44 protein-coding genes and 3 pseudogenes are annotated in these 49440 nt (G+C 59.8%); 24 read left to right on the plus strand and 23 right to left on the minus strand.

Features of this window, described 5'->3' with window-relative positions; genetic code table 11:
• The 6 genes from ACXIUA_RS01875 to ACXIUA_RS01900 form a co-directional block, all read left to right on the plus strand.
• The coding region (locus ACXIUA_RS01875) for a Rib/alpha-like domain-containing protein (protein WP_457975957.1) at positions 1-2055 on the plus strand (2055 nt) is incomplete at its 5' end.
• A gap of 18 nt (positions 2056-2073) precedes the next feature.
• Positions 2074-4443 carry a hypothetical protein gene (locus tag ACXIUA_RS01880; protein WP_457975958.1) on the plus strand — a complete coding sequence of 790 codons (2370 nt, stop codon included), beginning with the start codon at positions 2074-2076 and terminating at the stop codon, positions 4441-4443.
• Between the two features lie 163 nt (positions 4444-4606).
• Positions 4607-5563, plus strand: a complete 957-nt coding sequence (locus ACXIUA_RS01885) for a metal ABC transporter substrate-binding protein (protein WP_070362790.1) — start codon at positions 4607-4609, stop codon at positions 5561-5563.
• Positions 5564-5566: 3 nt separating this feature from the next.
• Positions 5567-6316, plus strand: coding sequence for a metal ABC transporter ATP-binding protein (locus ACXIUA_RS01890; RefSeq protein WP_070976160.1), 750 nt, complete (start codon positions 5567-5569; stop codon positions 6314-6316).
• Positions 6316-7269 (plus strand): metal ABC transporter permease, encoded by a 954-nt coding sequence (locus ACXIUA_RS01895; protein WP_070976161.1) that lies wholly within the window; start codon positions 6316-6318, stop codon positions 7267-7269. The genes ACXIUA_RS01890 and ACXIUA_RS01895 overlap by 1 nt, the downstream gene beginning before the upstream one ends.
• A complete protein-coding gene (locus ACXIUA_RS01900) occupies positions 7266-8177 on the plus strand; it encodes a metal ABC transporter permease (RefSeq protein WP_070976163.1) in 912 nt (303 codons plus the stop codon). The genes ACXIUA_RS01895 and ACXIUA_RS01900 overlap by 4 nt, the downstream gene beginning before the upstream one ends.
• On the opposite strand, the gene ACXIUA_RS01905 is transcribed toward ACXIUA_RS01900, so the two are convergent.
• Both ACXIUA_RS01905 and ACXIUA_RS01910 read right to left on the minus strand, forming a co-directional pair.
• Positions 8071-8781 (minus strand): metal-dependent transcriptional regulator, encoded by a 711-nt coding sequence (locus tag ACXIUA_RS01905; RefSeq protein ID WP_083329492.1) that lies wholly within the window; start codon positions 8779-8781, stop codon positions 8071-8073. The two genes, ACXIUA_RS01900 and ACXIUA_RS01905, sit on opposite strands and share 107 nt — an antisense overlap.
• 5 nt (positions 8782-8786) lie before the next feature.
• On the minus strand, positions 8787-9230 hold the full coding sequence (locus tag ACXIUA_RS01910) for a hypothetical protein (RefSeq protein WP_070479302.1): 444 nt from the start codon (positions 9228-9230) through the stop codon (positions 8787-8789).
• Here ACXIUA_RS01910 and ACXIUA_RS01915 point away from each other — a divergent pair.
• Positions 9229-10380 (plus strand): YihY/virulence factor BrkB family protein, encoded by a 1152-nt coding sequence (locus ACXIUA_RS01915; protein WP_071573295.1) that lies wholly within the window; start codon positions 9229-9231, stop codon positions 10378-10380. The two genes, ACXIUA_RS01910 and ACXIUA_RS01915, sit on opposite strands and share 2 nt — an antisense overlap.
• On the opposite strand, the gene ACXIUA_RS01920 is transcribed toward ACXIUA_RS01915, so the two are convergent.
• Positions 10377-12023 carry a peptide chain release factor 3 gene (locus ACXIUA_RS01920; RefSeq protein ID WP_457975959.1) on the minus strand — a complete coding sequence of 549 codons (1647 nt, stop codon included), beginning with the start codon at positions 12021-12023 and terminating at the stop codon, positions 10377-10379. The genes ACXIUA_RS01915 and ACXIUA_RS01920 overlap by 4 nt on opposite strands.
• 132 nt (positions 12024-12155) lie before the next feature.
• Here ACXIUA_RS01920 and ACXIUA_RS01925 point away from each other — a divergent pair, with 132 nt between their 5' ends.
• Complete coding sequence (locus ACXIUA_RS01925; RefSeq protein ID WP_252931165.1) at positions 12156-12710, plus strand: NADPH-dependent FMN reductase; 555 nt, start codon at positions 12156-12158, stop codon at positions 12708-12710.
• 10 nt (positions 12711-12720) lie between these two features.
• On the opposite strand, the gene pth (ACXIUA_RS01930) is transcribed toward ACXIUA_RS01925, so the two are convergent.
• A complete protein-coding gene (pth, locus tag ACXIUA_RS01930) occupies positions 12721-13314 on the minus strand; it encodes an aminoacyl-tRNA hydrolase (RefSeq protein WP_457975960.1) in 594 nt (197 codons plus the stop codon).
• A 54-nt stretch (positions 13315-13368) separates the two neighbouring features.
• Here pth (ACXIUA_RS01930) and ACXIUA_RS01935 point away from each other — a divergent pair, with 54 nt between their 5' ends.
• Positions 13369-14292 (plus strand): nitronate monooxygenase, encoded by a 924-nt coding sequence (locus ACXIUA_RS01935; RefSeq protein ID WP_457975962.1) that lies wholly within the window; start codon positions 13369-13371, stop codon positions 14290-14292.
• Here ACXIUA_RS01935 and pth (ACXIUA_RS01940) read toward each other — a convergent pair.
• The 7 genes from pth (ACXIUA_RS01940) to ACXIUA_RS01970 form a co-directional block, all read right to left on the minus strand.
• Entirely contained in the window at positions 14289-14864 is a 576-nt protein-coding gene (gene pth / locus ACXIUA_RS01940; protein ID WP_457975963.1) for an aminoacyl-tRNA hydrolase, read from the minus strand. The genes ACXIUA_RS01935 and pth (ACXIUA_RS01940) overlap by 4 nt on opposite strands.
• 84 nt (positions 14865-14948) lie before the next feature.
• Complete coding sequence (locus ACXIUA_RS01945; RefSeq protein ID WP_070362778.1) at positions 14949-15581, minus strand: 50S ribosomal protein L25/general stress protein Ctc; 633 nt, start codon at positions 15579-15581, stop codon at positions 14949-14951.
• Positions 15582-15722: 141 nt separating this feature from the next.
• Entirely contained in the window at positions 15723-16787 is a 1065-nt protein-coding gene (gene hisC / locus ACXIUA_RS01950; protein WP_070362777.1) for a histidinol-phosphate transaminase, read from the minus strand.
• A 33-nt stretch (positions 16788-16820) separates the two neighbouring features.
• On the minus strand, positions 16821-18179 hold the full coding sequence (locus ACXIUA_RS01955) for an amino acid permease (protein ID WP_256000384.1): 1359 nt from the start codon (positions 18177-18179) through the stop codon (positions 16821-16823).
• Positions 18180-18341: 162 nt separating this feature from the next.
• The gene (locus ACXIUA_RS01960; RefSeq protein WP_070362775.1) at positions 18342-19319 is read right to left on the minus strand and encodes a ribose-phosphate diphosphokinase; all 978 of its coding nucleotides are present in this window, start codon (positions 19317-19319) and stop codon (positions 18342-18344) included.
• 9 nt (positions 19320-19328) lie between these two features.
• A complete protein-coding gene (gene glmU / locus ACXIUA_RS01965) occupies positions 19329-20768 on the minus strand; it encodes a bifunctional UDP-N-acetylglucosamine diphosphorylase/glucosamine-1-phosphate N-acetyltransferase GlmU (protein WP_071573299.1) in 1440 nt (479 codons plus the stop codon).
• Positions 20769-20834: 66 nt separating this feature from the next.
• On the minus strand, positions 20835-22061 hold the full coding sequence (locus tag ACXIUA_RS01970) for an MFS transporter (RefSeq protein ID WP_457975965.1): 1227 nt from the start codon (positions 22059-22061) through the stop codon (positions 20835-20837).
• 54 nt (positions 22062-22115) lie between these two features.
• Between ACXIUA_RS01970 and ACXIUA_RS01975 the strand changes: the two genes are divergently transcribed.
• Positions 22116-23648, plus strand: a complete 1533-nt coding sequence (locus ACXIUA_RS01975; protein WP_256006401.1) for a multicopper oxidase family protein — start codon at positions 22116-22118, stop codon at positions 23646-23648.
• 41 nt (positions 23649-23689) lie between these two features.
• On the opposite strand, the pseudogene ACXIUA_RS01980 reads toward ACXIUA_RS01975, so the two are convergent.
• Positions 23690-24568, minus strand: a pseudogene (locus tag ACXIUA_RS01980) (DUF3800 domain-containing protein); the annotation flags it as partial.
• Positions 24569-24747: 179 nt separating this feature from the next.
• Between ACXIUA_RS01980 and ACXIUA_RS01985 the strand changes: the two are divergent.
• The 4 genes and pseudogenes from ACXIUA_RS01985 to ACXIUA_RS02000 all read left to right on the plus strand — a co-directional run.
• Positions 24748-24873, plus strand: a pseudogene (locus ACXIUA_RS01985) (transposase-like zinc-binding domain-containing protein); the annotation flags it as partial.
• 102 nt (positions 24874-24975) lie between these two features.
• Positions 24976-25602, plus strand: a pseudogene (locus ACXIUA_RS01990) (BCCT family transporter); the annotation flags it as partial.
• 89 nt (positions 25603-25691) lie between these two features.
• Complete coding sequence (gene metG / locus ACXIUA_RS01995) at positions 25692-27536, plus strand: methionine--tRNA ligase (RefSeq protein ID WP_457975967.1); 1845 nt, start codon at positions 25692-25694, stop codon at positions 27534-27536.
• Positions 27537-27563: 27 nt separating this feature from the next.
• Entirely contained in the window at positions 27564-28757 is a 1194-nt protein-coding gene (locus ACXIUA_RS02000) for an MFS transporter (RefSeq protein ID WP_288792183.1), read from the plus strand.
• Here ACXIUA_RS02000 and ACXIUA_RS02005 read toward each other — a convergent pair.
• Complete coding sequence (locus tag ACXIUA_RS02005; RefSeq protein WP_256007883.1) at positions 28738-29148, minus strand: DUF3806 domain-containing protein; 411 nt, start codon at positions 29146-29148, stop codon at positions 28738-28740. The two genes, ACXIUA_RS02000 and ACXIUA_RS02005, sit on opposite strands and share 20 nt — an antisense overlap.
• A gap of 12 nt (positions 29149-29160) precedes the next feature.
• Between ACXIUA_RS02005 and ACXIUA_RS02010 the strand changes: the two genes are divergently transcribed.
• The 5 genes from ACXIUA_RS02010 (at position 29161) to ACXIUA_RS02030 (ending at position 34985) form a co-directional block, all read left to right on the plus strand.
• Positions 29161-30000: a TatD family hydrolase gene (locus tag ACXIUA_RS02010; protein WP_457975968.1), complete on the plus strand. Its 840-nt coding sequence runs from the start codon at positions 29161-29163 to the stop codon at positions 29998-30000.
• A gap of 188 nt (positions 30001-30188) precedes the next feature.
• Positions 30189-31307 carry a resuscitation-promoting factor gene (locus tag ACXIUA_RS02015; RefSeq protein WP_070362808.1) on the plus strand — a complete coding sequence of 373 codons (1119 nt, stop codon included), beginning with the start codon at positions 30189-30191 and terminating at the stop codon, positions 31305-31307.
• Between the two features lie 11 nt (positions 31308-31318).
• Entirely contained in the window at positions 31319-32164 is an 846-nt protein-coding gene (gene rsmA / locus ACXIUA_RS02020) for a 16S rRNA (adenine(1518)-N(6)/adenine(1519)-N(6))-dimethyltransferase RsmA (RefSeq protein WP_457975970.1), read from the plus strand.
• On the plus strand, positions 32161-33153 hold the full coding sequence (locus ACXIUA_RS02025) for a 4-(cytidine 5'-diphospho)-2-C-methyl-D-erythritol kinase (RefSeq protein WP_457975971.1): 993 nt from the start codon (positions 32161-32163) through the stop codon (positions 33151-33153). Before rsmA ends, ACXIUA_RS02025 begins: the two co-directional genes overlap by 4 nt.
• Before the next feature lie 17 nt (positions 33154-33170).
• The gene (locus tag ACXIUA_RS02030) at positions 33171-34985 is read left to right on the plus strand and encodes an ABC-F family ATP-binding cassette domain-containing protein (protein ID WP_457975972.1); all 1815 of its coding nucleotides are present in this window, start codon (positions 33171-33173) and stop codon (positions 34983-34985) included.
• Here the strand turns inward: ACXIUA_RS02030 and ACXIUA_RS02035 are convergent.
• Entirely contained in the window at positions 34982-35623 is a 642-nt protein-coding gene (locus ACXIUA_RS02035) for a GntR family transcriptional regulator (RefSeq protein ID WP_256006368.1), read from the minus strand. The genes ACXIUA_RS02030 and ACXIUA_RS02035 overlap by 4 nt on opposite strands.
• Positions 35624-35794: 171 nt before the next feature.
• On the opposite strand from ACXIUA_RS02035, the gene ACXIUA_RS02040 reads away from it, so the two are divergent.
• A complete protein-coding gene (locus ACXIUA_RS02040) occupies positions 35795-36118 on the plus strand; it encodes a putative quinol monooxygenase (protein ID WP_070362804.1) in 324 nt (107 codons plus the stop codon).
• A 47-nt stretch (positions 36119-36165) separates the two neighbouring features.
• A complete protein-coding gene (gene ppk2, locus ACXIUA_RS02045; protein ID WP_256059896.1) occupies positions 36166-37032 on the plus strand; it encodes a polyphosphate kinase 2 in 867 nt (288 codons plus the stop codon).
• A gap of 85 nt (positions 37033-37117) precedes the next feature.
• Here the strand turns inward: ppk2 and ACXIUA_RS02050 are convergent, their stop codons facing one another.
• The 8 genes from ACXIUA_RS02050 to ACXIUA_RS02085 form a co-directional block, all read right to left on the minus strand.
• Complete coding sequence (locus ACXIUA_RS02050) at positions 37118-37261, minus strand: hypothetical protein (protein ID WP_168156192.1); 144 nt, start codon at positions 37259-37261, stop codon at positions 37118-37120.
• Positions 37258-38046 (minus strand): HtaA domain-containing protein, encoded by a 789-nt coding sequence (locus ACXIUA_RS02055; RefSeq protein ID WP_457975973.1) that lies wholly within the window; start codon positions 38044-38046, stop codon positions 37258-37260. The genes ACXIUA_RS02050 and ACXIUA_RS02055 overlap by 4 nt, the downstream gene beginning before the upstream one ends.
• Positions 38047-38145: 99 nt before the next feature.
• Complete coding sequence (locus ACXIUA_RS02060; protein WP_457975974.1) at positions 38146-38925, minus strand: heme ABC transporter ATP-binding protein; 780 nt, start codon at positions 38923-38925, stop codon at positions 38146-38148.
• On the minus strand, positions 38922-39965 hold the full coding sequence (locus ACXIUA_RS02065) for a FecCD family ABC transporter permease (RefSeq protein ID WP_070479285.1): 1044 nt from the start codon (positions 39963-39965) through the stop codon (positions 38922-38924). The genes ACXIUA_RS02060 and ACXIUA_RS02065 overlap by 4 nt, the downstream gene beginning before the upstream one ends.
• Positions 39962-41029, minus strand: coding sequence for a heme/hemin ABC transporter substrate-binding protein (locus tag ACXIUA_RS02070; RefSeq protein WP_457975975.1), 1068 nt, complete (start codon positions 41027-41029; stop codon positions 39962-39964). The genes ACXIUA_RS02065 and ACXIUA_RS02070 overlap by 4 nt, the downstream gene beginning before the upstream one ends.
• A gap of 14 nt (positions 41030-41043) precedes the next feature.
• Positions 41044-42948 (minus strand): HtaA domain-containing protein, encoded by a 1905-nt coding sequence (locus ACXIUA_RS02075; RefSeq protein ID WP_350338461.1) that lies wholly within the window; start codon positions 42946-42948, stop codon positions 41044-41046.
• A 517-nt stretch (positions 42949-43465) separates the two neighbouring features.
• A complete protein-coding gene (locus tag ACXIUA_RS02080; protein ID WP_256059894.1) occupies positions 43466-44119 on the minus strand; it encodes a biliverdin-producing heme oxygenase in 654 nt (217 codons plus the stop codon).
• 102 nt (positions 44120-44221) lie between these two features.
• Positions 44222-44800, minus strand: coding sequence for a DNA-3-methyladenine glycosylase (locus tag ACXIUA_RS02085; RefSeq protein WP_070479291.1), 579 nt, complete (start codon positions 44798-44800; stop codon positions 44222-44224).
• 148 nt (positions 44801-44948) lie between these two features.
• On the opposite strand from ACXIUA_RS02085, the gene ACXIUA_RS02090 reads away from it, so the two are divergent.
• Both ACXIUA_RS02090 and ACXIUA_RS02095 read left to right on the plus strand, forming a co-directional pair.
• Positions 44949-46487 (plus strand): FMN-binding glutamate synthase family protein, encoded by a 1539-nt coding sequence (locus ACXIUA_RS02090; protein ID WP_070362795.1) that lies wholly within the window; start codon positions 44949-44951, stop codon positions 46485-46487.
• 39 nt (positions 46488-46526) lie between these two features.
• Positions 46527-46703, plus strand: coding sequence for a hypothetical protein (locus ACXIUA_RS02095; RefSeq protein WP_168156190.1), 177 nt, complete (start codon positions 46527-46529; stop codon positions 46701-46703).
• Between the two features lie 3 nt (positions 46704-46706).
• Here ACXIUA_RS02095 and ACXIUA_RS02100 read toward each other — a convergent pair whose 3' ends face one another.
• On the minus strand, positions 46707-47507 hold the full coding sequence (locus ACXIUA_RS02100; RefSeq protein ID WP_284817544.1) for an HAD family hydrolase: 801 nt from the start codon (positions 47505-47507) through the stop codon (positions 46707-46709).
• Between the two features lie 333 nt (positions 47508-47840).
• On the opposite strand from ACXIUA_RS02100, the gene ACXIUA_RS02105 reads away from it, so the two are divergent.
• Complete coding sequence (locus ACXIUA_RS02105) at positions 47841-49307, plus strand: glyceraldehyde-3-phosphate dehydrogenase (RefSeq protein ID WP_070479355.1); 1467 nt, start codon at positions 47841-47843, stop codon at positions 49305-49307.
• Positions 49308-49440 lie beyond the last annotated feature (133 nt).

Consider the following 49440-nt stretch of genomic DNA (forward strand, 5'->3'; position numbering starts at 1 on the left):
ATGGGTGATTCGAAGAAGTGTAAGGCAGAGGCAATAGTGCGTCGAGGTAAGTGTAAAACCGGGCTCGCGGTCGCAACGGCGACTTCAATCATGCTTGCGTCCGCAGGTAGTGCTCCAACATATGCCCGTGCCGAGCAAGATTCTCCGGGAGTGATCGACGAAGTTGCCGTCGATACTTCAAACTCGCTGGGGTTTGAGGAACTTCCGGAAGGGAAAGCGAAGCGCTCGTACCTCTTCCTCGATACCGATGGTTCACCACTGCAGGACACCGAGGTACGGTTCGTGAGCCAGGACGGGAAGACTTCGCACGTTGCGCGCACCAACGAGAATGGTGCAGTTGCGTTTATCGTCGACCCAGGTTCGTACCGCTACCAAATCTATGGCGGAAAGGACCCGGAGAAACCGCGCTTTATTTCGGGTTGGATCACCGTCAAAGAAGACACGTTCATCATCACCTCGCTGAAGCTGCCTGCTGAGCAAACCATTTTCTATACATGGCCGAAGATTGACTTGAAGCCAGGTGAGCACAAAGTGGTCATGCCAAACGAGGAGAATGAGACCGGTACCGAGTTTGAAAAGATCGGTGGGACTCCTGAATGGGTGACTGTCTACCGTGACGGCACGGTGGAGGTTGCACCACTCGAAACGACGAAGGCCGGTGTGTACACCGTCAAGATTCGCGCTTCGAACGCACCTGACTTTGCCGTCAGGATTGAGTTGCAGGAATCAGCTAGTGGCGCTGATCGATACGCCTTCAAGTATCCAACCAGCTACGTTCGTCCCGGTTCTGTCGGTTCAAGCATCACACCGAGCTTGACGCTGCGTAAAGACGGCTACGACTTCATTAACCAGCCGGTGCCTCGTGGGACGATGTTTGAGACTTCATACCCAGAAGCTACGATCGATAAGAACACCGGCGAGGTCAAGTACATCGCTTCGAGGGGCACCAAGGTCGGGGAGACCGTCAAAATTCCGGTGACCGTGACGATGCCCGACGGCAGCCAGCTGAAGACGGACGCCGCTTTTGAGGTGATCCCTCCGCTGCTCAAGACAGTAACGGACATCTCCTATGATGACGCCCGCGTGGCGCCAGGTGGAAAGTTCGTTGCAGATCTCAACTCCCGCGAACCGCTGCCCGTTGGCACCGAGTTCCGTTGGGACGCTAGAAAGAACGCTGACCTCCGCGGATGGAACGTCGCCGTCGACAGTGCCACGGGGGTCGTCGAGGCTGTGGTTCCCGAAAGCGTCGAGGATAAGGATTACAACTTACACATCCTGGCCAGCTACACGGATGGGTCAAGGGAGTACGTAACACTGCCTGTGCACATCGTGAACCAACTCAGCCCGGAGGAACTCGAGGCACACAAGCTGCGCTATGCACAGCAAATCGTGACCCCTGGTAAGGCGTTCACCGCTGAACCAGAGGGCGATCCTGTCTACGGCAGCGTGTTCTCCATCGAAAACGACGGTGGCATTCCGATCACCATTGACCGCGCGACAGGCCGCGTCACTGCAAAGATTCCGGCAGATACCGAGGCAGACAGCACCTACACCTCGAAGCTGCGCGTTGACTTCCCCGGTGGGCACCAAATCATCGAGTTGAAGGCAACTGCTAACTCGTTAGCTAGGAAGAACACAGTCGACTACGCTGTGCAAGAGGGCTTTGCCAAGCCGAAAGATCAGTTCTCTGGCGTCCACTATGGGCTGCCAAAGAGCTACAAGAACCAGGACGCGAACGTCGATATCAACCCGGAAACGGGCGAGGTGCGAGCTACGGTGCCACGTAGTCAGAAGCCAAAAGAGATTAACGTTCCTGTTGTTGTGACGTGGGAAGATGGCTCACAGCAGCTGATCGACCTACACGTTGTGCCTAAGCAAACAGCGACGCAAAAGGAGCTGAACTGGGAGCGCGTGTGGTGGATCGTGCCGTTCATGATCGCCGCTGAGGGCCTTGGTGTCTTACTCTTCTGGTTGTGGGACAGTAACAAGCATGTTCCGCCGTTTAATGCGGTGACGCATGCGTTGAAGAACGCCGGATTTAACATTTCGGGATAAAGGACGAGAAAAGTGAAGATGAAACGAGCTCTTGCTATCGCGCTGTGCGCAGGCCTTGCCTTCGGTGGGGTGCAGCCCATCGCTGAGGCTGGCGTTCAAAAGAATCCCGGCGGCGTCTGGATCGAGAATGATTCGAAGACTGAAGGCTTTGCTACTTCGAACCTGGCGTACGGGTCGAAGCTGAACACGACGTTCCAGAATCCGCAGTCGGTCGGCGGTTTGCTCGAAAGCAGCCTGCAGACTGTCCTGACCGTCGACGGGCGACAGGTGGCGTTCCTTCCGACTGAGACGAAGTCTGACGTTGAAGAAAACGAGATCGGTTACAAGGTCATCCTGACGCACTACGATGCGAACACCGAAATCCAGATCACGCGCACGATTGAGATCGGCACAAATTCGATGGACGTGACGGTCGAGGCTACGAACAAGTCGAAGCGTGACCGCAAGATTGACATTGAGATGTTCTCTGCCGTGCCAAAGTATGCGCAGTATCAAGGTACCTACCGAGGCGGAAGGTTTAACTTCGGTCCTGCCGAAAAACCTGGCTACGATGTTTCGGTGAACTTCCGTGGTGCTGACGTCTCAAAGGCGGCGGGGCACGCGATCGAGTCTGGCGAAGCTAGCCGGGTGGGTGAAGTTGCCGAAGACGGCGCCGGCTACCAGTACGCGGCGTGGAACAAGGAACTACCAGTTCAGGGGACGGCGTCGGTTACCGCGAACATCTTCATCCAGACGCAGCCCACGGCGAAAGACACTGACCAGGATGGGCTGCCGGATGAGTGGGAGAAGGTGGGGTTTACCGCTGCTGACGGGACCCAGCTTCCACTCGACAGGTGGGGGGCGAAAGTAGGACAGAAAGATCTGTTCCTGCAGTTGAACTGGATGAAGTCTGAGTGGGAGACGCTGAACTGCAACGAGGTGAATAAGTTCGGCGCGAACATCCAAGACTTTGAGAAGTTTGCGAAGTGCGCTGAGGCGAACGCGAACGTGTACCGGCCTTCCCGTGAGTCCCTGATGGAGCTGGAGGATAAGTTCGCTGCGCACGGGATTCGTCTCCATATCGATGCTGGTGACCTCTACACCTCCATCCCTAACTACGAGAACAGGCACGGTGGCCCAACGGAGGACTTCACCCCGCTGTACTTCGCGGATGGTATGTCGAAGCGAGACAAGCTAGGGCAAAAGCGCCAGGAGCTGCTCGGTACTCGTGAGTCGGTGTTCCGCGTCGGCATTATCGGCGACCAGATGGAGAAAGGCGACTGGTCGACGGGTACCGGCCTGGTCAACGACTCTGCGTTTTACGTGTCTTACCACGAGAACGTGACCAACCAAGAGCAGCTGCGAAACACCATCCTGCACGAGTTCGGCCACAACCTAGGCCTGACCCACAATGGCGCACTGTCGACGAACCCGGTGGATACCGAGGCGTATTTGCCGACGTACAAGTCGGTCATGAACTACCTCTACCAGTGGTCGCACTTCGACTACTCCGACCAGGCCTATGAATCGGTCCCCAAGACCGACAAGAGGTACCCGAAGGAGAAGTGCGAACAGGACGGCGTCGTCTGCTACGAGGGCGAATACTCTGTACCAGCGGACTGGGACAACCTGAACCTCAAGGGCAAATACATTGGCTCAGGTGAAGGCACCGTTGGCACCGACGACATTCCGGAGCCAAGCCACAATATTTCTGCTCGCGAGCTAGAAATCATTGCTGCAGATCAGAACCCTGGAAAGGCCGGTTTCCGTCTGGCCGGTGGTGAAGATGCGGCGGTGGTGACGAACCGTTCAACCGACGTACTGACTGGTGAGATCCGCAACCTCGGTCTGGATCTGCACAAGTTCACGGTGTACGCCAAATACCCGACGATCACGGGCGCGGAGCCAATCGAAGTCACTGTTCCTGGCCAGATTAACGCCAGCGGTGCGGAACCTTCTGCACGTGTTGAAATCCCGATCAAGAACGCTACCTCGCTGCGCGACTCGATGATGCCGCTTGAAATCCGCATCGTCAACAGCGAAGGCGAGGAAGTATTCAAGGAGGAGTACCAGGTCTCCGTTCTTGACTACACCGCGGAAGAGATGGAGCGCATCCGTAAGGAGATCGAGAAGGATCCAAACGCTAGTGACCGACTGAAGGAGTCCGCGCGCCGCATTCTGGACCCGAAGGCCGGGCGTCAGGCGCCGGAAGAGCCGGACCGTATTGAGGTGGAGACGCCGACGCCACAGCAGCCGCAGACCGATCCAGGTGTGAACACGGCTGGTCAATCGAACAAGTCGTCCGCGTCTGACAACGTGGGGATGATCGTCGGCATTATCGCTGCAGTCGGCGGTGTGTTGGCGGCGGTCTACGCTGCGGCATGGGCATCAGGTCTTCTGAAGTTCTAAACTTCTCTCTACAAAGGCCCCGTGGGAATTCTCCCGCGGGGCCTTTCTCTATTTGTGCAGCTCAACCATATCTTCGTGTGAGTTTGCACATAATAAGTTGCAAGTTCGGTAGGGCGAACTTTAGAGTTGGTGAGGTACACCTTAGTTTGAAAGGAAACACTTCATGTCACGCACATCCAGGATCCTCACTGCATGCGCGCTTGCCTTGGGCGTAGGGCTCGCAGGCTGCTCGTCTACCGAGGACAACCAGGCGACACAGGACGGCATCAACGCCGACGGTGCGCTGCAGGTCTACGCAACCACGGGTTACCTCGCGGATGCCATCGCCAACATTGCGCCTGAGGCGGAGGTCACCACGATGGTTGGCCCGGGCGGGGACCCGCACACCTACCAGCCCTCAACGAAGGACATCGACAAGATTCAGTCCTCCGATGTGGTGTTCTGGAACGGCCTGCACCTCGAAGCTCAGATGATCAAGCAGCTGGAGAGCCTCGGGGACCGCCAGCTGGCAGTAGGAGACAAGCTGCCGAACAATCTGCTGCTTGACTGGCCAGAAACCGATGCTGAGGGCAACCCTCTGCATGACCCGCACGTATGGAACAGTCCAGAGGCGTGGAGCCTGGTTGTCGGCGAGGTCGCAAACAAGCTTGCAGAGGTCGACCCTTCGAAGTCCGATGAGTACCACGAGAACGCCGCGAAATACCAGGCGGAAATCGCGGATGCGAACGAAAAGGCTGCAACCATGCTGGCGAACATCACTGGGCCACGCATCTTGATCACCGGCCACGATGCCTTCAACTACTTCGGCAAGACCTACGGGTTGGATGTGTACGCGACGGACTTTGTTTCCACAGAGGCGAAGCTGTCGGCGTCGGAACTTTCGGACCTTGCGGATCTCATCGCGGACAACAAGGTGCCGACGATCTTCCAGGACAATCAGGCGAACCCGCAGGCGATTAAGAGCCTGCAGGAGGCTGTGCACGCCCGCGGGTGGGATGTCGCCATTTCTGACGAGGAGCTCTTCGCCGACACCCTCGGCCCCACCGCGCCAACGGATACCTACATCGGGGCGTTCCTGCATAACGCTGAAGCAGTTGCTGCAGCGCTCGGGGGCAAGTAACCCATGACTACGCAGACGTTTGCGTGCGCGACGCATAATCTTTCCGTCGCCTACCACCTTGATCCGGTCCTGGAGCAGGTGGAGGTGCGGGTCCCAGAAGGCGTCATTATGGGGGTCGTCGGGCCGAATGGCGCCGGCAAGTCGACCCTGATCAAGGCAATGCTGGGTCTTGTTCCGACGTTGACCGGGGCGACCGAGTTTTTCGGCCAGCCTCTCAAGGCAGTGCGCCACCGTGTGGGCTACATGCCTCAACACGCGAGCGTTGACTGGGATTTTCCTACGACGGTGCTTGACGTGGTGACGATGGGCACGTATGGGAGCCTCGGTTGGTTCCGCAGGGCGGGGAAGCGCGAACGCGCCGCCGCGTACGGTGCGTTGGAGCGCGTAGGGATGCAGGATTTCGCCAGCCGCCAGATTGGTGCGCTCTCCGGTGGGCAGCGCCAGCGGGTGTTCCTCGCACGAGGGTTAGTGCAGGACCCGGACCTGTTCTTCCTCGACGAGCCGTTTCAGGGCATTGATGCGAAAAGTGAGGCGACAATTATCGACGTGCTCCGCGACATGCGCGAGGCAGGTACGACGATGGTGATGGTCCATCACGACCTCGCAACGGTACCAACGTACTGCGATGCGGTGACGCTGTTGGACAAGACAGTGATTGCATCGGGCCCGGTGTCTACGACATTTACGCCGGAGATGATCGCGAAGACGTACGGATTGAGTGCGGACTCTATGGGATTGTTGGGTGTGCTGTGATGGGGACGTCGATAAGCCTTGGTGCATTCTTTGCAAACCACACCTACTCCATGGTGTTTTGGGGGACCACCATCATCGGCGCTGTGGCGGGGATGCTCGGGACGTTTGCGTACCTGCGGAAGCAATCGCTGACCAGTGATGTGATTTCCCACTCCGCACTTCCGGGGACGCTGCTGGCGTTTTTGCTGTGCGTCGGGCTGGGAGTCGACGGCCGTAACATGGTTGCGCTGCTCGTGGGCGCTGTCATCACTGGTACAAGTGCGGTGATGGTGGCGAACACGATTACTGCCCGGACACGGACGTCGATTGATGCAGCGATGGCGATCAGCCTGTCGTTCTTCTTCGGCTTCGGTATGTTGTTGCTGGACGTGATCACAAACAATCCGTTCCCAGGCAAAGGTGGGATTCAGGACTACCTGTTCGGCAACGCGTCAGTGATTACCAGAGCGGACCTGCGAATCAGCATCATCGTCGGGGTGCTCGCGGTCTGCGTGATGTGCGTGTTGTTTAAGGAGTTCGAGCTGCGCTCCTTCGACCCCGTGCAGTCCACGATGCTTGGGTTCCACCCGAGGGTCATCGACACGGCGATGTTCATGACGATCGCGCTCGCGACGGTGATCGGGGTCAAATCGGTGGGGCTGGTGCTGATGGTGGCATTCGTTGTAACTCCGCCTGCTGCGGCGCGTCAGTGGGTGCAAACAGTGCCAGCGATGGTCGTGCTCGCGGGCGTGTTTGGGGCGGTCGGCAGCGGTGTCGGATCCTACTTATCGATCGCGCTTGGCAACGTGCCGACGGGCCCCGTCATCGTGCTTGTCCTGTTCGCGATTTTTCTGGTGTCGTTCCTCTTCGCTCCGAAACGCAGCGTTATCGCACGGGCTCGCGCACAGCGGCGCGCAACCGCAGCGCTACGCGCCAGGCTGGAAACTGCAACGAAAGCGGAGGTGGGATCGTGAGTTTTATCGTCGGGACACTCTTGTTAGCGGTAGTGACGGCTAGCGCGTGCGCGGTGCCGGGGGTATTCGTTGTGCTGCGGAAGCATTCCATGCTCATTGATGCCATCGGGCACGCGATTCTGCCAGGCATTGCCCTGGGGTACTTATTTACGAACAACCTGAACTCGCCGGTGGTGATCGTGTGTGCCGCGCTGGCGGGCGTGCTGGTGGTCCTCGGCGCCCAGTGGCTCGGGGATTCGGGCCTGGTGATTGGTGACGCGCCGCAGGGGCTTATCTTCCCCGCACTGTTCAGCGTGGGCGTCATCCTGATTACCTCGCACTTCTCGAACGTGCACCTGGATACGCACGCGGTGCTCGTCGGGGACTTGAACCTGGCCGCGTGGCACCAGCTCAGCCTCGGCGGTGTGCAGATCGGGCCGGTGTACCTCTACATCATGCTTGCCGTGCTCGTACTCAACGTGGCTGTGATTGGTCTTTTCTACCCGCAGCTTCTCGCGTCCACGTTTGATGGCCAGTTCGCGCGCAGCATCGGTGTGCCAGTGGGCATGCTGTCGATCGCGTTTATGTTCCTGGTGTCGTTGACCGTAACGGCAGCGTTCAACGCAGTCGGGGCGATCCTGGTCATTGCGCTGGTGGTCATCCCCGCGGCAGCAGCCAAACAGTTGGCCACGACGGTACCTCGCATGATGGCCCTGACGGTTCTGCTCGCTGCGGTTGGGGCAGTCGCAGGCTTCGGCGTCGCCTACCTTCTCGACGCCCCCACCTCCGCCACGATGACTGTCATCTACGGGCTCGAGTTCCTCAGCTGCGCCTTGTGGGCCCGGTGGACTCGGCAGACTCGGCGGTCACCCACACGGCGTCCGCTGCGCGTTTCCCGAGCGCAAGTGGAGGTTGCTGGCCGTCGATAAGCACTTCGACGGTGTCAGAGAACGGGGCTGCCTGCTGGGTACGCAAGTGCGTACCCACCGTGATACCGGAGGTGTCGAAGAACTGCAGCAGACTCGGGTCACCGTCGGAGACACGTTGGACCACGACGTCGTTGTCTGGGGCGATCGTGCTCAGCGGCTCAGCGTGGAATTGCGGCACGGTGCCGTCGGCGGCGGGGATGGGGTCGCCGTGTGGGTCGCGGGAAGGGTAGTTGAGGTGGGCGTCGAGGCGCTGCAGCATGAATTCCGAAACGGCGTGCTCGAGGACCTCGGCGTCGTCATGCACCTGGTCCCACGAGTATCCGAGCGTTTCCACGAGGAATGTTTCGATGAGGCGGTGACGGCGAATCATCGCGACGGCGTGCGCGCGGCCTTCCTCCGTCAGCGTAATGGGCGCGTAAGGCTTATGGTGTACGTACCCTTGCTGAGCAAGCTTCTTGACGGCGTCCGACACGCTCGAGAGCCGAAGCCCCATGTAATCCGCCAGCACCTTGGTGGTCACCTTCGTGTCTGACCATTCGGTGAGCGCCCAGAGTGACTTGAGATAGTCCTGCGTACTGGTGGAGAGCTGGGAAACGGAATCCATGGGGCTTACTGTACAGACTCGAGAATGAACGCGAGGTGCATGGTCTGCAGCTCGAGCTCGCCTTCGGTCGCCGGCAGCGAAGCGATTTCCTGACGCGCCTCAGCGGTCAGCGGGATGACCCATCCAGCATTGGGGTCGAGTACAGGAACAGCGGGCTTTTTGACGGGCACCCAAGTCACGGTGCGCGCGCCGGGGCAGATCATTTGGAGCGGGCCGTCGATACGCTGGAGCTCCGCGAGTGCCGCCGGTGTAGAGGTCACGACGACCAATCGTTCGTCCGAACCTGGAGAGAGCGCCGCAGTCGTGACCTTGAGCACCGGGAGCTCCACACGCTCATACTCCGTCGGGTACTCTGCGAGTGCAGGAGCAGCGCCCGCCCCGAACCATTTCTTGATCTGACCCAACACGCTCATGGTGCACACGATACCCTGTACTAGGGTAAACGCCATGGAACACAGCGAATCGCCTCCGGCGACAGACTACGTCGTGCCCTATGGTCCCGGCGAACTCGTGCACGTGCCGCAGCACAGCGACAGGCCTGACGTGTTCACAAAAGATAACCGAGTGACGCCGCAGGGCTGGGTATACGTGGCCAAGCGTGTCATTGCAGACTTCTCCGTTGACGCGATGCTTGACCGCGCGGCTGCGCTGACCTATTACGCCGTGTTGTCTATCGCTCCGATGATTTTGGCGGTCTACTCGATCGCGACGCTGCTGCTGCCACGTGACGAGGCCGCCGTCAATGACATCATTGACGACTTCATTGCACTCTATGTACCCGAAGCATTGGAGGATGAGGCCCTGCGCTTCCTCCTGACGGTGATTGGCACCCCGGCGCAGAGCACGATTGCGCTGGTGGTATCGATCGTGGTCTCGCTCCTTTCCGCATCCGCGTACGTGCGGTCCTTCTCCCGGAACGCGAACGTCATGTACGGCCGCATAGAGGGGCGCAACCTGGTCCGCACGTGGTTCACCATGTGGGTCACCACGCTGATAATGGTGCTTGGGGTGATCGTGATCATCGTCGGCACGTTTTTGCGCGAGTCAATTGTGAACGGTCTGCTGCAGCCGATCGCAGAACCTCTAGGGATGACAGATACCGTTGATTACCTGACAAAGATCTTCCTGCCTGTCTGGGATTACGCCCGCTTCCCAGTCATCATCGTGACTGCGATCGCGTTGATCTCCGTGCTCTACTACGTTTCGCCCAACGTACGGCCGGAGAAGTTTCGCCTGCTCACCCTCGGATCTTCGATGGCGTTGACGGCGATTTTCATTATTTGGCTTGGCTTTTCGTGGTTCATCGGCACGATCGGGATTTCGAGCGCGTACGGGGCGTTCGGTACGGCAGGTGCCGTGCTTGTTCTGGTGTGGGTGATGAACGTCGTGCTACTTGAAGGCGTCAAGATCGACGCGGAAGTGCTGCGCGTGAAACAGCTGCAGGTCGGCTATGACGCAAAAACAATCATTCAGGTCCCGCCGAGAAGCACGAAAGCGGTCGATTTCCGGCTGAAAGTGCAGCACTGGATCGACCGCAGTGCCTCCGCGCTCAAAGAGCAGGGGGAAGACGACGACGTCGAGGAGGGGCCGGAGGCCTAGTCGGCGACGAGTGGTTCCATCGTGAGGTTCGGGTGCTCCTTCTGGATGAAGGCCAGGCGCCACTTATCACCGAACAGGGCGATGAGCTCGCCGTCAGTGCGCGTGAAGATCTCGACGCCACGCTGGCGACCAAGCGCCTCCGCGGATTCGGCATCGGTGCGACGTGCCACCGAGTACGGGATTGGTTCCGTGACTGTTTCCACGTTGTACTCCAGCTCCATGCGGGCCTGCATGACCTCGAACTGCATCGGGCCGACGGCCGCCATGACCGGAGCAGCGTCGCCGCGCAGGTCGTTGCGCAGGATCTGGACAACGCCTTCCGCATCCAGCTGGTCGAGGGCCTTACGGAACTGCTTATACTTGCCCAAAGACTTAGCGCGCAGCGTCTGGAAGTGTTCCGGTGCGAACTGCGGCATCGGCGGGTATTGCACCTTCTTGCCTGCGTAGATGGTGTCGCCCGGCGCGAGCGAACCGGCGTTGACCAAACCGATGATGTCGCCGGGGAAGGCGGTTTCCACGGTGTCGCGGTTTCGGCCGAACACAGTCAGCGCGTACTTGGTGGAGAATGAACGGCCGCTTTGCGCGTGGGTAACCTGCATGCCGCGGTCGAACTCGCCGGAGATGACTCGCATAAACGCCAAGGTGTCGCGGTGGTGCTTGTCCATGCCAGCTTGGACTTTGAACACCACGCCGGAGAAGTCGTCGTCGAGCTCGCGGTGGGAATCCATTGCGGTGGTGGAGGTCTCGACGGCCTTCGGGTCGGCGTCGCGGCCCTGCGGGGCCGGGGCAATAGCGCACAGCGTGTCCAGGATTTGGTGGACGCCGAAGTTCAGCATCGCGGAGGCGAAGATGATTGGGGAGGTCACGCACTGCTCGAACAGTGTCTGGTCGTGCACAGCGCCGTCAGCGGCGAGCAACTCGGCCTCCTCGACGGCGGTTTCCCAGGTTTCGCCCTCGCGGACGGCGGCCTCATCAGGGGAGTAGTGCTCCTCCGGCGCGATGGTGGACCCGCCGGCGGTACGGATGAAGTGGATATAGTTGTCTGCCTCGCCGTCAGCGTTGATGTGGGCGAGCCCACGGAAGTCGCCAGCCTCGCCGACAGGCCAGTACAGCGGCGTCGGTTGCAGGTCGATCTCCTGGACAATCTCGTCGACCAGCTCGAGCGGTTCGCGACCGATGCGGTCCCACTTGTTGACCACAGTGACGATCGGCAAGCCGCGCGCCTTGCAGACGCGGAAGAGCTTCAGGGTTTGCGGCTCGAGGCCCTTGGCGGCGTCGATAAGCATGACAGCGGCATCGACGGCGGACAGCACGCGGTAGGTGTCCTCGGAGAAGTCGGCGTGGCCAGGCGTATCAACCAGGTTGATCATGTACGGCGTGGTCGCCTCTGAGCCTTCGGGGAGGTACTCGAACTGGAGCGCCGAGGACGCGACCGAAATGCCGCGCTCCTTTTCCATATCCATCCAGTCAGAGACCGTCGACTTGCGGTTGCCCTTGCCGTGCACCGCACCTGCCTCCGAAATAATGTGCGCGTGCAGCGCGAGCGCCTCCGTCAGTGTTGACTTACCAGCATCGGGGTGGGCAATGACTGCGAACGTGCGGCGACGGTGGGCCTCTGCGCGGGTACCAGTAGACGTGCTCATAAGTGCTCAAGCGTAGTCGCAAGGCGGGGGAGATAGACAACCGGAGGCAGGTAGGGTGAGAAGCGGCGGTGCTATAGTCGCCGCGGTTGGGAAAGAATTAGGTCAACGTAACGCAACACTGTGAGGTTTGTGATGAAAGTCGGAATCGTGCTCGGATCCATTCGCCAAGGCCGCTTCGGCGAGCAAGTTGCCCACTGGGTCGCTGAAGCCGCTGCGAACAGCCCCGACATCACCTACGAGATCCTTGACCTCCAGGAGTTTCAAGTCCCGCTGCTCGACACGGCGACGCTACCAGGGGGCGCGAACAAACAGTACGCCGACGAGCGCGTTACCGCCTGGTCTCGCGCAGTCGATAGTTGCGACGGCTACATCTTTGTTACACCTGAGCACAACCATTCCGTGCCCGGCGCGATGAAGAACGCCTACGACAGCCTTAGCGATGAGTGGGCCATGAAGCCCGTCGCATTCGTTGGGTACAGCGCCGACGGCGCGATTCGCGCGGTGGAGCACTGGCGGCAGATCGTCGCAAACTTTTCGATGTTCGACGTGCGCAACCAAGTTGCCCTTTCACTTTTCGACGACGCCACCAACGGCACCCTCACCCCGCGCCCGCAGAAGAACACAGACCTGACGAAGATGCTGAATGCGCTGGAACAGTTTTTGCGTCACCACCACGCTTCCCAGTAGGAGAGCCGGGTTAGCTGCGCGGGTGGATCTCGTTTTGCGCTTGCGCGAGCCCGGTGCTGGTGATTGCGTGGACGGCATCGGCAGCTAACGCGATTGCGTCAGTGGGGGTGGTTGTGAATTCCGCAAGCACCCAATCGGGGATAGCGATGCCGCTTGCTTTCGGCGGCCTGCCGATGCCGACGCGCACCCGCACGTAGTCGCGCGTCCCGAGCTCCTGCGTGAGCGACTTCAACCCGTTGTGGCCGTTCTCGTTGCCGCCCTGCTTCAAACGAACCTTGCCCGGAGGCAGGTCCAGCTCGTCGTGGACGATCACGATCCGCTCCGGGGGAAGGTTGTAGCGCGTGGCGAGCGGAGCGATGGCCTTGCCGGACTCGTTCATGTAGGTGTGCGCGCGGGCGTAGGCCACACCGTCCTTCACCGCGAACGAGTAATCGCGACCTGCGATGACCGGAAGCGATTTCGCGAGCGCGTCCACAACGAGGTAGCCGACGTTGTGTCGCGTCCGCTCGTACTCGGTACCAGGATTGCCCAGCCCAACCACGAGCCAGTCGATGCTCTCAGGGGCGGGGTTGGCGCGCTTGAAGCGGCGGAAGAAGTTCAACACGGAGGCTAGTGTAAGGCAAAACCCCTCGATTCTCACGGTGGGAGCCGTTAGCGTATGGGTATGCAGCTACCGAAGATTATTGCGGCTCCGATGGCGGGAGGACCCTCCACGCCGGCCCTTGTAAACGCCGTGACGTTTGGGTTCCTTGCGTTTGGGACCTGTAGCGTCGCGCAGGCCCGCGAAGAACTTGCGGAGGTCAACGGCAACTTTGGCGTGAACTTCTTCATGCCACAGCAGATTGCGCCCGATCAGCGTGACGTCCGCGCGCTGGCCGCGGAACTTGGGGTGGAGGTGCCGGATGTTGACTTGAGCTGTGGCTTCGAGGATAAGTTTGCGATTGCGCTCGAGGCTGGCCCTGCAGTGGTCTCCTCGACGTTCGGGTGTTTTTCCGAGCACGAAATTCAACGCGCACACAACGCCGGCGCGCAGGCCTGGGCGACCGTCACCAACGAAGAAGAAGCGAAGGTTGCCGTCGCGCGTGGCGTTGACGCACTTGTGGTGCAAGGAATTTCTGCAGGAGGCCACCGCGCAACGTGGTCGCCGAACGACACTCCAGACCCGCGGGACACTCCGGAGCTCGTCCGCGCGCTCAAGGGCATTGGGGTACCAATCATCGCCGCCGGGGGCGCGCGGACCCCTGAGGAAGTCGACCTCCTCATTGATGCCGGTGCCGTGGCGGTCTCCTGCGGCAGCGTCTTCCTCCTGTCGGGCGAAGCCGGAACGAGCCCACGCAACCGAGAGCTTCTCCAAAGCGATCGACCAGCGGTGGCCAGCAGGGCGTTCAGCGGACGGGTCGCCCAGGGCATCCAGAGCGCATTCACGGTGGCACACCCAGATTTGCCACCGCTGTACCCCTACCTGCGCCCCATGACCTTGAACAATGACTACTGCCTAGTCGGTGCCCGCCGAGGCACCTTGCCTACGGGGCCCGCGGCGGCCGTGGAAGCGTGGATGGCAGGTACCGGCAAACTCCGTTAACCCTGCGCGTGGGCGATGAACGCGTCGGCCGCATCGGCAACAGCAATCGCGACATCGATCTGCTCTTTCGCCGCGAACTGGCGCAGCACGTAGTCCGCCGGCGGCATCTTGCCAGGCGGGCGTCCAATCCCGACCGCGAGCTTGTTGTAGTTCTTGCCGTTTTTCAGCTTCGACAGCGACTGGGTCACTGACTTCAGCCCGTTATGCCCGTGGTCGCCTCCGCCGGTGCGCAGCTTCACCTCTCCCAACGGAAGGTCAAGCTCGTCGTGGACCACGTACAGGTCCGCGGGGGAGGCGTCGAAGTAGTCAAGCAGCGCCTTGACCGGGCCGCCGGACACGTTCATGTAGCTATGCGTACGTGCCAGGACTACTCGACGGTCCGCCAGAAGCCTGCCTGCGGCGAGCTCCGCAACCTGGGTATTCGTGCGCTTGTGCAGCGCAAGCGTTGCCGGCGACATCGTTGCTCTGCCCGCGAGCTCCTCAATAACAGACACGCCTACGTTATGGCGCGTTCCTTCGTATTTCGGGCCAGGGTTTCCAAGGCCTACGACGATGATTGGTGAAGCAGTCATTCCCACATCATAGGCAAAGACAGCAAAACGCCCCGTTCGCATGTGGAACGGGGCGTCGAAACGTTGTGAAACGCAGCGGGAGGATTACTCAGCTTCCTCAGTGGACTCTGCGCCAGCTTCAGCGCCGCCCTCTTCAGCTTCCTCAGCTGCAGCCTCGAGATCCTCGTCAACCTGCTCGTAGGTGAAGTTCACCAGCAGGTGATCCGGAGCGGACACCAGCTCAGCGCCCTCAGGCAGCGTGACGTCGGCAGCGGTGATGAGGTCGCCGATCTCCTTGCCATCGATGTTGACCTCGATCTCGTCCGGGATGTTCAGAGCGTCGATCTCGATCTCGATCAGGTCGGACTCGACCAGGACGACTGCGTCTGGGTGAGCCTCGCCGACAGTGACAACAGGGACCTCGACGACAACCTTCTCGCCGCGCTTAATGCCGAGCAGGTCGATGTGGTCGATATCGAGGGTGATCACGTTCTGGTCGATGTGCTTGACCATCGCGAGCAGCTTCTCGCCGTCGAGCTCCAGCTCAACAATGGCGTTGACGCCCTCGTTGCGCACGATGGAGGTCATCTCGATGCGGTCGACAGAGAAGTGGATGTTGTCGATGCCAGCTTCGTAGAGAACGCCCGGGATACGGCCGTCGCGACGCAGGCGACGTGCAGCGCCCTTGCCGAACTCTTCGCGCTTCTGACCTGGGACAACAACTGGGGTAATAGCCATGTTTGTGACTCCTTTTGTAATTGGGCCACAAAAAACCTGTGACCACTGAACGGACAAATTGCTCGTCGAGTGATCACAGGCCAAAGTCTGAGATACATATCGCGTCGATAACGGCCAAAATCAGCCCTCGCCGAGACCCAGCTAGCTTAGGTTTCGACGCCCACCATTGTCAAGCGCCCGCCAGGCGGCAGTGCACGCATTGGTTTCTTCCTCGTTTGTCACCGTAATACGGATGCCTTCATCAAAGGCGCGAACAAGCACCCCGTGCGAAGCAAGCTGCGCCGCCAGATCCTGTGGTGATTCGTTCAAACTCTCTGCCGGAACCCACACGAAATTCGCCTCGGAGTGGGGAGTACCGTATGCAGCGAAGAACTCCTGCAGCCGCTCACGCTGCGCGCGCGTCCGGGCGACGCGGTCGTGGAGCTCGTCTTGTGAAGACAAGGAAGCAAGCGCACCGACCTGTGCCACCGAGCTCACACTAAACGGAACGGCGACCTTATTCAGCGCATCGATCGTCTCCTCCTGGCCGAACGCGTAGCCAACGCGCGCTCCGGCCAGCCCATACGCCTTGGAAAAGGTCCTAAGGCACACAACGTTGGGATACACCTGAATTTCATCGACACCGCGCGGGGAGTCGGTAGCTGCGTTGTATTCGAAGTAGGCCTCGTCCAGCGCGACGATAACGTCTTGAGGGACGCGGGCCATGAAGTCAGCCCACTCGCGCTCCGTGATCGTGGTGCCCGTCGGGTTATTCGGGTTGCACACAAACACCAGGGAAGTTCGTGGGGTAATTGCATCCGCCATCGCTGGCAAATCCATCCGGTGGTCAGCCGTCAATGGCACTGCAACCGGCGTAGCTCCCGCGATCTGAGCGAAAATCGGGTACGCCTCGAACGACCGCCATGGGAAGACGACCTCGTTGCCCGGCTGCGAGGTCATGGTAACCAGCTGCTGGCACAGCGCTGAAGACCCGGTGCCGACAGCGACCTGCTCCGACCGCACGCCGAGCAAGGCAGCAATCGCCTCGCGCAGTTGCATCGCACCCATGTCCGGGTAGCGGTTCACCGACCGCAGTGACTGTGCCATCGCCTCCTCTACTGCGGGCAGTGGGCCTTCAGCAATCTCATTGGAGGAAAGCTTCACCGCACGCTCGTTCCTCTGGCCGGGGACGTAGGACGGAAGGCTATCGAGATCTTTGCGAATCAACTCGGATGCTCCTTGAGTAGAGAATAGAAAATTTTAGGCGCGCGACTTCGGCTTCAACGCCCAAATGATTGAAAGCGCGATCACCCAGCCGATCAGAGCGAACAGGCCGGTGCGGTAATCAGGCAGAAACGCCATCAGGACCAGGACCAGGATGAAAAACCCTGCACAGATCCAGTTTGCCACTGGGTACCACGGAGCGCGGAACGACACATCGGGGTGCGTCTTCCGGAAGTTCAGGTGCGCGAAGCACACAGCAGCCCAAGTAATCAGCTCGGAGCCGACGATGATGGCAAGCAGGATGGCGAACACACGACCCTCAAAGAAGTAGTTCATGAAGACCACAATGCCCATCAGCGAACCGTTGAACAGCAGAGCTCGAAGCGGCAACCCCTTTTTGGTCGTTGCGGCGAAAAATGAAGACGCCTGGCCATTGCGCGCGAGATCGCGCAGCATGCGGCTTCCTGAGTACGTCATTGTGTTACACACTGACGCAACCGCTACCAAAATGACAAGGTTGAGCAAGTGCGCGGCGCCGTCGATTCCCACGGAGGAGAGCACCCTGACGAACGGGCTGGCGGAAATATCCTGTTCGTCCCACGGCGCGAGCAGCAAGATGACGCTCATGCCACCGATGTAGAAGACCAGAATGCGCCAAATAACAGAGTTCACTGCGCGTGGGATCGTCTTCTCCGGGTGCTCCGTCTCGCCAGCAGCGGTACCGATCGACATGATGCCACCGAATGTAAAGGTCACCGCTACCAGGGAGAACAGCACACCAGATGCGCCATTCGGGAAGAATCCGCCGTGGACAAAGAGGTTGCCAAAACCGACTGCTGGCTCCGGACCAAGACCAAGCACCAGCACAACGCCCAGAATGATCATCAGGATCAGCGCAATGACCTTAAACAGTGAGAGCCAGTACTCGGCCTCTGCGAACACGCTCACGCGTGCTGCGTTCACAAGCATCACAACGACAAGCGTGACAAGCGCAGTGAGCCAGTGTGGAATGTCAGGGAACCAGAAGTCGAGGAAGGTGCCCATCGCGGTGAGCTCAATCATGCCCACCACGATGGTTGTAAACCACCAGTTCCACCCCGTGATAAACCCGGCGCGCGGGCCGATAAACTCACGAGCATAGGCCGCGAACGAGCCTGAGACAGGATGCGCTACTGCCATCTCGCCGAGCATGCGCATCAGCAGATAGACGATGAACCCGACAATTAAAAATGTGAGCAGGACCGCTGGGCCCGCATAGCTAATGGATTCCGCAGAACCAAGAAACAGGCCAGTTCCGATACAGGAACCGAATGCGATCATCTGCAGCTGGCGGTTTTTCACCTTGCGCTGCAGGCCACCATCGCTGGTGACTTGGTGTTGTTCATCGCCGCTCATTGGCGTACTCCTTGCGATAAAGATTGCCGGATAGCCGGAGGCTTCCTCACACATTAATCAATTGCGTGTGTCAGACAACCGTTGGGTGTGCACAAAGAACCCCCTTGACGCCGCTTCGCGGGGAAGCGCGCAAGGGGGAGATCCCGAAAGTGAGGCGTAAGGCTATGCCTGTCCCTCGAAGAGGGTTGTTACCGAGCCATTTTCGAAAATCTCGTGAATGGTCTTTGCCAGCAGCGGAGCGATGGAAAGCACGGTGAGGTTCTTCCAGCCTTCGGTGCTCTGCGGAAGCGTGTCGGTCGTGATCACTTCCTCCGCGCCACAGTCGCTCAGACGCTCACGTGCCGGGTCAGAGAAGACACCGTGGGTACACGCGATGACGACCGACTTCGCGCCGGCCTTCTTCAGCACGCCGACCGCACCTGCGATGGTGCCACCGGTATCAATCATGTCGTCCATCAGGATGCAGTCTTTGCCGTCGACGTCGCCGACAACGCGGTTGGAGACGACCTTGTTCGCGGCGTCGATGTCTCGAGTCTTGTGCACGAACGCCATCGGGGCATCACCCAACATATTGGCCCACTTCTCAGCCGACTTCACGCGGCCAGCGTCAGGGGAGACCACCACGAGGTTGTCCATCGGGTACTTGGACTTGATGTAGTCCACCAGGATTGGCTGAGCGTGCATGTGGTCGACCGGGCCATCGAAGAAGCCCTGGATCTGATCCGTGTGCAGATCCACGGACACGATGCGGTCTGCGCCGGCAGCGGTGAGCAGGTCAGCAACCAGGCGGGCGGAGATAGGCTCGCGGCCGCGGTGCTTCTTGTCCTGGCGGGCGTACGGGTAGAACGGCAGAATCGCGGTGATGCGCTTTGCGGAACCACGCTTGAGTGCATCAATCATGATGAGCTGCTCCATCAGCCACTTATTCAGCGGCTGCGCGTGCGACTGCATCACAAAGCAGTCCGAGCCACGCACGGACTCTTCGAAGCGGACAAAGATTTCACCATTCGCAAAATCGCGCGCGGTGGTCGGTACCAACTCGATGTTCAGACACTTTGCGACGGCCTCCGCAAGCTCAGGGTGGGCGCGTCCAGTAAATAGCTTGAGGTCTTTTTGGCTTTCCGTGGAATATCCAGTCATGGTGATCCTTTAGTTCTCGCGTGCTTTCTTTGCAGCATTCGCTGCGTCCGTACCCGGGCGGTTGGCCTCAACCCAACCTTCGATGTTGCGCTGATGGCCTTCCTTGATGGCCAGCGCACCCGCCGGCACATCCTTTGTTACCACCGTACCTGCGCCAGTGTACGCGCCATCGCCTACGGTTACTGGCGCTACGAACATCGTGTCCGAGCCAGTTCGGCAGTAGTCACCGATCGTGGTGTGGTGCTTCTGGACGCCGTCGTAGTTGGCGAACACAGACGATGCGCCGATGTTGGACTCGCGGCCAACGGTGGCGTCGCCAATGTAGGTCAGGTGTGGCACCTTTGAGCCTTCACCAATCTTTGCGTTCTTGGCTTCGACGAATCCGCCGAGCTTGCCATTCGCGCCAAGTTCGGTGCCTGGGCGGATGAACGTGAATGGGCCGACGTTCGCATTCGCGCCGATGACGGAGAGGGAGCCCTGCGTGCGGACAACCTGTGCACCCTCGCCGACCTCCATGTCCGTCAAGGTGGTATCTGGGCCGATGGTCGCGCCGTTGCCAATCACGGTTGAGCCCCACAGCTGTGTGTTTGGCTGAATGATGACGTCCTGGCCGATCTCAACATCCACGCCGATCCATGTCGTAGCAGGGTCGACGACAGTGGCGCCGGCGCGCATGGCGCGCTCGACCAGGCGACGGTTGAGTTCCTTGCCGGCCTCGGCGAGCTGCACGCGGTCGTTCACGCCGGCCAACTCGCGAGGGTCCTTCGCCACGTAGGCGCTGACGGCTTTGCCGTCGCCGCGCGCGATGCCGAGTACGTCGGTGATGTAGAGCTCGCCCTGCGCGTTGTTGGCGTCGATGCGGGTCAGCGCATCGCGCAGGACCGCGGCATCGAAGGCGAACACGCCGGAGTTGACCTCACGGACCTTCTTCTGTTCCTCGTTAGCGTCCTTTTCTTCCACGATTTCCAACACGTTGCCGGAAGCGTCGCGGATGATGCGGCCGTAGCCAGTTGGGTTGTCGAACTCGAGCGACAGCACGGTGACGGCGGCGCTGGTGGCTTTGTGGGCGTCGATAAGCTCGGTGATTGTCGATGGCTGCAACAGCGGCACATCACCGTTCGTAACAACGACAGTGCCCTCGAAGTCTGGGATGACCTCAAGCCCGCACTGCACCGCGTGGCCCGTGCCGTTTTGCTCCTCCTGCACTGCCTGCTTGATGCTGCGCCCCATCTCCTCGGCGATGGCATCGACGGCGGGGGAGACCTGGTCGCGCTGGTGGCCGACAACCGCGACGAGCTCCTGCGGGCCTACCGCGTTGGCTGCGTGCAGCGAGTGCGCGAGCAGACTGCGTCCGCCAATCTCGTGCAGTGTTTTCTGGATGCTGGACTTCATGCGCGTGCCCGCACCTGCGGCGAGGACTACGACGGCGCATTCAGGATGATTTACCACTGAACGGGTACTCCTTAATTCATCGGTGAATGAGGTATAAAACCAACTGCACAACAGCATAACGCGCTACGCGCGCGAGTTTGCAGACACATCCTTCAAACCTGCCGCGCGCCACACACCCACCGCGCCGACTGCGGCCAGGAACAGCAGCGTTGCCTCAGGTCCAAGGGTCGAAACCGCCGATGAAATCGCACCGACGATCAGCAGGACGATCCCCATCGCTGTGTTCGCGGCGCCGGTGATCATCGTGCGTCGATCACCCTCCGCCATGTCCACGAGGTAGGTCTTTCGGCCCACGCGCACCGTCGTGTGCGCCAAGTTGACCAGGAAAAACCCGATTGGCATGATCCAGCGGTTGACCTCGGGAGCAAGCCAGTGCCCGGACATCACCAAGAGCACGAGCACGACGGATGCGGTGCCAGCAGCCCACGCCATCGCGTTTTTCGACGACTTATCCGCCCACATACCGGAGACCTTTCCACCAACGAGTGCTGCGCCACCCGATGCCAGGATGAAGCCGCCGAGTGAGGAAAGGTTCGTGCCCTGTTGCTGGGCCAGCACGACAATAAATGGCGTCGATAAGGCGGTGACCAGCATGAGGGAGCGAACGATGAGGAACTTCTGCAGGTCCCTGTCGTCCTTAATCAGGTCCCACGTTTGGCGTGCCCACCCCTTGCTGGAGGCCTCCGAGGGTTCCTCTTCAGGCTCCTTAATGGTGCGGAAGACTAAGGAGGCGAACGCCCAGGTAGAGGCGCCCGTCGCAAGGAGCGTCACGAGTACCCACCGAGGTAGGTCATTCGGGAGAATTGCGAACAGGACACCGATCGCGAGGGTGACGGCGCCAGACAGCGCAGTCGCTCGCCCCGTGATGAGACCACGGCGACCCTTCGATACGGTTCGTCCCTGCACATCTTTGCCTGAGATTGAACACAGCGCACGGAAGATCGAGAGCGCTGCAAGCAGGATGACAACCGCAACGCCTAAGGCAGCGCCACTGAGCAGCGCCGCAGAGAGCGCGATCAGACCAGCTGATGCGGCCTGGCCCCACGAACCAACCAACCACACCCATTTTCGCGAACGCTGCGACGTGACCCAGGGGCTCAACGCGGCTTGCGGCAGCATTGAACCTGATTCTCGGATCGGTACCAAGAATGCCGTGAACAGGGCTGGTACCCCGGCAGCTGTGAACAGCCACGGTAATACTGTCTTTGCGGCAACGATTTGGTCACCGATTCCCTGCAAGCCGTTGGCCCACACGAATCTGCGTGCGTTGTACTCCTCGTGAGACGTCATACCAAAGATAGTAGGGTCGGCAGCAGACTTTATACATTCGGATGAGGAGAACCAATGGCTTCGGCACGTGCCAACCGCAACGTCATCAGCAGAAGGACATTCTTCAAAGGGGCACTGTTAACGCAGGTAGCAGTGCTGGCAGCGTGCGCCGGGGAAGGTCCGGGCGGGGTGCGCTCCGGGCAGGCGACGCCCGCGGGTGCTGACGCCGAGTCCCGCCCGCTGCCCATCCCGCCGCTGGAACAGGGCACGCTTAACGGCACCACGCGCAGCTTTGAACTCACCGCGCAGCAAGGCGAGTACGAAATCGTACCCGGCACCATGACGAAGACCTGGGGCTTCAATGGCCCATGGCTTGGGCCCACGCTCTACATGCGCCAAGGTGAAACGATCGAGATGAAGGTGAACAACGAGCTCGACGAGCCGACGGTGGTCCACTGGCACGGTCTCCACCTGCCCGCGGCGGCTGATGGCGGTCCGGCCCTCATCTTTGATCCTGGCGCGAGCTGGGAACCGACCTGGCAGGTCGAACAGGCGGCGTCTACCTGCTGGTACCACCCGCACCCGCACGAGATTTCCGCGCTGCACGCGTACCGCGGCCTCGCCGGGGGCATTGTCGTTGCCGACGACGCTTCCGACGCGCTCGGCCTGCCGCAGGAATACGGTGTCGACGACATCCCCGTCATCATCACCGATGCGAAATTCACTGAGGATGGCCAACTCGACGAAACCATCGACCCAACCTATGGTCTCCTCGGGACAACGCCGCTGGTGAACGGTATCACGAAGCCGCGCTTTGAGGCGTCGACAAGCCGTGTTCGACTTCGCATCTTCAACGGTGCAACGATGCGCTTCCACCATCTCAGCCTCGGCGTGCCGTTCAACATCATCGCGACAGATCAGGGGCTTCTCGACGCCCCCATCGAAGCCGACGCGGTCCTGCTAAGTCCAGGCGAGCGTGTGGAGATCATCGTGGACCTCGAAGCCGGCAAGGACCTCATGTTGCGCAGTGACGGCGTCCCGAACGGCGGAGGCCTCCCCGACGAGGAAGTCGCCAACGGGTTTGGCTTGCAGGACACTTTCGATTTGCTCGAGATCAAAGCCCCAGCAAACGACACCGCGCTTGCCACGCTGCCGACGCAGCTCATCCCCGTGATCCGCCCTAATGTCGCTGGTGCGCCGGAGCGCGAATTCCGGCTCAACGGCTTCCAAATCAATGAGCAGTCCATGGACATGGAACGCGTCGACTTTGTGATCGACCACAACGGCCCTGAAATCTGGCACGTGACCAACGAAAACTCCGACTGGCCGCACAACTTCCACGTACACAATGCCAGGTTCCTGGTGGACAAGGTGGACAACGGCGAGGTTGCTTTCACCGAAGGCTGGCACGACACGATCTATGTACCGCCACTGTCAACCGTCACCCTCATTGTGGAGTTCGGCTGGCACCCGGATCCGACCTTGGCGTACATGTACCACTGCCACATGCTCTTCCACGAAGATGAAGGGATGATGGGGCAGTTCGTCATGGTTGAGCCTGGGCAGAAGGCGAACCTGCGGCCGATGCCGGAGGGGCATCACCACTAGGCTAAGTTCCAGGAAGACCACGACCTGAAAAGGTTTAAGAATTACTTGGAAGCTTTGCCTCCGCGAATGGCGTCTAACTTCCGTTGTAAGTCAGGGGAACCTGCCGAGACGATGCGCTGCAGCATTTGTTGGTTGCCTTGCATACGGCGTTTGTTTCTGGCTTCGTGCTCCGCAGCGATTTCCCAAAACTTTGTCGTGTTTATTAGATGCTTTGGAGAGCACTTCAATGAGTGATCGGTTGAATTGCTCCAAATAATCGAGTTGCTGGAGGGCGAACAGCGCTTGAACACATCTCTACAGAGGTCGACCGACCAAGCAAATTGTGACCGTTCTGCGAAGTGGTAGTCTGTGAGCCGTCCGAGCAACGCACACGTCCAGTCAGCAAACTGGATAGTTCCGTATAAGTGACTGTCGGCCTGAATCGGAACTTCAATGATGCTGCGGTTATCTTTGTTGGTTTTGCTGTAAATAGTTTTGCCAAGTGTTGCGACCGCACGTTCACGGTTGTCCGTATCAGTTGCATCCATGATGACCAGCAGCTCTTCATTGGCTTTCGTCGCTATCCTGCCAAGCCTATTGATGGCTTGGATCAAACAATGTTCCTCGCGCTCTTGAGAAGTCTCTTTAGTGACGCTGACTGGGCCAATTGGCTTCTCTTGTCCAAAGAAGAAGAGTTGACCACCAAGATTTCCCAGTTTTCGGTACAGCCTCTTAGTCGCTGGGTTGATTTCATCCTTGTACTCGCGGATATTCGCGGTGGTAAAGAGTGCTGATCCCTTCTTTTCCCACCGTCTTGGATGCGCATTAGCTTGCGTAATTTCCCAGTCAAGAAGCTGTTCTTTTACGTACTCAAAATAGCCACCAAATTGCCGAACGCTGTGCGACGGTATCAAATACCCGGCATAACCAAATACTGGGTGTGTATTAAACTTTTTGGGTTAAGCGACAAAATGTGTGCTTTTTTGGATATGGATTCCAGGTCCTGCCTGGGCCTACGGCGGGACAGTGCTCGTTGAATCGGGATTCCCTGCCGTAGACCGGAAGGTCCACCACTTCAGGCGTTGGATGTGCTATGACAGCAGACTGTTAAACCAGCTGCATGCCAACTCAACACAGAAAGAGAAAACACAACAGGCCCCTATGCCCGGCATGCGAACACACCGCCACAAAAATGGGCACCACATCCAGCGGAAAACAGCGATGGCGCTGCACAGACTGCGGGCACACCTTCACCAACCCCAACACAGCCAAGACCAGCGCATATCGGTTTGCCATCTTCATTGACTGGATCACCAACCAGCGTCCCCTCGACGCTGTCGCTGCTACCTTCCTGGCACGTATTTCCCGTGGCCGCACCATCCGCGAGTTCTGCCTCGGTGTCATGCTGATCCCGGCAGGCCTGTCCACCGTGTGGTTCGCAATCTTCGGTGGTACTGCGATCAAATTCGAGCAGGACGGTCGTTCCATTTACGGCGAGGGCACCTCGGAAGAGCAGCTCTTCAACCTGCTGCACCAGCTGCCAGGTGGCTTCTACATTGGTATTTTCGCGGTGATCCTGCTGGGTACGTTCTTTATTACTTCGGCGGACTCTGCGTCGACTGTGATGGCGTCGATGTCGCAGAACGGTAAGTCGGATGCGAACCCGTGGATCGCAGCGGTCTGGGGCCTTGGTACGGCGTTCGTCGGTCTGACGCTGCTGATCGCCGGCGGCTCTGACGCGCTGGGTGCGCTGCAGTCGGTGACGATTGTCGCAGCAACGCCGTTCTTACTCATCCTGATCTTGCTGATGTTCGCGATTGTGAAGGACGTGTCCAACGACACTATTTACCTGGACAAGAAGGAACAGGATCGCTTCAACCGCCAGTTGGCTATTGAACGCCGTATGCACCGCGACCAGCTCGAGCTTGATAGGAAGAAGGAGCAGGTCAAGCGCATGTTGCGTCCGCGTAACTAAGCTCTGACATCCTGCGGTGAATACCGCTCATGGCCCCGATATGACCCGAAACATGGGTTGTGTCGGGGCCATAACTTATGCTTAAGGGCATGACTTCTGCGAAGACTCAAAAAAATATCCTTGTGTGCGTTGCGTGGCCATATGCGAACGGCCCCCGCCACATCGGCCACGTAGCTGGTTTCGGGGTACCTTCTGACGTGTTTGCGCGCTATCAGCGCATGGCTGGCAACAACGTCCTGATGGTCTCCGGCACCGACGAACACGGGACCCCGCTGTTGGTGCAGGCGGACAAGGAAGGCGTGAGCGTCAAGGAGCTCGCAGACCGCTACAACGAACAGATCGTGCACGACTTGGCCGGTTTGGGTCTGTCCTACGACCTGTTTACTCGCACGTCGACTCGTAACCACTATGCCGTGGTGCAGCAGCTGTTTAAGGGACTGTACGCCAACGGTTACATGATCAAGGAGACAACGCAGGGCGCGATCTCTCCTTCGAATGGCCGTACGCTGCCGGACCGCTACATTGAGGGCACCTGTCCAATCTGCGGCGCGACTGACGCTCGTGGTGACCAGTGCGATACCTGCGGTAACCAGCTCGACCCAGCAGACCTGATCAACCCTGTCTCCAAGATCAACGGCGAGACGCCGAAGTTTGTTGAGACCGAGCACTTCATGCTGGATCTCCCAGCACTGCACGACGCGTTGAAGACGTGGCTGAGCACCCGCGAGAAGTGGCGCCCGAACGTGCTGAAGTTCTCGTTGAACCTCTTGGAGGACATGCGTCCGCGCGCAATGACGCGTGACATCGACTGGGGCATCCCTATCCCGGTCGAGGACTGGCAGGACAACCCATCGAAGAAGCTCTATGTATGGTTTGACGCGGTGGTCGGCTACTTGTCTGCCTCGATTGAGTGGGCGGAGCGAAGCGGTAACCCGGATGCGTGGAAGACGTTCTGGCAGGACCCAGAAACGGCGAGCTACTACTTCATGGGCAAGGACAACATCACGTTCCACTCACAGATCTGGCCAGCGGAGCTGCTCGGCTACGCGGGCAAGGGCTCGCATGGTGGACAGGAACACGAGCTGGGCACCCTGAATCTTCCGACTGAGGTTGTGTCCTCGGAGTTCCTGACCATGTCCGGTTCGAAGTTCTCGTCTTCGAAGGGCGTAGTCATCTATGTCAAGGACTTCCTGAAAGAGTTCGGTGCGGACCCGTTGCGCTACTTCATTGCGGTGGCCGGACCGGAGAACAACGACACGGACTTCACCTGGGACGAGTTCGTGCGCCGCGTGAACAACGAGCTGGCGAACGGCTGGGGCAACTTGGTCAACCGCACGGTGTCGATGGCGCACAAGAACTTCGGCGAGGTTCCAGAACCAGGAGAGCTCGCCGAAGTGGACGAGAAAATCCTTGAATTGGCGGAATCCACGTTTGTTTCCGCAGGCAAGGACTTGGCTGAGGCTCACTTCAAGAGCGCGATCACCAAGATCATGCACGTGGTCGGGGAGACCAACGCGTACATCGCGGACCAGGAGCCGTGGAAGCTCGCGAAGGATCCGGACCAGCGCACTCGTCTGGCGACGGTTCTGTGGACCGCACTGCAGGTGGTCAGCGACTGCAATGCGATGCTGACCCCGTTCCTGCCACACACGGCGCAGAAGGTACACGAGACCCTCGGCCGGACTGGTGTGTGGGCCGCAGAGCCGTCCATCGTTGAGGTTCGCGATGATGCTGACTACGATCTCGTCGGCGTCGGCCTGCCGGAGCGCGGCCAGACCTACCTCACCATCACCGGCGATTACTCCGAGCAGCAGGCGACATGGAAGCGCGTGCCAATGGAGCCCGGCGTGGCACTGTCGAAGCCGAAGCCACTGGTGGCGAAGCTCGATCCGGAGCTCGGGGAGACCGGCCCGGAGTGGGCGCCTGTGCAGTAACGCTGCGGCAGCGCTAGAGTGCTTCGAGTGTTTGCTCTTGTACTTTTCGTCGCTGTCATTAGTGCCTCACTGAATTTGCGTGCGGGCATTGCCTCCGTCGGGTCTGTACTTGACCAGGTCATCGCATACTATGACGCCCCGGCATGGGTCGGTGGCGTCATCACGGCGATCCCCGGCACGCTCTTCTTCCTGGTCGGTATCTGTGCGGTACCGATTGCGCGGCGGTTTGGCCTCACCCCCGTCATTCTTGGCGCTGCGGGGTTGCTGACCGCGGGCTTGGGGTTACGCCCCTTCGCACCCGATATCGCGATGTTCTTACTCGCGACGGTGGGCGCGGCCGGCGCCATCGCACTTATGAACGTGTTGCTGCCTGCGTGGATCAAGCAGCATGGCGGGCGCTACATCGTCGCCCTGACCACGGTGTACTCCGTAACCCTGGGCTTATCGTCGGCGGCTGGCCCGCTCAGCGCGTTGGTGACATCCTCGTGGCAGTCGGCACTCGGCCTGTGGGCGGTGACGGCTGTCGTGCAGCTGGCAGTTTGGGTATTTGTGCTCTTCAAGTTCGGGAGGGACATCCCCGGGAGCAAGGCTTCGACCCCGCAGGACGGCGCGGTTGCTACGCCAGAGGCGCCGGTGTGGAAGTCGCTCACTGCGGTGGCCTTGATGCTCTTCTTCGGGTTGCAGTCAACCAGCGCGTATATCCAGATGGGGTGGTTGCCCGCCATTTTCATTGACGCCGGGGTTGCCCCTTCCACCGCAGCCACGGGACTGGGGCTGCTTGGCGCGGTAGGCATGGTTGGTGGGCTTGTGCTGCCGACGGTCATCTCTCGCGCGCGGACGCTGACGCCGCTGGTGGTGCTGTTTGCGCTCTCGACAGCCACTGGGTATCTCGGTTTGTACTTCGCACCGGCAGCATCACCGCTGGGCTGGAGCTTCCTCCTGGGCTTCGGCGGGTGCTGCTTCCCGCTAGCAATCGCACTGATCCCGGCGCGCACACGCGACCCGCTAGTCACTGCACGGCTGTCGGGTTTTGTGCAGCCGGTCGGGTACGTGCTCGCGGCAACGGGGCCGCTGCTCATTGGCGTGGCCTATGGGCGGATCGGGGAGTTCCAGCCGATCCTGATCGCGTTAGTCATCATGGCGTTGGTCATGGGGGCTGTTGGCATCGTGGCGGCGCGTCACGTCGTTATTGACGACGAGCTTAGTGTTGCAAGCCGCTGAGGAACTGCTCCAGGAACGTGGTGAGTTTGCCGGTTGCGTCGTCGTCGAAGCGGGCGTCGACAACCATGATGGGGGCGGTGTATTTGGGGGAGTTGGGGTCGGCATCGCGGACGACGACGAGGTCCGTGCCGTAGTCATCTTTCAGGAGTTTCCAGGTAAATCCGTAGTCGCGGACGAATGCGTCGCCGAGGGCGGTGCCGACGATACGGGCTGTGTCGCCGCGCGGGTAGCTGCGTTGTGCGTCGCGGGGAAGTGCAAGGAAATCCTCGAGTAACCCTTCGAACCGCTCGATGATTACTCGTGCAGGGCCATTGAGCCCCTGCGCCGCTGCCTCGGCGAGTGCGTTGTCGATGCTGGTTTGGGTCTGTGCGTCAATCGCGTGGAATGTCATAGGCTCTATCGTATGAGCAAAAAGAAACCTCGCCCGACACCAGTACCAGCAGCCCCTATACCAGGGCTTATCGACGCCCACACCCACCTGGCCTCTACCGGAGCCGCCACGCAGGCGGATATCGATGCGATTATGGAGCGTGCGTTGAGTGCCGGTGTGGAGCGGGTATGCACCGTGGGCGATGGGCTCGCGGAAGCAGAGCAGGCGCTTGCTGCCGCGCACATGCATGAGGGCGTGTTCGCAGCGTGCGCGATCCATCCGACGCGAGCCGCCGAGCTCGACGACTCGGTGCGGGAACGGCTTACGCAGATGGCGTCGGATGCTCGGTGCGTTGCGGTGGGGGAGACAGGCATCGATACGTATTGGATCCGCCACGACGCCGAGAACACCGCTGACCTTGCCACGCAAGAAGAAGCGTTTCGTTGGCACATTCAGCTCGCCGTGGACTCCGGCAAGGCATTGATGATCCATAACCGTGAGGGGGATGCGGACATGATGCGGATTCTCGCGGATGCGCCGAAACCGGAGCATGTGATTTTGCACTGCTTCTCCTCACCCCTTGACGTGGCGCGGGAGGCGATTGAGCGTGGCTATGTGCTCTCCTTTGCTGGCAACGTTACGTTTAAGCGCAATGAGGAGCTGCGGGAGGCGGCGGCTCTGGCGCCGGTGGGCCAGCTGCTCATCGAAACCGATGCGCCGTATATGACCCCGGAGCCGTTTCGAGGTTCGCGCAATGAGCCATCGCTGATTGGGCATACGGCACACGTGGTTGCGCAAGCTCGGGGAGTGGACGTCGAGACGCTGGCGAGCGAGGTATCCGCTACCTTCGATCGCGTCTATGGTCTGGGATGATGCTGTGCACGTGTCCGGGAACACACTGGGCGCAAGTAAGCGTTGTCCCAGGTCGGCTGTGAGTGGTGTGAATCGCGTGGCGCGAGTGAACGTGTCCACCATGGTGTGCAAACATGTGCTGGTAAAACGGTAGAAGTTACCGTATTGTTATCGAAGTATTATTTCGTGACAAAGGGGAATGACGCTTTATGGGCTCGCGTATCCAGCACAACAACACCGCAACGAAGCGAATCGCCGTCGGGGCACTCGCAGGTGTTGTCATTGCAGCCGGTACCACCACGGCGCTCGCCGCGCAGAAGGACGTCACAGTGGACGTCAACGGTGAGGCGACCTCGCTGAAGACCTTCTCGGGTGACGTCGCGGGTGCGTTGCAGGCTGCGGGCGTTGAGGTCAAGGACAGTGACGTTGTGTACCCGGCGCCTGCTGAGAAGCTGTCGAACGGCGATACCGTGACCGTTCGTACTGCGAAGCCAGTCGCCGTCGTCGTCGACGGGGTGGCAAAGGAAATCACCTCGACAGCGCTGACTGTTGGGGAAGTCATGGACGAGGTGGGTGTGTCCCCGGCTTCCTCGTCGGACCTGGACAAGGACACCAAGCTTGTCGACGGCCTCAATGTCGACGTGACCACCCCGAAGATCATCGCGATCAATGACGGCGGGAACGTGACCTACGCGTCGGTTGCGAAGAAAACCGTAGGCGAGCTCCTCGCGGACCGTGGCATCACCTTCGACTCCGATGATCGTTTGAACCACCCGCTTGATGCCGCGGTGTACCCGAACATGGAGATCGTGCTCGACCGCGTCAACGTGGTGAAGCGTGCTGAGGTCCTGCCAATCGAGGCACCGGTTGAGTACGTCGATGATGAAGAGCTGGAAACCGGCAACGAAGAGGTGCTGGAGGAAGGCAAGGACGGGGAGAAGGAAATTCTCCACGAGACCGTTCTGGTCAATGGCAAGGTTGAATCCGAGGGCATTGCAGGTGAGCGCGAGGTTCGTGCGCCGAAGGCGGCGAAGGTGCGACGCGGTACCAAAGAGTCGGCGAATGCTCCCGCAGTAGCAGCTGGTTCGGTATGGGACACGTTGGCGCAGTGTGAGTCTGGCGGCAACTGGTCCATCAACACGGGTAATGGCTACCACGGCGGCTTGCAATTTTCTGCGTCGACGTGGGCAGCGTACGGCGGCACCCAGTACGCGCCGACCGCTGACCAGGCGACCCGCGAGCAGCAGATCGCAATCGCCCAGAAAACGCAGGCATCCCAGGGGTGGGGTGCGTGGCCTGCATGTACCGCGCGGATGGGGTTGCGCTAACCTCGTCAGGTATGAGCGAATCCCAACTGCTTGGCCCGGTAGAAATCCGTGAGCTTGCGGCTGCACTCGATGTCACCCCAACGAAACGGCTGGGGCAGAACTTCGTGCACGACCCGAATACCGTACGGCGTATCGTTGCCGCAGCGGAGCTTTCCCCAGACGACCGCGTGGTCGAGGTCGGTCCGGGTCTCGGGTCGCTGTCGCTTGGCTTGCTCGATGAGGCGGCGCACGTGACCGCGCTCGAGATCGATGACAGGCTGGCACAGCAGCTGGGTAAAACGGTGGAGCTTCGAGCACCTTCGGCCGCGCACAAGCTGGATATCGTGCACATGGACGCGCTGAAGACTACGCAGCGTGATGTTCCCGGGGAGCCAACGGCCCTCGTTGCGAACCTGCCGTACAACGTTTCGGTGCCGGTGTTGTTACATCTGCTTGCGGAGTTCCCTTCCATTCGCCGCGTGCTCGTGATGGTGCAGAAGGAGGTCGCTGACCGCCTTGCCGCGAAGCCAGGCACGAAGATTTACGGCGTTCCTAGCGTAAAAGCGGCGTTTTATGGCGAGGTGTCGCAGGCAGGGACCATCGGCAAGCACGTCTTCTGGCCGGCTCCGAATATCGAGTCCGGGCTTGTTCGCATCGACGTCGATCCGGGGCGCGACCGCAGCGTGCGCGACAAGGTCTTCCCACTTATCGACGCCGCCTTCGCCCAACGCCGCAAGACGCTGCGCTCAACGCTCGCATCGGTGTACGGTTCCCCCGCGGAAGCCGAGTCTGCGCTGCGGGCGGCCGGTATCGATCCTGGACTGCGTGGTGAGAAGCTCGGGGTGGAGGACTTCGTCAGGCTGGGGGAGGCCCGATGAGCAGCAGCACGCGGGAGATTGTTGCATCAGCGCCCGGCAAAGTGAACCTGCACCTCGGCGTCGGCAACGCGCGTGCCGACGGCTACCACGAGTTGGTAACGGTTTTCCAAGCCGTTGAGCGCCGCGAGCGAGTTCGCATCGTCGTCGAGGATGAGGCGGCATGCGTCGAATCTGGCTCCGTGGTCGTTGGGATGCAGACGCACTTCCACGTGGACGTACCAGACGAGGATATCGATACGCCTCGAAACCTGACGTGGCGTGCGGTCGATGCCGTCGTCGACGCCGTCCGGGCCCGCAGTGGCGTGCAAGGATTGTCGTTGCCGAAGGCGAAGCTGGTCGTCGACAAGCATGTGTTTGTGGCAGGCGGGATGGCGGGCGGCTCCGCAGATGCCGCGGCTGGGCTCGTCGCGGCGAACGCCTACCTGGAGCGGTACTGCGGTGAGCGGCTCAGCGAAGAAGATCTCTACGACCTTGCAGTCGGGCTGGGAGCGGACGTGCCGTTTGCTCTCCACGGACACACAGCGCTCGGCACCGGGCGTGGCGACGCCCTCGTTGAGGTCCTCGGACGCGGCACGTACTGGTGGGTGTTTTGCAACCCGAAGATTGGGATCTCGACGGGCAAGGCCTTCGAAACACTCGATGACCTGCGTCACGACAACCCGGCGCTCGTACCGCATTTGGACACGGCCGCGCTGTCGCAGGCACTCGTGACGGGCGACCCGCGCGAGCTAGCGAAGCACCTGCACAACGATTTGGAAGCTGCAGCGGTGGCGATGCGCCCACGCATCGCAGCCCTGATCACACGCATCGAATCCGAAACTGAACGTGTAGCCCGCGCGATTGTTTCTGGGTCCGGGCCGACGATCGCCGCACTGTGCTTCGACGAAGAAGCCGCGCGGGCGCTTGAAACGGTGCTTCGTGACAACGTCGAGGGCGTCGAGGTGTTCTGTACTTCCGGCCCGTCTGCGGGGGCGCAACTCGAGGCGTAGGCTACGATGGGTTTGCTATGGCGAACCTGATCAACCTCGAAAACGTATCCAAAACCTGGGGCTTAAAAACACTGCTCGACGGTGTCTCCCTCGGAATCCAGACCGGCGATCGCATCGGCATCGTGGGCGTCAACGGCGGCGGGAAAACAACGTTGCTTGAGGTGCTCACCGGCATCGAAGCCCCGGACAGCGGGCGCGTGTCGCACAACTCTGACCTACGCATGGCGGTGGTGACACAACGCTTCGAAATTCAAGACGACGCCACCGTCGGCGACGTCGTCGTCAAACCCTTGGGTCTCGAGACGTACGAGTGGGCGTCGAATAGCAAGGTGCGAGAGGTTCTCCAAGGAACAGGCGTGGCTGCCCTCGGGCTGGACACCCCGGTCGGGGAGCTTTCTGGTGGTGAGCGGCGCCGCGTGAGCCTCGCCGCGGCCCTTGTGCAGGACTTAGATCTCGTCGTGCTTGACGAGCCGACGAACCACCTTGACGTCGAGGGCGTGCAGTGGCTGGCATCCCACCTCATGCAGCGCAAACTCGCAGTCGTGGTGGTTACGCACGACCGCTGGTTCCTCGATACCGTCGCTACGCTGACCTGGGAGGTCCACGACGGCACCGTCGACGTCTACGAGGGTGGCTATAACGACTGGACGTTTGCCCGCGCCGAGCGTGCCCGCCAGGCGGACGCCATCGAGCAACGTCGTCAGAACTTAGCGCGCAAAGAGCTCGCGTGGCTGCGCCGAGGCGCCCCCGCACGCACGTCAAAACCGCGATACCGCATCGAAGCAGCCGAAGCTCTCATCGCAAATGTCCCGCCACCACGCGACAAGGTCGAGCTGATGGCGTTTTCCAAGCAACGCCAGGGCAACGTCGTCATCGAGTTTGAGGACGCCCGCATCGACGCTCCTGACGGGCGCACGCTCGTCGACCACCTCACGTGGCGGCTCGCGCCGGGCGAGCGTATCGGTCTTGTTGGTGTCAACGGTTCCGGAAAGACGACGTTGCTGCGGACGCTCGCCGGTGACTACCCGCTTGCCGCCGGCAAGCGCATCGAAGGCCTGACCACACGGATTGGGTGGCTGCGACAGGAACTCGACGACCTCGGCCCAACGAGGACGGTGCTTGATTCTGTGGAGGATGTCGCGCACTACATCACGTTGGGCAAGAAGGAAGTTTCTGCCTCACAGCTCGCGGAGCGCCTCGGGTTCAGCCCGAAACGTCAGCGCACACCTGTCGGGGACCTCTCCGGCGGTGAGCGTCGTCGGCTCCAACTGACGCGTGTGCTGATGAGCGAGCCGAACGTTTTGCTCCTCGACGAGCCCACGAACGACCTTGACATCGATACGTTGCAAGAGTTAGAAGACCTGCTTGATGGTTGGCCAGGGACACTCGTCGTGATTTCACATGACCGCTACCTGATTGAACGCATCGCGGACACCACCTACGCTTTGTTCGGCGACGGAACACTCAGCAACCTACCCGGAGGGATCACGCAGTACCTCGAGCAGCGAGCTGCCATGGACACCCAAACGGGCCCACTCGATTTGGGGGAGAAGACCGAAAACTCCGAAAAAGCGGCCCCCGTGGGGGAACCACGGCTGTCATCGCAGGAAGAACGTGAGATCCGGAAGCGGATGAAAGCGCTTGAGCGCAAGATCGCGACGGCAGAAACTCGTGCCAAGGAGTTGGAAGCGCAGATTGCCGACATGTCGGGTGAAGACGCGCCGGATTTCGAAGCGATCGGCGCGAAGACGCAGGAATTGCAGCGCACCAACGATGGCCGCGATGAGCTAGAGATGGAGTGGCTTGAGCTTGGGGAGCAGCTCGAGCACTAAATTGGGTACCCGTTATTGATCTTCTCGATCAGGTCGTTCACTATACGACCCTGCTCGAGAAGTGCTTCCTGCAGGTAGTCGGACGCCTCGTGGCGCTTTTCTTCGCGCAGCAGCTCCACAATGTGCTCGTTGACGGAGATGAACTGGCGGTTAAACGACGGCTGCTGCTGAATAATCGGAAGCGTTGCCAAGCGCATGAACGCGTCAAGCTGGTCCATGGTGTCGCCGAGGGTCTTCGAGCCCATTGCGGAGAGCACCACGTGGTGGAAAGCCTGGTTCACGGCCGTCAGCAGGTCATCGTCGTCCTGAGCGATTGCCTCGCGGGCTTCAGTGTTGAGTTCTTCAAGACGGTCTACGTCCAGCTCCTCGCCCCAAAGCAACGCGGCAGGTTCGATAGCGGCGCGTGCACGATACGTATCGGTAACAAAGTCTGGGGAAGGGGTGGCGAGGAACACGCCACGGTTCGGAATGCGTTCACAAAGACCTTCTGACGTAAGCATTGCAAATGCTTCGCGGAGGGTATTTCTGGATACCTCGAAACGCTCAGCGAGGGCAACCTCGTTGAGCTTCTGGCCTGGGGAGAACTCACCACGCGAAATCGCGCGGCGGACCTCAGAGGCAACGTTTTGAGCAAGCATGGCATCCGTAAGTGTAGAACTATTTATTTAAGCTAGTCAGCAATGGTAAATAGAACCATCGGCCGACAACTGTTACGAGTATAACGCATCTATTGTTGAACAATTAACTGAGCAGCTTCGTAGCCAAAAGCGTCGGCTGACAACAATGCGAGATATGCGTAGGGTGGTGGCATGATTTTGATCAACGTTCGTTACAAGCCACTGCCAGAATACGTCGAGACATTTCGTCAAGAGGTAGAGGAATTCACCAACGCAACCCGCGCAGAGCCGGGCTGCATCTTCTTTGACTGGTACCGCAGTGAAGAGGATAAGAACGAATACCTGCTCATCGAGGCATTCCACGACGATGCCGCGGAAGCGCACGTGAACTCCGATCATTTCCGCGCCGCCCAGGAGCTGTTCCCGAAGATTCTGAAGGAAACCCCGACCATCATCAATACCCTGATTGAGGGTAAGACCGAGTGGGATACCATGGCGGAATTCAAGGTGGACTAGCCGAATCGGCTTAATTTCTCCCCGCTTTATGGGTACGGTTAGTACCTATGAGTGAAGAGAAGAATTCCACTAAGCCCCCGAAACTTTCCAAGAAGGCGTACGAGAAAGAACTCGTACGCCTTCAAGCTGAGTTGGTGGCAATGCAGCAGTGGGTCGTCAAGACCGGAGCGCGTGTTGTCATCGTGATGGAGGGGCGCGACGCGGCAGGTAAAGGCTCCGCAATTAAGCGCATCACCCAGTACCTAAACCCGCGCACCTGCCGCATTGAGGCGCTGCCGAAGCCAACTGAGCGCGAGCAGACGCAGTGGTACTTCCAGCGCTACGTCGAAAAGCTCCCCGCTGCAGGCGAGATCGTCATCTTCGACAGGTCCTGGTACAACCGAGCGGGCGTCGAGCGAGTCATGGGCTTCTGCACCTCAGAAGAGTACCGCCGCTTCCTGCACCAGACCCCGATCTTCGAGCGTCTCCTTGTTGAGGACGGCATCATGTTGCGTAAGTACTGGTTCTCCGTTTCGGATGAAGAGCAGTACAAGCGCTTCCAGTCGCGCCGGAACGATCCGCTCCGCCAGTGGAAACTCTCGCCAATGGACCTCGAGTCCATTACAAAGTGGGAGGACTACTCCCGAGCCAAGGATGAGATGTTTATCCACACGGATATTCCTGCGGCGCCGTGGTACACGGTTGAGTCGGAGGATAAGAAGCGCTCGCGCATCAATGTGATTTCTCACCTCTTGTCGACGATCCCCTACGAGCACATTGACCCTGATCTGCCAGAGATCCCTGAACGCCCAGAGATTATTGACTACGAGCGACCTCCGCGCGACGAGTTCCGTTACGTGCCCGATGCTGCTGCAAAGCTGGAACTCTCCAAGGTGAGCAGCAAGAAAAAGAAGAAGGGCAAGAAGAACTCCTAGTTTGGTGTGTTGCCCAAATGGAGAAACCCAGCCATACCATGAGGTGGCTGGGTTTCTTGTTTTGCGGTCTGTATATCTCTGTATATCAAGGAATCGTTGGTAGCTGGATCCCGAGAATCGTCCCTGCGCCCTGGGCGAGTGCGGCGACGGTCATTACGACGCCAGCGATCGCCATGAGTGAAGTGATCACCGTGGTGATGTGTCCGCCGACGTTATCGACGGCGCTCATACGAGCTTCCCGAGCATCGCCTGGAAACCTGGCTGGCTCGCTGCAAATGCAAGGCCACCGAGGGCCGCGATTGCGGCAAGCACGATTCCGACGATCGCGCCGGTTCCAAGGCTTGATCCTTCCGGCGTGGGAGTGGGCGTCGTCTGTGCGGGAGCATCCTTGAATTTCAGTGCAAGGGCTACCTTGGAATCCGCGAAAGGCTCACCGGCCTTGTACTGCTTATCGAAGATCGCGGAGCCGTCCTCTGTCAGTTTGGTCGGGGTGAAGGTCGCAGCGAATTGGTTGTTCTTGTTAGCCTTCAGCGGCTGTTGGACGTCGAACTCGACGATGCGCTTATCGTCGCCGGTCAACGTGGTGGTCTCTGCACCGGGCATAGCGCCCTTGCGGACATAGTCTGCCTGGAGGAACCCTTTAGCCCCTTCGATGACGACCTTGAAATCAGACAGCTGGATATCCATCGCACCGTGGTGTGCGTTGATACTGATAGCGCCGTCGAGGTCTATGACCCCTTCGCCAGTTGCCGTGAGCTTGGACTCCTTTGCATTTACTGGCAAGGCGAAGTCAACCAGCTTGCTCGCGTCAAGTACCTTTTCTGCTCCATCGGACGCCGTGATAGTTGCTGCGGCAAACGGCTTCTGGATGTAGCTCAGGAATGATCCCTTGATGTTCCAGTTTGCGTGCCCGGACTCGAGAGTTGGGGCTTCCGCGAATGCGCTCGGTGCGGCGAGCGTGGTTGCGGCAAGGGAGGCAGCGGTAAGGGCTGCCAGGGTAGCGGAACGAGACATGTACGTCCTTTCATGAGTAATCGCAACCACACCGAATGGTGAGGTTAGGCTAACCTTAAATATTGGTTGGGGTTTGGTCAACGGCCGGGGGTAATGGGGCTAGGTCGCACCTGTCATAGGGGAGCAGTTCACCTCATGAGGTGCGATGAAAACACGATTTCCGTCGTGCAGGACCGTGATAGGCCAGTCGTAGACCTCGCTCAGAATGTGGTCCTGGTAGACCTCGGCCACCGGCCCCGCTGCCGCAACAGCCCCCTGCTTCAAGCACACCACGTGGTCGCAGTACCGCGCAGCAAGCTGAAGATCGTGGAGCACGACGATCACGGTCGCGCCATCACGTGCCAAGGTGCGGGCGACGCCCATCGTCTGCTCTTGGAAGCGCACGTCCATCGCGGCAGTTGGTTCGTCGAGAAACACTACAGGTGTTCGCTGTGCCAAGACTCTGGCAAAGGCCACACGGGCGCGCTCACCACCGGAAAGTGTGAGCATCTCTCGTTCCTGGAGGTGCGTGATGCCTGTCGCGGCGAGCGCTTCGTTGACGATGGTGGCGTCGTCAGGCTGAGTGCCCCACGGATGGCGCCCCATCTCGACGACGTCGCGCACCAAGAACGAAAAGGCGACACTGACATCCTGAAGCATGACGGCACGCGTCCGAGCGAGTTGATGAGCGGTGCACCCAGATGCATCCTGACCCGCAAGCTGGACGCTTCCGCTCGAGAGGGATGTATCGCCGGAGAGCGCAGCGAGCAATGTTGACTTGCCAGCTCCGTTGGGGCCGATGAGACCGGTGACCTCTCCACTCTGCGCGGACATGCTGACATCGTGGAGTATTTCGCGCCCCTGTCTATGGACTGTGACATGTGAAGCGGTAACTGTCATTGTGCATGGCCCTTTCGCATCATCTGCCGCAGCAGGAAGAAGAAGGTCGGCCCGCCAATCAGCGCTGTGAAAATACCGATTGGCAGGTCAGCGAATGGAATGATTGTGCGGGAGAGGATATCGCCAGCACCGATCAAGAGCGCTCCTCCGAGTGCAGAAGCCGGAACAAGCACCGTATTGGACGGGCCGACCGCAGTGCGCACGATATGTGGGACGACGAGTCCTACGAACCCGATCAACCCAGCGAAGGAGACCGCTGCGGCTGTAAGCAATGTCGATAGCGCGATCGCCAACATGCGCAGGCGTGCGACGTTGATGCCTACATGGAATGCAGCTTGGTCGCCCAAAGCGAGGATGTCGAGCTTGCGCACAAAACACATGGCACATGCCAATGCGAAGGTGACGACGGCAGCTACCACCCCAGTTTGCGCCCAACTCGCCCCAGCGAGGCTGCCCATCTGCCAGAAAACGATCTGCTCCCGCGCCGTGGTAGGGGCGATGAATGTGAGTGCTGAAATGCATGCGCCGCAGATAGCGTTCGCTGCGATGCCTACTAGCACCAGGTTCAGGACGCGGACTCTGCCACCTGAACGCGCCAGCTGGTACACCACCACGGTGACGAATATGCCCGTTGCGAACGCGAAGATCGGCACGGTCATCGTTCCGAATGTGGTGATGCCGAATACGGTGGCGATAGCTGCGCCTACACCTGCCCCGGTGCTGACGCCAACGACGCTTGGTTCTGCTAGGGGGTTGGCAAATACGGACTGCATGAGCGCCCCGCCTGTTCCCAGTGCCGCGCCGACGCAGAGTCCTAGAACGAGCCTCGGGATGCGGATCTGCCACAATACTGATGCTTCGAGTGTGGACGCTGACATTGGCCCTGCGGTAAGGATCGGCCAGAGCTCGCCGGGGGAGAACTCAAACTGGCCTACAACGAGAGAGGCAATGGCCGTGAGCACTAGCAGGGAAGCGGTGGCTGCGAAAAGCACAATTCTTCCAATGCGTCGTGCATGGATTGCTCCGTGGTGCTCGCTCATAGCTGCTCTCCGTAGAGAGCGTGCGCCGCGCGCAGCAGCAGTTCGCCAGTTTGAGGTCCGAACGCAAGTGAGTCACCGTCGGGAAGCGCCAGGACTCGCCGGTGCTGCCCCGCGGTGGTTTGTGCGACGCCGGGGCGTTGGAGGAGGCCTTCAATATCGCCTGTGGACTGGAGCCCACCGTTCATCATGACGAACACTTCGGGGTTTACCTCGGCGAGCGCCTCAGGGCTTGCAGGCGAAGGCTGACCGATGCCGTGCTCGGAATTGACGTCCCTGCCACCTAGAGCAGTGATGAGTTCTTCAGTTCCTTCTTCACGCCCGAGTAGATAGAAGACGCCACCGGTGCCGCGAGCATACAAAAACGACATTCGCAGTGGTTCTTCAGGTGCCACCGCAGCGATTGCGTCGAGCGCTTGCTGGACTTCTTTCTCGCTGCGTTCGGCGAGGAGGCGGCCTGCCTCAGGCTCACCGACGAGGGTTGCCACATTAGTGATGTCCTCCGCGATCGAGGCCAGCGAACGCGTCGGCTCCAGCATCACAGTGGTGATACCGGCTGCCCGTAGCTGGTCGATCGCCTCAACTGGTCCTACTGAGCGGTCGACAAGCACCAAGGTGGGACGAAGATTCAGAATGGCCTCGACGTTGAGCGAATGCCCGTTTTCCGTGACTACGGGCAGATGCGCAAGCGACGGCTCCGAGGAACTTACGGTCCGCCCGACGATGTTGTCTGCCATGCCGACACCACGAAGCGTCTTGGTGAATGTGCCGTATAGGTCCAGTGCAAGGATGCGGGAGGTATCAGTAATGGTGACGTCGTAACCGTCCGCATCGGTCACTTCGACGGGCAGAGCTTGTTCCCGTGGCGTATCGATTGGCTCGACCTCGGAGATCTCAGAGACCATCGAAACCCCTTGCGCCTGGTGTGGGTCCCCGTTTGTCTGCAGCGACTCCGCGAGCTCGTTGGTGGTGTGTTGTGTTGGGTTGTCCCACTCCGCACACCCGCCGAGGCTCAGCGTTATCGCAGTCGCGGTAACCAAGGAAAGAGTGGGTTGCAGCATTTTCATAGTGTCATATCTCCCTATCCGATGACCGCGAATCTGATGAGCGCACCGCCTGCGCCAAGCAGCGAGGCAATGAGCACCAAGAGCGTCGCGACGGTCGCGTCATCCCAACCATCCGCCCCTGTACGCGAATTGGGCGCGGTGTTTTTAATCTGGAACTTTCCGCCTTCTGGCTGATCAGAGGACGAAACAGTTGCGTCCCCCAAATGCTCGTCGAGAACGCTTCCGCGGGAAGGCGTAGACGAGGATGTTGTAGACTTCCGAAGTTTCGCTCGAGCGTCGGCCCCCGCCGCATTGTTGGATGGAGAGGACGCCCCTCCGATGGAGCCCTGGCCTTCGGCGCAGTTAGCCGATCCGCCGAGTTGAGCGGTGAAGTGAATTGTGTCGAGCGGATCGCCAGGAGGGTAGAACTGCCCAAACGCTTCCGAACCTGTGCTCGTAAGCGTTGCTTCTGCTGTACCGGTTACCGCAGAGTCGCTCACATCGAGGTTCGTGAAAGTGAGGTCTGCGATGGCGATGCGCCCGTAGTCGCGGGGGTCGCCTTCCATGGTGTTCGACGTCGCGTTGAGGATCAGCTGGCCGGTATTGCCGGAGAACTGGATTTCCATGTTGGAAAAACGAGTGTCCAATACGCCCCCGTGCCCGGTAAAACGGATCGAACCGGGGTAGAGGATGGACCCCGACCGCGTCGCAGAATCAACTGCTCCCGAATTGCCGTTGAAAGTAAAGGTGTTACCGCTGTCTCCAACGCCTTGGAGCTCCCACTTTCCTTTCGCGATATTGCCACGGATGTATGTACGGAACGACTGCCGGATTCCCCACTGTGCCTCAGCAGAGGTGACTCCGTGTGAGGTGCCAGCATCACAGACGGTATTTGAAGATGCATTACCGCCTGACGGTGCTGTGGCTGAGGCATCGCGATTGCTGTGGGCCGATGCGTTGCTCGATGGGGAAGTCGGCGCTGATGCTTGGTTGCGCGCCGGGGCCGTGTTGGCAGCCGAAGCAGTCGTCCCCGGCGCCGTCGAAGAGCGGTTGGGACGGGCTGACTGTTGCGACGATGTAGCGCGCTCGTGTAACGACGTTGCGCTTCGCAAGACCTTGTCGGCGTTGGTAAACAGCCCGTTGACCTCGATGAGCGTGTCGTTTACCTGTCCGAGCCAGAAAGCCGGTCCGCTTGTCGCCTTTGAACGTGTGGCGCCACTGTGCCCCTGAGCAGCTGCGTTGCTATTGTCTCCTGATGGGGACCCGAGTGTGAAGTCCGGGACTGGTCCGGCACCCGAAGCCTCCGTGAGTGAGAGATCGATACTGATCGGGTCGAGGGGCTCGCCTGCTTCGTAGAATCCGGCGAAGATAGTTTCCCCAGAAGCGGTAAGTGAGGTGTGGCCGCTTATTGTCACTTGGCTTGCGGTGAAGTCCGGTGCGGCGTCAAGGGTGATGGTGGCCAGTACTTCTTTTTGTCCTTCTTCGACAGGGCCCACAGCTCCTGCGCCGACATACTTCCGTGTGCTGTAGTCCACCCGGAGTTCTGCGTTAGTGCCGTTGACCACCAAGATCGGGTTGCTGAGCGTCAGCTCGAGAGAGCCATCGTGGCCACTGAAGTGGACTGAGCCGGTGAAGTTGAATTGTCCGGAGGATGGGCCAGTAATCGCGGAGGATTCGGCTGGGAATTGGAATGCCGTCCCTGAGCGAGTTGCCCCTTCATCTGTGGAGATGGACCCCTTGGCGACGCCAGTTTCGATGTACTTACGGAACGATTCCCGCACACCCCAATCCATTGTTCCCGTGGATACAGTGCGGTGTGACGCGGTTTGTTCTTGTGCCGGAGCAGAAGGAGGGGTAATGAGGAGCGGGCTGAACGCTGTTGCTGCAAAGCCAAGCATGCTGGCAGAAGCGGCCAACGCGCATACATAGCGGATAGACATAGTTCTTGAGGAATACTCTTCGTCGTCGGAATAAATGAGGGTAAGCTTACCTAATAAAAATTAGGTAAGCGTAGCCTTATGGAAGGGTGTTGTTGTGGTAGTGGATCAGGAGCCTGTAACCGAGCTCATACCAGTCGTCTCAGAGGTGCCTCGAGGGCGGTTCGCGCCGTGGGAGCGTGCACTGGCAGCTGTGATTGCTGGGATTGTGGTCTTTGGCGTGAGCGCCGGAAATGTGTGGGTAAGCTCCTTGGCCTGCTTGGGGTTAATTGTGCTAGTTCTTGCGCTAGCAGCGCTGCCGTCGCGACGTAGTTATCAGGCAGCACCACGCGGAGATCGTCGCTCCGGCCTTCTCGTTGGGGTGGTATGGGCTGGGGTGATTGCAGTCTCACTGATGGTGTTGTTTGCGGTGCCTGAGAGCTACACCCTTACCGGGGGCGTGCTTGCCGCCTTTGTGGCGGCAAGTGCCGTGTGGGGTGTGCTTGTGTATCTCGACAGCAGTGACGCCAAGTGTCGAGGGCTAGTCGAGTCGTGATGTGAGCTCCTGGAACACGGCTTCATTCAGCGTGAAGACGTGCTTTGCTGTCTCGATGAGTTGGGCGCGTTCGTCGTCGCTCAGTTGCATGGCGTCCAGGGATGCTTTGTATTGCGCACGATATGGCGGGATTTTCCCAATCGCGGAAAAGTCATAGAAGTTGAGGGCGTTATCGCCGAGGTTGTATTCGCTGCGAAATACCCGGGCAAGCGCCTGACCGCCAGCGATGTCGCCGAGGTAGCGAACGTAGTGGTGTGCTATCACCTCGGGGCCATTGTTGGGGGTGAGTGCGTTGAGCTCGGCCACGTAGCGCGACGTTGCCTCGAGTGGGTGATGGTGATCTTGCCAATCCGCGCCGAGTAGCGCTGTGAGGTCGGCGGAGATTGCGTCTACCCGCTCAAGTCTCGGGTCGGCGATCTGGGCTACGGCATGGTGAGTGACTGTGCGGCGCACCGCGGCTTCGAGCGCGGAATAGATGTGGAAGTACTGCACGGTGAGCTCGGCGACGGCTGTTGCGTTGAGCTGGCCTCCGCTGAGGTGAGACATGAAGCGGGAGGTCTCGGCACTTGCGTGTGCGGCTGTGGTCTGCTCCTTCAGGGCGACGGAAAGTGGCATCTGCGCAGGGGCGATGAGGGTCATCGGTGACTCCGATCGTGTGTAGGTGGGGAGCGAGCGCTCCAAGCTGACGCACCAATAGTAAGGCAAGGCTTACCTAAAGAAAATCGCCCAAAAGTTTAGGATTTATGCCTTGTATTTATTGCTCGTTTTATAACCGCGTGGCGTGGAAACAGTTTTGTCTCCGGGGATCCAGAATCGCCAGGGGGCATCAGCATTCTTCGAGATGCCAATACGGGGGCCACAAACCCACTCCGGGGGAGCGGTAGGTGCGGTCAAAGAGACGGATTTATGGTTGTCGGTGAGTTCAAACCCCAACGCTTCGCCCAGGTTTCCGGGACCACGCGCCAGGTTGTCTTCTTCGATGGGAAGGCGGTCGGGTTTTTGGCGGCGTCGATAGGCGATGTCGTGGCCTTCGATGACCCTGCCTCCACGCAGTAGGCATCCCTGGCCGATGCCCTCCGGTGCGCACACAATGTTGACGTTGTGGTGAATGCCGTACGAAAGATACACGTAGAAACGTCCGGGAGGGCCAAACATCGCAGCGTTTCGTGCCGTTTTGCCGCGATAGGTGTGCGCGGCGGCGTCTTCCTCGCCGAGGTATGCCTCGACCTCGGTCAATACGATGCTGACCCCGCCATGAGTGAGTGTGCACCCGAGTAGTTTGGGCGCGACGATGTTTGCGGGGCGGGAAAAGTCAATCATGGCCCCACCCTAACGAGAGTTCCCCAATGGTGGTTGAACGAAAGGGGGAAACACCACATGAAGTGTGGCTGGAGTTTGTTTTGTTATTTTTTTGCGTACGGTGAACACAGGAACGCTTTTCTACACGCCACTTAGTCTAAGGAGCATCATGGCAGGCAAGCGCAACTGGGCAGCAACAGCGTCGATCGCGGCAGCGTTGGGGGTAGGAACTGTTGCAGCTGTGGATCTGACTCAGAAGAAACACTCCATTCGAAGAATTTACCCAGTCTTGGGGCGTGCGCGGTGGGCACTCGAGAAGATTCGTCCGGAGCTTCAGCAGTACTTTATTGAGCGTGACTGGGACGGCCGCCCATTCGACCGCCGCACTCGTAGTCTCATCTACTCGCGCGCGAAAGGGCAGACTTCGACCACTGCGTTCGGTACGCAAGAAAACGTCTACGAGCAGGGACACCGCTCCCTGGTACATTCGATGCGCCCCGTAGATATGCCTGCGGAGCCGCCGCGCGTGCTGATTGGAGGCCCGCAGTGCTCCCAGCCGTACAGTGCAGCATTGCTGAACATCTCCGCTATGAGCTTCGGCTCGTTGTCTGGGCGCGCCGTCGAAGCGATGAACAAGGGAGCCAAGTTGGGCGGGTTCTACCAGGACACCGGTGAAGGCGGTCTGTCCCCGCACCACGAAAAGTACGGCGGTGACCTGGTGTGGGAAATCGGCACCGGGTACTTCGGCGCACGCACTCCGATGGGGGGATTTGATGCAGATACCTTCGCAGAGAAGGCAAAGCGGCCACAGGTGAAGATGACGCTGCTCAAGCTCTCACAGGGAGCGAAGCCTGGTTTGGGCGGTGAGCTGCCAGCCGCGAAGGCGACGAAGGAAGTTGCTGAAATTCGCGGGATCGAGGAGGGGAAGGCGTTCACGTCCCCAGGTGCGCACTCTGAATTTGATACCCCAATCGGCCTCCTGCACTTCATCGACCAGATGCGTACCCTCTCCGGGGGGAAGCCGGTTGGATTCAAACTGTGCATAGGCTCTCGTCGGGAATTCCTCTCGGTGTGCAAGGCCATGCTCGAGACTGGCATTCTGCCTGACTTCATCGTGGTCGACGGTTCCGAGGGCGGTACTGGCTCGGCGCCGAAGGAGTTTGAGGACCACGTGGGCCTGCCACTCACAGAGGGCCTGACGTTCGTGAATAATGCGCTGGTGGGCTGCGGCCTTCGCGACAAGATCAAGATCGGTGCTGCCGGCAAGATCGCCGCCGGCAACGACTTGGTGCGTCGCATGGTGCAGGGCGCGGACTTCCTGCTGAGCGCCCGCGCGATGATGATGGCCGTCGGCTGCGTGCAGGCAATGGAGTGCCACCTCGGTACGTGCCCGGCTGGTGTCGCGACGCAAGACCCGTGGCGTGAGCGTGGCCTGGATGTCGAGGACAAATCAATGCGCGTGATGCGGTACCAGAAGGCCACCGTTTCGTCAGCGCTGCGCCTCATGGCCGCGATGGGAGTGCAAGATCCGAAGGACCTGCGCCCCGAGATGATTCGCTGCAACGACGACTACGGGAAACCCCAGACGTACCGCGAGCGCTACGAGTGGCTTCGCGACGGTCAGCTTGTCGACGGCGACGTCCCGGAGAACTGGCGCGAGGACTGGGAATCTGCGAACGCGGAGTCGTTTCTAGCGAAAGGGAAGTAGCGCTTCGCTTCGGCGTGGAAAATTTGCCACAATAGGGGCATGACCCTAGATGAATCACAACGCGCGAAGGAACTGGCCGAGCTTGAGGAACGCCTCGAGCTCGGCCGTAAGCACCACGAAGAACTCATGGCGCAGATGAAGGCGAAAGTCCAGGAGTTCGAAGAGCGCCAAGCTGAGCTTGAGCGAGCTATTGCGGAGCGCAAGTCCGCAAAGTAAGCGCTATTGCTCACTGAGCCATGCAGCAAGTCGATGCACTGCTGCATGCTCAGCGTTGGTTCCGATGACCTCGTCTGCGACCTTCTTAAGGTCCGGGTGGGCGTTGCCCATCGCAACCGCTGTTCCAGCCGCCTGGAGCATCGTGTAATCGTTCAGGAAATCACCGATCGCGGCAGTTGCTTCCTGAGGCACGCCCAAGGCGTCCGCGATCGCCAGCAGCGCCTTGCCCTTGTCTGCCTCTGGGCTCATGATGTCGATCCAGTGCTGGCCACTAACTACGTGGTGCAGCCCAGGCGCGTGCGCCTGCACCCACGCCAGCGCGTCACGCTCTGCATCACCGTCCACGTAGAGCGCGACTTTCACGGGTTGTTCGAAGGGGACGTCGACAAGCGAATCCACGTTTGTGTTGGCGTGATAGTACTTTGCAATCTCCTGCTCGACTTCCTTGGATGCACCGCGCAGCGAGTAGGACTGCTCGGGAGTGCACAGCACCGCCGACGCTGAAAACGGCGCTGTTTCAAACGCGCGTAGAAACTCGCGCACCGGCTGCTCCGGCATGGCAGTCACGTCGATTATGCGGCCGTCATGGAAGACAACGGAACCGTTCTCCGCGATGAACGTGTGAGGCTGATGAGTGGTGAACATGTCACGAAGCGTCGCGAGCTGGCGTCCCGATGCCGGCGTGACCAGGACTTCGCGGTCGTCGGCAAGGCGAAGGAGCTCCCAGAAGGCGTCGGGAATGCGCCCGTGTTCGTCGAGCAGGGTGCCGTCCATGTCGAGGGCGATGATCTTCGGGCAAGGCATAGATTCGTTTCCTCCAATGCGTTGATGTACGTGCACAGGGTACCGAAGGGAGTTTCGCGCCAGCTTGTCGACGCCACGTTGGACAAATACCGCCATCCAGCACCGGGGGTGTGTTTTGGGGGTGGGGTGCGGGTTTACTTGGCGTTGCACTACAAAGCCCACCTAAGGCGATTGATGTAACCATATCTCGCGGTGCGGTTGGTTTAGCTGGAGTATTTGTAACAAATATGGACCAATACACGCTACGATAATTCCTGTATTGGGGGTACGGCAGCTGTGTCATGTACCCCCAAGGCAAACGTTTCCCAATTGTTCAATTACCGCATGAAGAGGATGACTGTGTCTACGCCTACGAATACAACGCACCAACAGGACTGGAATCACAAGCTGACCCTGGCCCAGGAAATGCTTCCGCTCATCAGCCAGCTTCACCGTGAAAACAACGTTGTCACCTCGATTTTTGGCCGACTGTTGGTAGGTGTGACGGACATCGACATTATTAAGGCGCACCGGTACGCGCGTCGCATTGTGGAGAAGGAGCTTCCGCTCGAGGACACGTTGCCGGTGCTTCGTGAGCTTGTTCAGATGAACCTCGGCACGGCATCGATTGACCTTGGCCGTCTTGCCAGCGACTACAAGAAGTCCGGCGCGAGCGATCTGCGAGCCTACTTGAACGAGGCGCTTGCCGACGTCGTCGATACGGACTCGGAGCTCGAGCCACGCGATGTTGTGCTGTATGGTTTCGGCCGCATCGGCCGCTTGTTGGCCCGCATTCTGATTGCTCGTGAGGCGATGTACGGGGGAGCGCGCCTGCGCGCCGTCGTCGTGCGGAAGAAGGGTGACGACGACATCGTCAAGCGTGCATCTTTGCTTCGCCGCGACTCGGTGCACGGCCCATTCGACGGCACTATCACTGTGGATCACGAGAAGGAAGTCATCTGGGCCAACGGGACGCCGATCCAGATGATCTACGCGAACGATCCGGCATCCATCGATTACACCGAGTACGGCATCAACGATGCGATCGTCGTTGATAACACCGGTGTCTGGCGCGATGAGGCTGGGCTGAGCCAGCACCTGAAGTCCAAGGGTGTCTCCCGCGTTCTGCTGACCGCTCCAGGTAAGGGCGATATTAAGAACATCGTCTACGGCATCAACCATGCTGACATTGCGGACGGCGACCAGATCCTGTCCGCGGCTTCGTGCACCACGAACGGTATTACGCCGGTGCTGAAGGTCATCAACGATCGCTACGGTGTGGTGCACGGCCACGTTGAGACAGTGCACTCCTACACGAACGACCAGAACCTGGCTGACAACTTCCACAAGGGGGACCGCCGCGGTCGCGCTGCTGGCCTCAACATGGTGCTGACGGAAACAGGTGCTGCAAAGGCTGTGTCGAAGGCGCTTCCCGAGTTCGAGGGCAAGCTGACCGGCAACGCGATCCGCGTTCCAACGCCTGACGTTTCCATGGCGGTGCTCAACCTCGAGCTCGAAACCGAGACGACAAAGGATGAGGTCAATAACTTCCTCCGTAAGGTCTCGACGGATTCTAACCTGCGCCAGCAGATTGACTACATCCAATCGCCTGAGGTTGTCTCGACAGATCTGCTCGGTACCACGCACGCTGGTGTCGTTGACGGGTTGGCGACGATTTCGGCCGGCAAGCACCTCGTGCTCTACGTCTGGTACGACAATGAGTATGGCTACTCCCACCAGGTAGTGCGAGTTGTTGAGGAGATCGCGGGTGTTCGCCCGCGCATTTACCCTGCACGGACCGTTCCGGAGGATCTGAAGTAGTCATTTCTTTTCATGCCCCAGGCTGCACAGGGCAGTTCCTGGGGCATGATGAGTTATTGGGGGTGTACGTTTTTGCGCTGGGAGTTCGCAAATTGACGTTCATACACTAAGTTAAAAGCGTACGTCTTTCGGT

The organism is Corynebacterium sp. UMB8791, assembly GCF_054166365.1.

Bases quoted from the DNA above. Each gene is read 5' to 3' on its own strand.
- ACXIUA_RS01880 (WP_457975958.1), top strand. From the start codon at position 2,074: ATGAAACGAGCTCTTGCTATCGCGCTGTGCGCAGGCCTTGCCTTCGGT.
- ACXIUA_RS01885 (WP_070362790.1), top strand. From the start codon at position 4,607: ATGTCACGCACATCCAGGATCCTCACTGCATGCGCGCTTGCCTTGGGC.
- ACXIUA_RS01890 (WP_070976160.1), top strand. From the start codon at position 5,567: ATGACTACGCAGACGTTTGCGTGCGCGACGCATAATCTTTCCGTCGCC.
- ACXIUA_RS01895 (WP_070976161.1), top strand. From the start codon at position 6,316: ATGGGGACGTCGATAAGCCTTGGTGCATTCTTTGCAAACCACACCTAC.
- ACXIUA_RS01905 (WP_083329492.1), bottom strand. From the start codon at position 8,781: ATGGATTCCGTTTCCCAGCTCTCCACCAGTACGCAGGACTATCTCAAG.
- ACXIUA_RS01915 (WP_071573295.1), top strand. From the start codon at position 9,229: ATGGAACACAGCGAATCGCCTCCGGCGACAGACTACGTCGTGCCCTAT.
- ACXIUA_RS01910 (WP_070479302.1), bottom strand. From the start codon at position 9,230: ATGGCGTTTACCCTAGTACAGGGTATCGTGTGCACCATGAGCGTGTTG.
- ACXIUA_RS01920 (WP_457975959.1), bottom strand. From the start codon at position 12,023: ATGAGCACGTCTACTGGTACCCGCGCAGAGGCCCACCGTCGCCGCACG.
- ACXIUA_RS01925 (WP_252931165.1), top strand. From the start codon at position 12,156: ATGAAAGTCGGAATCGTGCTCGGATCCATTCGCCAAGGCCGCTTCGGC.
- ACXIUA_RS01935 (WP_457975962.1), top strand. From the start codon at position 13,369: ATGGGTATGCAGCTACCGAAGATTATTGCGGCTCCGATGGCGGGAGGA.
- pth (WP_457975963.1), bottom strand. From the start codon at position 14,864: ATGACTGCTTCACCAATCATCGTCGTAGGCCTTGGAAACCCTGGCCCG.
- ACXIUA_RS01945 (WP_070362778.1), bottom strand. From the start codon at position 15,581: ATGGCTATTACCCCAGTTGTTGTCCCAGGTCAGAAGCGCGAAGAGTTC.
- ACXIUA_RS01955 (WP_256000384.1), bottom strand. From the start codon at position 18,179: ATGAGCGGCGATGAACAACACCAAGTCACCAGCGATGGTGGCCTGCAG.
- ACXIUA_RS01960 (WP_070362775.1), bottom strand. From the start codon at position 19,319: ATGACTGGATATTCCACGGAAAGCCAAAAAGACCTCAAGCTATTTACT.
- ACXIUA_RS01970 (WP_457975965.1), bottom strand. From the start codon at position 22,061: ATGACGTCTCACGAGGAGTACAACGCACGCAGATTCGTGTGGGCCAAC.
- ACXIUA_RS01975 (WP_256006401.1), top strand. From the start codon at position 22,116: ATGGCTTCGGCACGTGCCAACCGCAACGTCATCAGCAGAAGGACATTC.
- metG (WP_457975967.1), top strand. From the start codon at position 25,692: ATGACTTCTGCGAAGACTCAAAAAAATATCCTTGTGTGCGTTGCGTGG.
- ACXIUA_RS02005 (WP_256007883.1), bottom strand. From the start codon at position 29,148: ATGACATTCCACGCGATTGACGCACAGACCCAAACCAGCATCGACAAC.
- ACXIUA_RS02010 (WP_457975968.1), top strand. From the start codon at position 29,161: ATGAGCAAAAAGAAACCTCGCCCGACACCAGTACCAGCAGCCCCTATA.
- ACXIUA_RS02015 (WP_070362808.1), top strand. From the start codon at position 30,189: ATGGGCTCGCGTATCCAGCACAACAACACCGCAACGAAGCGAATCGCC.
- rsmA (WP_457975970.1), top strand. From the start codon at position 31,319: ATGAGCGAATCCCAACTGCTTGGCCCGGTAGAAATCCGTGAGCTTGCG.
- ACXIUA_RS02025 (WP_457975971.1), top strand. From the start codon at position 32,161: ATGAGCAGCAGCACGCGGGAGATTGTTGCATCAGCGCCCGGCAAAGTG.
- ACXIUA_RS02030 (WP_457975972.1), top strand. From the start codon at position 33,171: ATGGCGAACCTGATCAACCTCGAAAACGTATCCAAAACCTGGGGCTTA.
- ACXIUA_RS02035 (WP_256006368.1), bottom strand. From the start codon at position 35,623: ATGCTTGCTCAAAACGTTGCCTCTGAGGTCCGCCGCGCGATTTCGCGT.
- ACXIUA_RS02040 (WP_070362804.1), top strand. From the start codon at position 35,795: ATGATTTTGATCAACGTTCGTTACAAGCCACTGCCAGAATACGTCGAG.
- ppk2 (WP_256059896.1), top strand. From the start codon at position 36,166: ATGAGTGAAGAGAAGAATTCCACTAAGCCCCCGAAACTTTCCAAGAAG.
- ACXIUA_RS02050 (WP_168156192.1), bottom strand. From the start codon at position 37,261: ATGAGCGCCGTCGATAACGTCGGCGGACACATCACCACGGTGATCACT.
- ACXIUA_RS02055 (WP_457975973.1), bottom strand. From the start codon at position 38,046: ATGTCTCGTTCCGCTACCCTGGCAGCCCTTACCGCTGCCTCCCTTGCC.
- ACXIUA_RS02060 (WP_457975974.1), bottom strand. From the start codon at position 38,925: ATGACAGTTACCGCTTCACATGTCACAGTCCATAGACAGGGGCGCGAA.
- ACXIUA_RS02065 (WP_070479285.1), bottom strand. From the start codon at position 39,965: ATGAGCGAGCACCACGGAGCAATCCATGCACGACGCATTGGAAGAATT.
- ACXIUA_RS02070 (WP_457975975.1), bottom strand. From the start codon at position 41,029: ATGAAAATGCTGCAACCCACTCTTTCCTTGGTTACCGCGACTGCGATA.
- ACXIUA_RS02075 (WP_350338461.1), bottom strand. From the start codon at position 42,948: ATGTCTATCCGCTATGTATGCGCGTTGGCCGCTTCTGCCAGCATGCTT.
- ACXIUA_RS02080 (WP_256059894.1), bottom strand. From the start codon at position 44,119: ATGACCCTCATCGCCCCTGCGCAGATGCCACTTTCCGTCGCCCTGAAG.
- ACXIUA_RS02085 (WP_070479291.1), bottom strand. From the start codon at position 44,800: ATGATTGACTTTTCCCGCCCCGCAAACATCGTCGCGCCCAAACTACTC.
- ACXIUA_RS02090 (WP_070362795.1), top strand. From the start codon at position 44,949: ATGGCAGGCAAGCGCAACTGGGCAGCAACAGCGTCGATCGCGGCAGCG.
- ACXIUA_RS02095 (WP_168156190.1), top strand. From the start codon at position 46,527: ATGACCCTAGATGAATCACAACGCGCGAAGGAACTGGCCGAGCTTGAG.
- ACXIUA_RS02100 (WP_284817544.1), bottom strand. From the start codon at position 47,507: ATGCCTTGCCCGAAGATCATCGCCCTCGACATGGACGGCACCCTGCTC.
- ACXIUA_RS02105 (WP_070479355.1), top strand. From the start codon at position 47,841: ATGACTGTGTCTACGCCTACGAATACAACGCACCAACAGGACTGGAAT.